48 protein-coding genes (2 of these 48 cut by a window edge) are annotated in these 56,696 nt (G+C 66.2%); 32 read left to right on the top strand and 16 right to left on the bottom strand.

Going from position 1 to position 56,696, the window contains the following annotated elements:
- From flgA to FHS28_RS19865, 3 genes are all read left to right on the top strand, one after another.
- Nucleotides 1-551 carry the 3' portion of a flagellar basal body P-ring formation chaperone FlgA gene (gene flgA, locus FHS28_RS19855; RefSeq protein WP_088453576.1) on the top strand. 508 nt of this gene lie to the left of the window's left edge, so 551 of the gene's 1,059 nt are visible here — the last part of the coding sequence; its start codon lies beyond the left edge, outside the window; the stop codon is at nucleotides 549-551.
- A gap of 205 nt (nucleotides 552-756) precedes the next feature.
- Nucleotides 757-1,140, top strand: a complete 384-nt coding sequence (flgM, locus tag FHS28_RS19860) for a flagellar biosynthesis anti-sigma factor FlgM (protein ID WP_184295271.1) — start codon at nucleotides 757-759, stop codon at nucleotides 1,138-1,140.
- Nucleotides 1,140-1,580 carry a hypothetical protein gene (locus FHS28_RS19865; RefSeq protein WP_246410385.1) on the top strand — a complete coding sequence of 147 codons (441 nt, stop codon included), beginning with the start codon at nucleotides 1,140-1,142 and terminating at the stop codon, nucleotides 1,578-1,580. Before flgM ends, FHS28_RS19865 begins: the two co-directional genes overlap by 1 nt.
- Before the next feature lie 83 nt (nucleotides 1,581-1,663).
- Here the strand turns inward: FHS28_RS19865 and FHS28_RS19870 are convergent, their stop codons facing one another.
- The 3 genes from FHS28_RS19870 to kefF are packed head-to-tail and all read right to left on the bottom strand — an operon-like array spanning nucleotide 1,664 to nucleotide 4,644.
- A complete protein-coding gene (locus FHS28_RS19870) occupies nucleotides 1,664-2,095 on the bottom strand; it encodes a DUF1841 family protein (protein WP_088453578.1) in 432 nt (143 codons plus the stop codon).
- A 24-nt stretch (nucleotides 2,096-2,119) separates the two neighbouring features.
- The gene (kefC, locus tag FHS28_RS19875) at nucleotides 2,120-3,955 is read right to left on the bottom strand and encodes a glutathione-regulated potassium-efflux system protein KefC (RefSeq protein WP_088453579.1); all 1,836 of its coding nucleotides are present in this window, start codon (nucleotides 3,953-3,955) and stop codon (nucleotides 2,120-2,122) included.
- A complete protein-coding gene (kefF, locus tag FHS28_RS19880) occupies nucleotides 3,955-4,644 on the bottom strand; it encodes a glutathione-regulated potassium-efflux system oxidoreductase KefF (protein ID WP_088453580.1) in 690 nt (229 codons plus the stop codon). The genes kefC and kefF overlap by 1 nt, the downstream gene beginning before the upstream one ends.
- A gap of 74 nt (nucleotides 4,645-4,718) precedes the next feature.
- Between kefF and FHS28_RS19885 the strand changes: the two genes are divergently transcribed.
- From FHS28_RS19885 to FHS28_RS19895, 3 genes are all read left to right on the top strand, one after another.
- Nucleotides 4,719-5,363 carry a ParA family protein gene (locus FHS28_RS19885; RefSeq protein ID WP_088453581.1) on the top strand — a complete coding sequence of 215 codons (645 nt, stop codon included), beginning with the start codon at nucleotides 4,719-4,721 and terminating at the stop codon, nucleotides 5,361-5,363.
- Nucleotides 5,364-5,424: 61 nt separating this feature from the next.
- Nucleotides 5,425-5,877 carry a MaoC family dehydratase gene (locus FHS28_RS19890; RefSeq protein ID WP_088453582.1) on the top strand — a complete coding sequence of 151 codons (453 nt, stop codon included), beginning with the start codon at nucleotides 5,425-5,427 and terminating at the stop codon, nucleotides 5,875-5,877.
- A 210-nt stretch (nucleotides 5,878-6,087) separates the two neighbouring features.
- On the top strand, nucleotides 6,088-6,831 hold the full coding sequence (locus FHS28_RS19895) for a response regulator (protein WP_088453583.1): 744 nt from the start codon (nucleotides 6,088-6,090) through the stop codon (nucleotides 6,829-6,831).
- Nucleotides 6,832-7,049: 218 nt separating this feature from the next.
- Here the strand turns inward: FHS28_RS19895 and FHS28_RS19900 are convergent, their stop codons facing one another.
- From FHS28_RS19900 to FHS28_RS19915, 4 genes are all read right to left on the bottom strand, one after another.
- Nucleotides 7,050-7,931 carry a segregation and condensation protein A gene (locus tag FHS28_RS19900; protein ID WP_088453584.1) on the bottom strand — a complete coding sequence of 294 codons (882 nt, stop codon included), beginning with the start codon at nucleotides 7,929-7,931 and terminating at the stop codon, nucleotides 7,050-7,052.
- A 78-nt stretch (nucleotides 7,932-8,009) separates the two neighbouring features.
- Nucleotides 8,010-8,213 (bottom strand): DUF3460 family protein, encoded by a 204-nt coding sequence (locus tag FHS28_RS19905; RefSeq protein WP_088453585.1) that lies wholly within the window; start codon nucleotides 8,211-8,213, stop codon nucleotides 8,010-8,012.
- Nucleotides 8,214-8,335: 122 nt separating this feature from the next.
- Entirely contained in the window at nucleotides 8,336-10,381 is a 2,046-nt protein-coding gene (gene metG / locus FHS28_RS19910; protein WP_088453586.1) for a methionine--tRNA ligase, read from the bottom strand.
- A 78-nt stretch (nucleotides 10,382-10,459) separates the two neighbouring features.
- A complete protein-coding gene (locus tag FHS28_RS19915) occupies nucleotides 10,460-11,491 on the bottom strand; it encodes a bile acid:sodium symporter family protein (RefSeq protein WP_088453587.1) in 1,032 nt (343 codons plus the stop codon).
- Between the two features lie 697 nt (nucleotides 11,492-12,188).
- Here FHS28_RS19915 and minC point away from each other — a divergent pair.
- The 3 genes from minC to minE all read left to right on the top strand — a co-directional run bounded on the left by minC (nucleotide 12,189) and on the right by minE (nucleotide 14,381).
- Nucleotides 12,189-13,199, top strand: a complete 1,011-nt coding sequence (minC, locus tag FHS28_RS24770; RefSeq protein ID WP_088453588.1) for a septum site-determining protein MinC — start codon at nucleotides 12,189-12,191, stop codon at nucleotides 13,197-13,199.
- Between the two features lie 93 nt (nucleotides 13,200-13,292).
- On the top strand, nucleotides 13,293-14,105 hold the full coding sequence (gene minD / locus FHS28_RS19925; protein ID WP_088453589.1) for a septum site-determining protein MinD: 813 nt from the start codon (nucleotides 13,293-13,295) through the stop codon (nucleotides 14,103-14,105).
- Between the two features lie 18 nt (nucleotides 14,106-14,123).
- The gene (minE, locus tag FHS28_RS19930; protein ID WP_088453590.1) at nucleotides 14,124-14,381 is read left to right on the top strand and encodes a cell division topological specificity factor MinE; all 258 of its coding nucleotides are present in this window, start codon (nucleotides 14,124-14,126) and stop codon (nucleotides 14,379-14,381) included.
- 174 nt (nucleotides 14,382-14,555) lie between these two features.
- Here the strand turns inward: minE and FHS28_RS19935 are convergent, their stop codons facing one another.
- Nucleotides 14,556-15,563 carry a D-2-hydroxyacid dehydrogenase family protein gene (locus tag FHS28_RS19935; RefSeq protein ID WP_088453591.1) on the bottom strand — a complete coding sequence of 336 codons (1,008 nt, stop codon included), beginning with the start codon at nucleotides 15,561-15,563 and terminating at the stop codon, nucleotides 14,556-14,558.
- 171 nt (nucleotides 15,564-15,734) lie between these two features.
- Here FHS28_RS19935 and FHS28_RS19940 point away from each other — a divergent pair, with 171 nt between their 5' ends.
- Nucleotides 15,735-16,238 carry a DUF1993 domain-containing protein gene (locus tag FHS28_RS19940; RefSeq protein WP_375140786.1) on the top strand — a complete coding sequence of 168 codons (504 nt, stop codon included), beginning with the start codon at nucleotides 15,735-15,737 and terminating at the stop codon, nucleotides 16,236-16,238.
- 12 nt (nucleotides 16,239-16,250) lie between these two features.
- Here FHS28_RS19940 and FHS28_RS19945 read toward each other — a convergent pair whose 3' ends face one another.
- On the bottom strand, nucleotides 16,251-16,832 hold the full coding sequence (locus FHS28_RS19945; protein WP_184295274.1) for a hypothetical protein: 582 nt from the start codon (nucleotides 16,830-16,832) through the stop codon (nucleotides 16,251-16,253).
- Between the two features lie 466 nt (nucleotides 16,833-17,298).
- On the opposite strand from FHS28_RS19945, the gene FHS28_RS19950 reads away from it, so the two are divergent.
- From FHS28_RS19950 to FHS28_RS19965, 4 genes are all read left to right on the top strand, one after another.
- Entirely contained in the window at nucleotides 17,299-19,188 is a 1,890-nt protein-coding gene (locus FHS28_RS19950; protein WP_246410386.1) for an O-linked N-acetylglucosamine transferase, SPINDLY family protein, read from the top strand.
- 19 nt (nucleotides 19,189-19,207) lie between these two features.
- Nucleotides 19,208-21,646 (top strand): type I secretion system permease/ATPase, encoded by a 2,439-nt coding sequence (locus tag FHS28_RS19955; RefSeq protein WP_088453594.1) that lies wholly within the window; start codon nucleotides 19,208-19,210, stop codon nucleotides 21,644-21,646.
- A gap of 2 nt (nucleotides 21,647-21,648) precedes the next feature.
- Complete coding sequence (locus FHS28_RS19960; protein ID WP_088453595.1) at nucleotides 21,649-22,857, top strand: HlyD family type I secretion periplasmic adaptor subunit; 1,209 nt, start codon at nucleotides 21,649-21,651, stop codon at nucleotides 22,855-22,857.
- A gap of 233 nt (nucleotides 22,858-23,090) precedes the next feature.
- Entirely contained in the window at nucleotides 23,091-24,488 is a 1,398-nt protein-coding gene (locus tag FHS28_RS19965; RefSeq protein WP_184295279.1) for a TolC family protein, read from the top strand.
- A 68-nt stretch (nucleotides 24,489-24,556) separates the two neighbouring features.
- Here the strand turns inward: FHS28_RS19965 and FHS28_RS19970 are convergent, their stop codons facing one another.
- From FHS28_RS19970 to FHS28_RS19980, 3 genes are all read right to left on the bottom strand, one after another.
- The gene (locus FHS28_RS19970; RefSeq protein ID WP_088453597.1) at nucleotides 24,557-24,955 is read right to left on the bottom strand and encodes a hypothetical protein; all 399 of its coding nucleotides are present in this window, start codon (nucleotides 24,953-24,955) and stop codon (nucleotides 24,557-24,559) included.
- Between the two features lie 2 nt (nucleotides 24,956-24,957).
- Complete coding sequence (locus FHS28_RS19975) at nucleotides 24,958-25,482, bottom strand: hypothetical protein (RefSeq protein WP_221194095.1); 525 nt, start codon at nucleotides 25,480-25,482, stop codon at nucleotides 24,958-24,960.
- 242 nt (nucleotides 25,483-25,724) lie between these two features.
- Nucleotides 25,725-26,672 carry a PEP-CTERM sorting domain-containing protein gene (locus FHS28_RS19980; protein WP_088453598.1) on the bottom strand — a complete coding sequence of 316 codons (948 nt, stop codon included), beginning with the start codon at nucleotides 26,670-26,672 and terminating at the stop codon, nucleotides 25,725-25,727.
- Between the two features lie 260 nt (nucleotides 26,673-26,932).
- Between FHS28_RS19980 and FHS28_RS19985 the strand changes: the two genes are divergently transcribed.
- The 16 genes from FHS28_RS19985 (at nucleotide 26,933) to FHS28_RS20060 (ending at nucleotide 46,857) form a co-directional block, all read left to right on the top strand.
- On the top strand, nucleotides 26,933-27,826 hold the full coding sequence (locus tag FHS28_RS19985; protein ID WP_088453599.1) for a ThiF family adenylyltransferase: 894 nt from the start codon (nucleotides 26,933-26,935) through the stop codon (nucleotides 27,824-27,826).
- 134 nt (nucleotides 27,827-27,960) lie between these two features.
- Complete coding sequence (locus tag FHS28_RS19990) at nucleotides 27,961-28,608, top strand: XrtA/PEP-CTERM system exopolysaccharide export protein (protein ID WP_088453600.1); 648 nt, start codon at nucleotides 27,961-27,963, stop codon at nucleotides 28,606-28,608.
- A gap of 102 nt (nucleotides 28,609-28,710) precedes the next feature.
- Nucleotides 28,711-30,303: an XrtA system polysaccharide chain length determinant gene (locus tag FHS28_RS19995; protein ID WP_088453601.1), complete on the top strand. Its 1,593-nt coding sequence runs from the start codon at nucleotides 28,711-28,713 to the stop codon at nucleotides 30,301-30,303.
- A 4-nt stretch (nucleotides 30,304-30,307) separates the two neighbouring features.
- Nucleotides 30,308-31,378, top strand: a complete 1,071-nt coding sequence (locus FHS28_RS20000; protein WP_088453602.1) for an XrtA-associated tyrosine autokinase — start codon at nucleotides 30,308-30,310, stop codon at nucleotides 31,376-31,378.
- An 11-nt stretch (nucleotides 31,379-31,389) separates the two neighbouring features.
- The gene (locus tag FHS28_RS20005; RefSeq protein ID WP_088453603.1) at nucleotides 31,390-32,970 is read left to right on the top strand and encodes a TIGR03016 family PEP-CTERM system-associated outer membrane protein; all 1,581 of its coding nucleotides are present in this window, start codon (nucleotides 31,390-31,392) and stop codon (nucleotides 32,968-32,970) included.
- Nucleotides 32,971-32,982: 12 nt separating this feature from the next.
- The gene (locus FHS28_RS20010; RefSeq protein WP_088453604.1) at nucleotides 32,983-34,071 is read left to right on the top strand and encodes an XrtA/PEP-CTERM system-associated ATPase; all 1,089 of its coding nucleotides are present in this window, start codon (nucleotides 32,983-32,985) and stop codon (nucleotides 34,069-34,071) included.
- A gap of 80 nt (nucleotides 34,072-34,151) precedes the next feature.
- Nucleotides 34,152-35,027 (top strand): XrtA system polysaccharide deacetylase, encoded by an 876-nt coding sequence (locus FHS28_RS20015; RefSeq protein ID WP_088453605.1) that lies wholly within the window; start codon nucleotides 34,152-34,154, stop codon nucleotides 35,025-35,027.
- A complete protein-coding gene (locus tag FHS28_RS20020) occupies nucleotides 35,024-36,058 on the top strand; it encodes a FemAB family XrtA/PEP-CTERM system-associated protein (RefSeq protein ID WP_088453606.1) in 1,035 nt (344 codons plus the stop codon). Before FHS28_RS20015 ends, FHS28_RS20020 begins: the two co-directional genes overlap by 4 nt.
- A 10-nt stretch (nucleotides 36,059-36,068) precedes the next feature.
- Nucleotides 36,069-37,298, top strand: a complete 1,230-nt coding sequence (locus tag FHS28_RS20025) for a TIGR03087 family PEP-CTERM/XrtA system glycosyltransferase (RefSeq protein ID WP_088453607.1) — start codon at nucleotides 36,069-36,071, stop codon at nucleotides 37,296-37,298.
- Nucleotides 37,295-39,007 carry an exosortase A gene (gene xrtA / locus FHS28_RS20030; RefSeq protein WP_088453608.1) on the top strand — a complete coding sequence of 571 codons (1,713 nt, stop codon included), beginning with the start codon at nucleotides 37,295-37,297 and terminating at the stop codon, nucleotides 39,005-39,007. The genes FHS28_RS20025 and xrtA overlap by 4 nt, the downstream gene beginning before the upstream one ends.
- Entirely contained in the window at nucleotides 39,004-40,209 is a 1,206-nt protein-coding gene (locus FHS28_RS20035) for a TIGR03088 family PEP-CTERM/XrtA system glycosyltransferase (RefSeq protein WP_088453609.1), read from the top strand. The genes xrtA and FHS28_RS20035 overlap by 4 nt, the downstream gene beginning before the upstream one ends.
- Before the next feature lie 13 nt (nucleotides 40,210-40,222).
- The gene (locus tag FHS28_RS20040) at nucleotides 40,223-42,139 is read left to right on the top strand and encodes an XrtA/PEP-CTERM system amidotransferase (RefSeq protein WP_088453610.1); all 1,917 of its coding nucleotides are present in this window, start codon (nucleotides 40,223-40,225) and stop codon (nucleotides 42,137-42,139) included.
- Nucleotides 42,140-42,167: 28 nt separating this feature from the next.
- On the top strand, nucleotides 42,168-43,364 hold the full coding sequence (locus FHS28_RS20045) for a glycosyltransferase family 4 protein (protein WP_088453611.1): 1,197 nt from the start codon (nucleotides 42,168-42,170) through the stop codon (nucleotides 43,362-43,364).
- Between the two features lie 19 nt (nucleotides 43,365-43,383).
- Nucleotides 43,384-44,586, top strand: coding sequence for a glycosyltransferase family 4 protein (locus FHS28_RS20050; protein WP_088453746.1), 1,203 nt, complete (start codon nucleotides 43,384-43,386; stop codon nucleotides 44,584-44,586).
- Entirely contained in the window at nucleotides 44,579-45,895 is a 1,317-nt protein-coding gene (locus tag FHS28_RS20055) for a putative O-glycosylation ligase, exosortase A system-associated (protein WP_184295283.1), read from the top strand. The genes FHS28_RS20050 and FHS28_RS20055 overlap by 8 nt, the downstream gene beginning before the upstream one ends.
- Nucleotides 45,895-46,857 carry a polysaccharide deacetylase family protein gene (locus FHS28_RS20060; RefSeq protein WP_246410388.1) on the top strand — a complete coding sequence of 321 codons (963 nt, stop codon included), beginning with the start codon at nucleotides 45,895-45,897 and terminating at the stop codon, nucleotides 46,855-46,857. The genes FHS28_RS20055 and FHS28_RS20060 overlap by 1 nt, the downstream gene beginning before the upstream one ends.
- A gap of 4 nt (nucleotides 46,858-46,861) precedes the next feature.
- On the opposite strand, the gene FHS28_RS20065 is transcribed toward FHS28_RS20060, so the two are convergent.
- The 3 genes from FHS28_RS20065 to FHS28_RS20075 are packed head-to-tail and all read right to left on the bottom strand — an operon-like array spanning nucleotide 46,862 to nucleotide 51,229.
- Nucleotides 46,862-48,442 carry an efflux transporter outer membrane subunit gene (locus tag FHS28_RS20065; protein ID WP_184295286.1) on the bottom strand — a complete coding sequence of 527 codons (1,581 nt, stop codon included), beginning with the start codon at nucleotides 48,440-48,442 and terminating at the stop codon, nucleotides 46,862-46,864.
- A gap of 14 nt (nucleotides 48,443-48,456) precedes the next feature.
- Nucleotides 48,457-50,076: an MDR family MFS transporter gene (locus FHS28_RS20070; protein WP_088453613.1), complete on the bottom strand. Its 1,620-nt coding sequence runs from the start codon at nucleotides 50,074-50,076 to the stop codon at nucleotides 48,457-48,459.
- Nucleotides 50,069-51,229: an HlyD family secretion protein gene (locus FHS28_RS20075; RefSeq protein WP_088453749.1), complete on the bottom strand. Its 1,161-nt coding sequence runs from the start codon at nucleotides 51,227-51,229 to the stop codon at nucleotides 50,069-50,071. Before FHS28_RS20075 ends, FHS28_RS20070 begins: the two co-directional genes overlap by 8 nt.
- 129 nt (nucleotides 51,230-51,358) lie before the next feature.
- Between FHS28_RS20075 and FHS28_RS20080 the strand changes: the two genes are divergently transcribed.
- Nucleotides 51,359-52,069: a CerR family C-terminal domain-containing protein gene (locus FHS28_RS20080; RefSeq protein WP_088453614.1), complete on the top strand. Its 711-nt coding sequence runs from the start codon at nucleotides 51,359-51,361 to the stop codon at nucleotides 52,067-52,069.
- Nucleotides 52,070-52,127: 58 nt separating this feature from the next.
- On the opposite strand, the gene acnA is transcribed toward FHS28_RS20080, so the two are convergent.
- Entirely contained in the window at nucleotides 52,128-54,848 is a 2,721-nt protein-coding gene (gene acnA / locus FHS28_RS20085) for an aconitate hydratase AcnA (protein WP_088453615.1), read from the bottom strand.
- 379 nt (nucleotides 54,849-55,227) lie between these two features.
- Between acnA and FHS28_RS20090 the strand changes: the two genes are divergently transcribed.
- On the top strand, nucleotides 55,228-56,696 hold the 5' portion of the coding sequence (locus FHS28_RS20090; RefSeq protein ID WP_088453616.1) for a CRISPR-associated endonuclease Cas3''. 772 nt of this gene lie beyond the right edge of the window; only the first 1,469 of its 2,241 coding nucleotides appear in the window; the start codon lies at nucleotides 55,228-55,230; its stop codon lies off the right edge, out of view.

Here is a 56,696-nt window from a genome sequence, read left to right on the forward strand (position 1 = left end):
TGGAAGTGGAGCTGGGCCGGCTGGATCCCCGGCTGCGTCTGGCCCCCTGTGATCAGATCCAGCCCTACCTGCCGCCCAACCAGCGGATGTGGGGGCGCACCCGGATCGGCATCCGCTGCCTGAGCGGCCCGACCAAGTGGAATGTGAGCCTGCCCCTGACCATCCGGGTGTTCGCGCCAGCCTATGTGGCGGTGGCCGACCTGCCGGTGGGCACCGAATTGACTCAAGATCGCCTGCGTCTGGCCGAAACCGACATTGCGGGCGAAACGGGGGTGATCTTCACCCATCCGGAAGCCTGGGTCGGACGCCATCTGGCCAAAGGCCTGATGGCCGGCGAGGCGCTTCGCTCCACCGACCTGAAGCTGCGCCAGTGGGTGCAGCCGGGCGACCGGGTGCAGGTGCAGGCGGCGGGCGACGGATATGCGGTGTCCGGGGAAGGGCAGGCGATGGGGGTCGGGCTGGAAGGCCAGGACGTCCGGATCCGGTTTGACAACGGGCGCATGGTCACCGGGCGAACGGTCGGCGAACGTAAAGTCGAGGTGCTGCTGTGAATCTGGCTGGAAAATCCGGCCTGGAGCCGGTGCCGCCCCCTGATGTCGGGGCCTCTAGCGTGAAATGGGCGGGGTTTGCCCCGTTCTTCGGTAGCCATTTCGTGACGACTGGCCCTAAAGTCTGGTCTGCACAGGTCGATATACCGAATATCGAATGGGGTCTGGCGTCGGTCCAGGCCCACGGATGAATGCCAGGAGAGTGGCCATGAAGATCGGTAACAGTCCAGAACTCAATGCCTACACCAAGGTGAGCAGCACGCGCACCGGTGGGGCAGACGCCGGCCGTGCCGCCCCCGCAACAACCACCGCGACCCCGAGCGCGACGGATGCCGCCACCAGTGGTGCTGGCAGCGCCGTCCGGGCCACGGGTGTGGCGGCGCAGGATTCAGCGTCGCAGGTGGCGCTGTCCAGCACGGCCAGCACGCTGATGTCGTCGTCGGTGTCGTCGGACGACAGTGTGGACATGGACAAGGTCAACCGCATCGCTGCCGCCATCCGCAACGGGCAGTTCAGCATCAATGCCGGTGTGATTGCCGACAAGCTCATCGCCAACACGGCGGAGCTGCTGGGCAAGGTACAGTCTCACTGATGTCTGCCCCGAAGATCAACGTGTCCGTCAACGTGCCTGGTGTCGCCATGTCTGCAACGCCCAATGCCCAGCCCTCGGTCGACCTTGAGCAGCCCCTGCAAGAGGTGGAAAGCTGCCTGAATCTGCTGGGCGATGCCCTGCATCGACGGGACACCCAGGCCATCGAACTGCATGCGGCGAGTCTGCATCTGGCGCTGGCCCGCGCGATCGAGCAATTCACCCTGGCAGCCCGCAGCGGCACCGTGCCGGCGGGTCTGCGGACCCGGCTGGTGCAGGCGGGTGGCCGGGTCGCGGCGCAGCGGGAGTCGCTGGCACGTGCCACGGCCGCGCTGGACCGGGCGATCGATGTGCTGATGCCCGGCGAGCCGTCGGGCCTGTATGGCGCCTCGGGCAAGAGTGAGCGCAAGTCGGCGCTGGCGGGTGGGTCGATCCAGGCCTGACCGGTTGGTGCGGGAGCCCCGCACGCTGAATAGAAAAGCCCAGCATCGCTGGGCTTTTGTTTGTGCGGTGAGTCGCGTCCGGCTCAGCGGGTCGCCTTGCGGCGCAGGCAATCCAAGTAGGCGTGGCCGTCCGGCGGCAGGCCGCTGCGTTGGGACGTCCAGATCATCTCGCCCAGGCACTCCATCGCTTCATGGTGCGCCTCATGCAGCGACTGACGGCGTGCCGCCAGCAGGTCCAGCGCCTGCCGGACGCCCCGCGGCTGGTCGATCTTGTGCTGCTCGATCAAGGTCAGGTGCATCGACAGGTGCAGGAACGGATTGGTCCGGCCATCCTCCACCGTGTAGACGGCCGCCAGGGCAGCGGCCGGGTCAGCCAGATCGTCGTGGTACTCGGGATGTTCCACGATCCAGTCGGCCGCGATCACTTCCATCGGCGTCAGGGGCAGGCTCTCGCGCTGCTTGCGATAGGTCTCGCAGAAGAACTTGCGAACTTCAAGTTGGGAGGGAGCAAACATAAGCCGTGATTGTCACCTGCCTGCTCAAGACTTGCCGGCCTGGGGCTGCTGCTCCGGCTCCTGCCACGGCCGGGCGGCCTGACCGTCGGCCATCGCGCGGCGTTCCTGCGCCAGACGCTCTTCCAGCTGCTGCCGCCCCTGCTTGGACATCGCAATCAGCGTGTCCATGTCGCCGCGGTGTGGCCGCATGGCTTCCATCTGCTCCACGCTGTGGCGCCTGAAGCGCATCGCCAGCTGGCGCGCAGCATGCGGCGTCCAGCCGATGTTCTCCATCACGCTGCGGGCGCTCATCAGGGCGGAATCCAGCGTTTCCCGCTCGATCATCGACACGCCCAGATCCCGCAACGCGTAGTAGTGCTGCACATTGCGCGCCCGCGCCACCACCTGCAGATGGGGGAACTGCTCCTTGGCCAGTTCCGCAATCTTGAGGCTATGGTTCACGTCATCGACGGCGATCACCAGCACATGCGCCCGCTCCGCCCCGGCGATGCGCAGCAGTTCGAGCCGCGTGGCATCCCCCCAGAACACCCGCCAGCCAAAGCGCCGCAGCGATTCGACCGTATCGGCGTCGTGGTCCAGCACGGTGGCGCTGACGCCGTTGGCATTGAGCACCCGGCCGATGATCTGCCCGTAGCGGCCAAAGCCCGCGATGATGACCGGCGATTCCTGCTGCTCCTTGAGTTCATGCGGAGAGCTGCGTGTCTCCTTGCCAGCGCGACGCTGCACCCAGGCGAGCAAGGCCGGCGTCAGCGCGAGGGACAGGGCCACTGCGGCCACCAGCACCGAACGCTGGGCCGCGTCCAGGAGCGTGGCCTGCTCCGCCAGCTGGAACACAACAAAGCCGAATTCACCGCCCTGCGCCAGCAGAATCACAAACACCGGCCTCTCCAGCTTGGGCAGGTCCATCAGGCGGGACAGGGCATACAGCACGAGGCCCTTGCAGATCCACAGCGCGGCCAGCAGGCCCAGCACCACCAGCGGGCGCTCCCACAGCACCGTCAGGTCCAGGCCCATGCCCACCGCAATGAAGAACATGCCCAGCAGCAGCCCCTTGAACGGCTCCAGGTCGGCCTCCAGCGCACGGCGGTATTCGCTTTCGGCCAGCAGCACGCCGGCGGCGAAAGCGCCCAGCGCCATCGACAGGCCCACTTTCTGCATCAGCGCGGCGGTGCCCAGCACCAGCAGCAGCGAGGCGGCGGTGAAGATTTCCGGGGTGCCGCTGCGGGCGATCCAGCGCAGCAGCGGGCGCAGCAGCAGGCGGCCCCCCAGCACGATGGCCACCAGCGCGCCCAGGGCCAGCCACAGCTTGGCGCTGTTGTGCCCGCCGGCCGGACGTCCCTGGCTGGCCAGCAGCGGCACCAGGGCCAGCACCGGGATGGCGGCGATGTCCTGCAGCAGCGCGACGCTGATCACGCTCTGACCGGCACGGGTGCCGCCCAGGTTGCGCTCCGCCAGGACGGCCAGCGCCACGGCGGTGGACGACATCGCCAGGCCCAGCGCCGCGATGACCGCGGTGTGCCAGTCGGAGTCCAGCCAGAATGCCGGCACCAGCAGCAGCGCCGCGCAGCCCAGCATCTGGGCCGAGCCCCAGCCGAAGATGGGCCGGCGCATCGCCCACAGGCGCTTGGGTTCCAGTTCCAGACCAACCAGGAACATCATCAGCACCACGCCGAATTCACCGATCTCCAGCACGGTGGACGGGTGGCTGATCAGCCCCAGCACCTGCGGCCCCAGCAGCACGCCAGCGACCAGATAACCCAGGATTGCGCCGAGCTTCAACCCTCGTGCCAGCGGCACCGCCAGCACGGCGGCGGCGAGCAGCACCAGGGGCGTCATCAACCAATTGCCATGCGACTCCATCAGACCGGCACTCCTTCCTGGGTGGCGGGGCGGTCCTCGGTGGGCACCTCCTCCTGGGCGGGCTCGGGCTGGCGGTCACACCACTCGGGCAGTTCCTGAAGACCTTCGACAAAGCGGCGGGCGTGGGCCTGGATCTCCTCGTTCGAAGCCTTTTGCGCGCTGTGCAGCAGCAGCGGCGGCACGAAGCGCATGCCGCACAGCGCGGCGGTCTGGGCATACGGCAACAGGAAGTCTTCCACCGGATGATGGTTGTAGCCTCCAGCACTGTAGGCGTGGGCACTGCCGCCGGTGGACGTCACCAGCCACAGGTCCTTGCCATGCAGCGCATGGCCGCTGTTGCCGTAGGCAAAGCCGACGCTCAGCACCTCGTCCACCCACAACTTCATCAGGGCCGGCATGCCATACCAATGCATCGGATGCAGCCACACCAGCAGCTTGGCGTCGCGCAGGGCTTCCTGCTCGGCATGGGTGTCAATCGAGTAATCCGGGTAGAGCGCATACAGGTCGCGCACCCGCACGGACGGCATGCCGTGCACGGCGGAGAGCAGGGCGCGGGTCACCCGGGAGTGGGCCAGATCGGGATGGGCCGCCAGGATCAGCACGGGCGCGGCCGGATCGGACTCGGGCCGCTTCGGCGGGGTGCTGTCCCTCTCAGGGTTGGCACCAGGGGGATGTTGGGGGGAGGACATGGGCCGGGAGTATGCGGTATCCCCTAAGATCCTGTGGCACCCGATCGAGGAGTACATCCAGCAGAGGAGGGCCCATGCCGGTGATTCTGGTCGCCAACCCCAAAGGCGGTGTTGGCAAGAGCACGCTAGCGAGCAACATCGCGGGCTACCTGTCCCATCGCGGTCACACCGTGATGCTGGGGGACATCGACCGCCAGCAGTCCTCCGCGCGATGGCTGGCGCAGCGGCCCGCCAGCGTGCCGCTGGTCCAGGGCTGGGAGTTGCAATCGGTGGACGGTCTTCGCACACCCAAGGGGGTGACCCATGCAGTGCTGGACACCCCGGCGGGACTGCATGGCAAGAAGCTGGCGCAGGCGCTCAAGATCGCGGACCGGGTGGTGGTGCCGCTGCAACCCAGCCTCTTTGACATCCAGGCGACATACGATTTTGTGCGGGAGCTGCAAGATGCCCGGCAGGATCGTGGGTCCCACGGACAGCGTCTGTCGGTTGGGCTGGTGGCGATGCGGGTGCGGGAGGGCACCTTGTCCCAGCAGCAGCTGCAGCAGTTCATCCAGCAACTGGGCCTGCCCATGCTGGCGCAGCTGCGGGACACGCAGAACTACGTGCAACTGGCCGCGCGAGGCCTCACCTTGTGGGACATCGCACCGGGCCGGGTGACTCGCGACCTGGAGCAGTGGCACGGACTGTGCGCCTGGCTGGAGCCGCCGACGCTCAACTGAGTGCGCATCTCCGGGAGGGCGCGGGTCCTGCACGACACGACCGCACCCCTAGGAGACCCGCATGCGCATGTTTGACACTCTGGACCAGCTGGAACCGCTGATCGGCCAGGAGATTGGCCTGTCTGACTGGATCGAGGTGGACCAGGCCCGCATCAACGCATTTGCCGAAGCCACCGAAGACCGGCAGTGGATCCATACCGACCCGGTGCGGGCGGCGCAGGGGCCGTTTGGTGGGCCCATCGCGCATGGTTTTTTGACCTTGAGCCTCTTGCCCCGCTTCTTCGAAACCGGCTTTCGTGTCGCCGAAACCCGCATGGGGGTGAACTACGGGCTGGACCGTGTCCGCTTTCCGGCGCCGGTCCCGGCCGGCAGCCGCCTGCGAGGCCGGTTCGTCCTCAAGCGCGTGGAAGCCATCGAAGGGGGGAAGCAACTGTGGGTGGAAGTCACCGTCGAATCCGATCGCGGGGACAAACCCGTCTGCGTCGCCGACTCCATTACCCGCCAATACCGGTAAATCAAGCGGCGTTCGGCAAGCCTTTTGTGTCGCTCGTAACGCCACGAAACCAATACCCCTAGAAGTTCTTTTAAAGAACTTCTTAAGACTTGTCATGCCACCGTAAGGGGGAGTGTTTCGGCGCAACACCCACCCTATGATCGCGCCTTCCATGGGCAAAGTGCCCGGTGTGCACATTTGTCCTGGCGACAGGAATGAGGAGAGAGACGCGTGAGGGTTCTGCTGATCGACGACCATCCATTGATTCTGGCCGCGCTGCAGACCGTCATCCAAGGCCTGGGCGAAGACGTCCAGGTGCTGGGGGCGGACAGTGCCGCCCAGGCGCGTGACACGCTCAAGGCCCGGCAGGATTTCGATCTGGTGCTGCTGGATCTGAACCTGGGTGATGCGAGCGGTTTCGATGTTCTGGAAGAGTTCCGGGCGCTGTATCCGTCGCTGCCGGTGGTGGTCATTTCGGCCTCGGACCGTGCCAGCGATGTCATCCGCGCGATCGACCAGGGTGCGATGGGTTTCATTCCCAAGCGCACCAGCAACGATGTATTGGCGCAAGCGCTGAAGCTGGTCATGTCTGGCGGCATCTATGTGCCGCCGATGTCGTTGGGCAGCGAAGCGCCGGAGCCGGTGGAGGCGGTCGCGCATGAAGCGGTTCCGGTCACCATGGCCGACAAGCTGCAGCAGGTGCACGCGCTGGCCTCTCAGGCGGGCTACCAGACCACGACGGGCTTGGAGGGTCTGCAGCTGACGCCGCGCCAGACGGATGTGCTGGCGCTGCTGTTGCAGGGCAAGCCCAACAAGATCATCGCGCGCGAACTTGGCGTCTCCGTCGAGACCATCAAGGATCATGTGGCGGCGGTGCTGAAGGCGCTGGGCGTGAGCTCTCGCACACAGGCGGTGCTGGCGGTGGGGCAGATGGTGCAGCGCCAACCCAACGCGGCGTTCACGACCTTCCGCTGACTTCGTGCAGGTGCCGAAGCGACTTCATCGCACCGCTCCCCGCACACCACCCTTCCCCCCCCACACCTCGGTGCAGGACCTCGGACGCCCGGGGCCCCTTTGCGGAAGTAAAGAAGGGAATGGCCGGCGGAGCCGGACAGGAATGACATGAAGCAAAGGGGCCCCGGGCGTCCGAGGGACGTGTCCACCGCCCATCCCAGCCCATCCCAAGCCGGGATTCAGGCCCTCACCACCGCCTCATACGTCAACCGGACGTAGATCGGCGCAAACGCCTCCGCCTGGGTGATTTCCACGAGTCGCTCCCGCGACAACTCCAGCATGGCGATGAAGCTGACCACCAGCACCTGCGGCCCGCGGTTCAGCTCGAACAGGTCCTCGAACTCCACGAATTTCTGCCCCTGCAGCTTCCTTAGCAGGTGGCTCATGTATTCCCGCACCGACAGCTGTTCCCGGCTGATCTTGTGATGCTGGTTGAGTTTGGCGCGGCGCATCAAATCGGCCCACGCTGCGCGCAGGTCATCCACACTCACATCCGGCAGCCGCGGCGCCAGTGACTGCTCGATGTGGATCTGCGCCCGCAGAAAATCCCGCCCGAGCACCGGCAGCTGATCCAGCCGCATGGCGGCCTGCTTCATCTGCTCATATTCGAGCAGCCGCCGCACCAGCTCGGCCCGAGGATCTTCCGGCTCCGCGCCATCGTCCGATTTTTTCGGCGGCAGCAGCATCCGCGACTTGATCTCGATCAGCATCGCCGCCATCAGCAGATATTCGCTGGCCAACTCCAGGTTGTGGCGGCGGATCTGCTCCACATAGCTCAGATACTGACGGGTCACTTCCGCCAGCGGAATGTCGAGGATGTTGAAGTTTTGCTTGCGGATCAGGTAGAGCAACAGATCCAGCGGCCCCTGGAAGGCTTCCAGGAACACCTCCAGTGCATCCGGCGGGATGTAGAGGTCTTGCGGCAGGGTGAACAGCGGCTCACCATACAGGCGCGCCACCGCGACGCCATCCACCGTGTCGGGCGTTGTGGAAGCGCCTTCAGGCCCGGCCGGTGGGTCCGGCAGGGCCAGGGGGGCGTGGGACTCTGGGAGCTCGCTCACCGCGATGCAAGCCTGTGCGCGGACCCTGACTCGGGCCTTCGTGCGGACGGGCGGACCACCAACGCCCGCACCACCGGATTATTCCGACTTGGTCTGATACACGTAGGGCTGCTGCTCCACGCGGGCTTCGCGGTATTCCGACTGGGCCTGACGGTCGATCGGGCGGTCCCACAGCAGGCCGCGGCCGGCGCGCTGCTCCGCTTCCAGCGTCGGTTTCTGGACCTTCAGCTGTTCAATGAACTGCGTGACGTCGGACTTGTAGGGCTTCCAGAAGAGCGGCATGGCGTGATTGGAAAAAGGGTACGAACGAGGTTCGAAAAAGGGAACTCTCGGGATTCTAAGCGTCGCCAGCCCTCACGGGCCTGGCGACCACTTCACGGAAAGGTTCTGGGCGGCGCCCCCGCTCAGCGGATGCGCATCCCCGGCTGAGCGCCCGGGAAGGGCTCCAGCACAAAAATGCCGGGATGCGCCTTCTCGTCCGCATGGCTGGCGGCCAGCACCATGCCTTCGGAGACGCCGAACTTCATCTTGCGCGGCGCCAGGTTGGCCACCATCACCGTCAGCTTGCCTTCCAGCTGTTCCGGGCTGTAGGCGCTGCGGATGCCGCTGAACACATTGCGCAGACGGCCTTCGCCAGCATCCAGGGTCAGGCGGAGCAGCTTGTCAGAGCCTTCGACCAGTTCCGCCTTGACGATCCTGGCCACCCGCAGATCGACCTTCGAGAAGTCGTCGATCTTGATCTCCGGTGCCAGTTCTTCCCCGCCTGGCACTACCTTCGGCGGAGCCGGCGGCTCGAACAGCGCTTCCAGCAGCTTGGGGTCCACCCGCTGCATCAGATGCTCATAGACCCCGATGCGGTGGCTGCCCAGGGGGCGCTGCGCGTCTTCAAAACGCATCGGCGCCACCTGCAGGAAGTTTTCCACCTGCGCCACCAGGGCCGGCAGCACCGGCTTCAGATAGATGCTCAGCAGCCGGAAGGCTTCGATGCAGACGGTGCAGACATCCTGCAGCACCTGGTCCTTGCCTTCCTGGCGGGCCAGTTCCCAGGGCTTGTTCTGGTCCACATACTCATTGACCCGGTCGGCCAGCAGCATGATCTCGCGCAGCGCCTTGCCGAATTCGCGGGTCTCGTAGAGTTCCACGATCGCGTCCTTGTGGGCACGCAGGCCGTCCAGCAGCGCCGACCCTTCCACACCCACGTCCGCCGACAGCTCGCCACCGAAACGCTTGGCCAGGAATCCGGCCGCACGGCTGGCGATGTTGATGTACTTGCCGACCAGGTCGGAATTCACCCGGGCGACGAAGTCTTCCGGATTGAAGTCAACGTCTTCGACCTTGCTGTTGAGCTTGGCGGCCAGGTAGTAGCGCAGCCACTCGGCATTCATGCCCAGGTTCAGATACTTCAGCGGGTCCAGGCCGGTGCCCCGGCTCTTGCTCATCTTCTCCCCGCCATTGATGGTCAGGAAGCCATGCACGAACACATGGTTGGGCGTCTTGCGGCCGCTGAAATGCAGCATGGCCGGCCAGAACAGCGTGTGGAAGTAGGTGATGTCCTTGCCGATGAAGTGCACCTGCTCGGTGGACTCGTCCGCCAGGAAGGCGTCGAAATCACGACCGGTCTTCTCGAAGTAGTTCTTCAGCGAAGCCAGGTAGCCGATCGGCGCATCCAGCCACACGTAGAAGTACTTGCCCGGCGCGTCCGGAATCTCGATGCCGAAGTAGGGCGCGTCCCGGCTGATGTCCCAGTCGCCCAGGCCACCGTTGCCTTCTTCGTCCTTGGTGAACCATTCCTTGATCTTGTTGAGCACCTCGCCCTGCAGACGGCCCGGGGTCTGGGTCCACTGTTCCAGGAATTCCACGCAGCGCGGGTCGGAGAGACGGAAGAAATAGTGCTCCGAACTCTTCATCACCGGCGTCGCACCGGTCAGCACCGAGAACGGGTTCTTCAGCTCGGTGGGCGTGTAGACCGCGCCGCATACCTCGCAGGAATCGCCGTACTGGTCCTTGGCACCGCACTTCGGGCATTCGCCCTTGATGAAACGGTCGGGCAGGAACATCGACTTTTGCGGGTCGAAGAACTGTTCGATGGTCTTGACCGAAATCAGCTCATTGGCCCGCAGCGACTTGTAGATCTCCTTGGACAGCGCGTGATTCTCCGGACTGTCGGTGGAGCTCCAGTTGTCGAAGCTGATGTGGAAGCCGTCCAGATACTGGCGGCGGCCGGCGGCAATGCCCGCCACGAATTCCTGCGGCGTCTTGCCGGCCTTCTCGGCAGAAATCATGATCGGCGCGCCGTGGGCATCGTCCGCGCAGACGAAGTGCACCTCGTGACCCATCATCCGCTGGAAGCGCACCCAGATGTCGGCCTGGGTGTACTCCATGATGTGGCCAATGTGGAAGTTCGCATTGGCGTAGGGCAGAGCGGTGGTGACGAAGAGTTTGCGTGTCATGGCGAACGATCTAGAACGTGCAGACCGGTGAACGGTCCGGACAGACGCGAAGCGGGGGGAAACCCGTCATTCTAGGCGTCAGCGGACGGATTGCTGCGCCTGCGGTGCAGACGGAGTGCCCGCCACCGGCCGCGCGGCGTAGCGCTGCGCCAGCCACGAGCACAGAATCAGCTGCAGCTGGTGATAAAACATGATGGGCAGCACGATGACGCCCACGGCCGGATGCGCGCCGAACAACAGCTTGGCCATCGGCACCCCGGACGCCAGCGTCTTCTTCGAGCCACAGAACACCGCGGCGATCTCGTCCTCCACCGACATGCCCAGCAGCCGGGTCGCCAGACGCGTCAGGGCGATCACGACGACCAGAAACACCGCAGCGCCCGCGGCCGCCTTCACCAGCAGCTCCGCGCCGTGATCCCGCCACAGGCCCGAGGCCACCGAATCACTGAAGGCCGACAGCACCAGCAGGATGATCACCCAGCGGTCCACCAGCGAGATGGACGCCTTGTGTCGCTGATGAAAGCCCAGCAGCAGCGGCCGCAGCAGCTGTCCGGCCACCAGGGGCAGCAGCAGCAGTTGCGTGAGCTTCCACACCGCTTCGCCAAACGGCAAGGTCGCACCGCTGGCACCGGACATCAGGCTCACCAGCGCGGGCGTCAGCACGATGCCCAGCAGGCTCGACACGCTGGCATTGAAGATGGCGGCCGGCACATTGCCCCGAGCCAGCACTGTCATGGCGACGGAGGAGGAAATCGTCGAGGGCAGGGCACAGAGGTAAGCGAAGCCCAGTGCCAGGTCCTGCGGCAACCAGCGGCTGAACAGCGCCATGAAGGCCCACCAGAGCAGCGGAAACAGCGCGTAGGTGCTGAGCTGCACCAGCAAATGCACCCGCCATTTCAAGGCGCCGTCGCGCAGCGCTGCGGATGACAGGCCCAGGCCGGTAAGGAAGAACACCAGGGCCACGCCCCAGTTGCTCACCAGCTCCAGCCGGAGCCACCCTCCACTGCGGCCGAGGTCGGGCCAGACGCTCGCCAGCACCACCGCGCCCACCAGCGCCAGGAGAAACCACTCCTTGCGCAGGCGCCCACCGACTTTTGCGATTGAACTCATGCGCGGGACTCTAGCTGTTCTGTGCGCCGAAGTAGGTCGCGCATCGAACTGTCATCAAAGGTGCGCTTATCGCGCGCAAAAATGACCACCGCCAGGCGCACAAGCGCTGCGTGGCGCCTCGGCATGACTCCAACGTGGGGTCCGATTGACTTCGAAATATGTTCAAGCGTGGGCCGTAACGCCTTGATTTTGAAGGGCTCTCCAACCTATCCACTGAGCCTGTGGATAAATGTGTGGGAAACCTGCCCCGGCGGCCTCTAAACCCTTGATTGACCGTGGATCGAGGTTGGTTGCCTCATTTTCGAGCGCTCGAGTTTCGTCTATATAAATCAACCACTTAGCGGCCACTGCAACATGCTGTCACGGGCTTGGCACCGCCTTGAAGACGGATGTGTCTGGATCTTGCGAGTGGGGATAAGTCAACCCCCTGGGTGCTGATTTTGAGCTTGACAGGACCCGGCTGACCCCGGAAACCGCGACCGGAACCTCCCCGGCTGTCCACCTCCGCTGTGGACAACCATGTGGGCTGTCTGGCGATGGCGACTGCAAGTGGTTGTCAGCCCATGGCTTTGACTGGTTTGCTGCAAGAAGTGGCAGGGTGCAGCCACCCCAGGCAGGGGGTGGGCGGACCCGCCCCGTGAGGACCCTGAAAGTTCGGGTGGATCGGACCGCTAAAATCCGCCACTTTGTTATCGCATTGACCACCTACATGGCGCAGGCATTGGCGGGAACCCCAGACTCTTCGGCGGCACGATCCGCCACGACCGGCAAAGCCCCGGATCTCTTCGAGCTCAAGAGCGCCTCCCTGAGCCTGCTCTCGCTGGTGCTCCGGACGGCCGACATGGCCGCGCTGGCGCAGTCGCTGCAGGCCAGGCTGGGTGAAACGCCCGACGCGTTCCATCACGATCCGCTGCTGATTGATTTGAGTCAGCTGGCGACGCTGGAAGCTGGGGAGGGAAGTGCGGCGCCTGGTCCGGTGGCAGGCGGTGTCGCTCATGGCGCCGCTGACGAAGCCGTCCCGACCCGCGACGCAGCGAATCCCACCGCGGACTCAGGTGAAGGAGCCTCCGCAACTGCTGCGGCCGCAGCGCCGACGGCGCCCGCCGCGTCCAGTGGCCCTGTTGATGCGCAGTCGCCACGCCTTCAACTCGCCCACCTGCTGCCGCTGCTGCGCCAGTACCGCCTGCAACCGGTTGGCGTGATCGGCGCCAACGCCGCCGAGTTGGCACAGGCCGCCGAGCTGGGCCTGGCCGAAGCGCCGGAGACCGCCGCCCCGATGCCGCGCGCCGAGCCGCGTGTCGAGACGGTGGTGCAACAGGTGATCAAGGAAGTGGTGGTCGAGCGTCAGGTTGAAGTGCCGGTGATGACCGAGGCACGCACCGTCTTCGTCGACAAGCCGCTGCGCTCCGGGCAGCAGGTCTATGCCAAGGGCGCGGATCTGGTCGTTCTGGCGCTGGTCAACCACGGCGCCGAAGTCATCGCCGACGGCAACATCCACATTTACGCGCCGCTGCGTGGCAAGGCAATTGCCGGGGCACGCGGCAACACCGACGCCCGCATCTTTGCGCAATGCCTGGAAGCGGAACTCATCGCCATCGCCGGCATCTATCGCACCACCGAAAACCCGCTGCCCGACAACGTCCGCGGCAAGGCGGCGATGGTGCGGCTGGACGGCGAAAAGCTCTTGATGGACCCCTTGCCCCAATGACGCGCGTCAGTCCGCGCGACGGCGGGCTGATCACAATTCAACCGAGATCACGCTGCACTGCCAGCGAATGAATCACTGAAAGGACTCCGACCCATGACCAAGATCGTTGTGGTGACTTCCGGCAAAGGTGGCGTGGGCAAAACCACCACCAGCGCCAGCTTTGCCACCGGGCTGGCAATGCGCGGCTACAAGACGGCCGTCATCGACTTCGACGTCGGCCTGCGGAACCTGGACCTCATCATGGGCTGTGAGCGCCGCGTGGTGTATGACCTGATCAACGTCATCAACGACGAGATCAAGCTGAGCCAGGCCTTGATCAAGGACAAGCAACTCGACAAGCTCTACATCCTGGCGGCCAGCCAGACCCGCGACAAGGACGCCCTGAAGCAGGAAGGCGTGGAGCGGGTGCTGGAAGAGCTCAAGGCGATGGAGTTCGACTACATCATCTGCGACTCGCCGGCCGGCATCGAGACTGGCGCGCTGATGGCCATGCACTATGCGGATGAGGCCCTGGTGGTCACCAATCCGGAAGTCTCGTCGGTGCGCGATTCCGACCGCATCCTGGGCATGCTCAACAGCAAGACCAAGCGCGCCATCGAGGGCAAGGAGCCGGTGAAGGAGCATCTGCTGATCACCCGCTACAACCCCAATCGGGTGGAAGGCGGCCAGATGCTGTCGCTGGAAGACATCCACGAGATCCTGCGCACGCCGCTGATCGGCGTGATTCCTGAAAGCGAGATCGTGCTGCAGGCCTCCAACCAGGGTCTGCCGGCCATCCACATGAAGGGTTCGGACGTGGCCGAGGCCTATGCCGACGTGGTGTCCCGCTTCCTGGGCGAAGACAAGCCGATGCGCTTTGTGGAGGCCGTCAAGCCCGGCTTCTTCAAGCGTCTCTTCAGCCGCTGACCGCCACCAGGAGCCATCATGGGATTCATGTCCTTCTTCCTGGGCGAGAAGAAAAGCACGGCCACCGTTGCCAAGGAACGGCTGCAACTGATCCTCGCTCACGAACGCAACGGCCGCAGCGCCAGCCCGGACTACCTGCCGCAGCTGCAGCGGGAGCTGCTGGCCGTCATCTCCAAATACGTCTCCATCAATCCGGACGACATCAAGGTGCACATGGAGCGCCAGGATGATCTGGAAGTGCTGGAGGTGAAGATCGAGCTGCCGGAAAAGCGCTGAGCGGCCGGCAACGACGCTGTCGCCACGCCGCGGAGGCAGTGGTGGCGGGCGACGCGCGAGGATCCGCCGCAACGCAGGCCTCGCAACGCAGGCACTGTCCGACGGCGGTCCAACGGACGTCTTCAACGCGCCATCACGGCGCGTCTTCCGCCACTCCTCTCCGGTGCCCCGCTTTCAGCGAAGCACCTTCAGTGCATCCGGGTTGACGATGTTTGTCGGTGTCCCTGCGATGTAGTTGAGCACGTTGTCGAACGCCGCATCGAAGTACATCTCATAGCTGTCCAGCTCCACATACCCGATGTGGGGCGTGCAGACCGCATTTTCCAGTCGAAGCAGCGGATGGCCCTGCAGGATGGGCTCGCTCTCGAACACGTCCACCGCCGCCATGCCGGGTCGGCCCCGGTTCAGGCCGGACACCAGCGCACCGTCCGCCACCAGCTCAGCCCGCGAGGTGTTGACGAACAGCGAGGTCGGTTTCATGCGCGCCAGGTCTTCCGCCGTCACGATGCCCTGGGTGGCGTCCCCCAGCCGCAGGTGCAGGCTCAGCACATCCGACTGCTCGAAGAAGGCTTCCCGGCTGTCGGCCGCCAGATGGCCGTCGGCCTGCGCCCGCAGGCGTGAGCTCTCGCTGCCCCAGACCAGCACCTGCATGCCAAAGGCCTTGCCGTAACCGGCCACCATCTGGCCGATCTTGCCGTAGCCCCAGATGCCCAGCGTCTTGCCACGCAGCACCATGCCCAGCCCGAAGTTGGGCGGCATCGACGCCGACTTCAACCCCGATTGCTGCCACACCCCATGCTTGAGCGTGGAGATGTACTGCGGCAGGCGCCGCATGGCCGCCATGATCAGCGCCCAGGTCATCTCGGCCGGCGCGATGGGGGAGCCGCCGCCCTCGGCCACCGCAATGCCCAGCCGCGTGCAGGCGTCCAGATCGATGTGCTTGCCGACCCGCCCGGTCTGTGCAATCAGCTTGAGCTTGGGCAGCTTTTCCAGCAGTTGACGGGGGAAGTGGGTGCGTTCGCGGATGGTCACCAGCACTTCGGCGTCCCGCAACCGTACCGAAAGCTGACCGATTCCTTTGACCGTATTGGTAAAGACCTTGGCGTTCAGCGCGTCCAGCTTGGCGGCGCAAGGCAGCTTGCGCACGGCGTCCTGGTAATCGTCGAGGATGATGATGTTCATAGGCGTGCGGTCTCCATCCTAACCGCGTCTGCGCCGTGATCCCAAGGTGCATTCATGCAGGTCACTGCAACAGATGCGAACAGCGGATAGCATCCGCGCCGTTTTGTTGGTTTTTTCGAGCTGGCAGGCGCAGCATCCCGGCGACGCCACAGACCTCCAAGGAGATTGCAGATGGACATGTTTAACGCCACCGTTCCGGTGTTTGACCGCATGCTGGGCAGCATGCAGACCTGGATTGGCATCGCCCGCGAACACGCCAGGACCAAGGGTTTTGACGAGTCGGTCTACCTGACCTTGCGACTGGCGCCGGACATGCTGCCGCTGCCGCGCCAGATCCAGATTGCCAGCGATGGGGCCAAGGGCGCGGTCGCCCGCCTGTCGGGCCAGGAAGTGCCGAGCTGGGCCGACACCGAAGTCACCCTGGACGACCTGCTGGCCCGCCTGCAAAAGACCCGGGATTACGTGAACAGCTTCAAGCCGGAGCAGATCAACGGCAGCGAGCAGCGCGAGGTGACCGTGCCGCGTCGTCAGGGCGACCCGTTCAAGTTCAGCGGGGAAGACTTCCTGCGTTTCTTCGCCACGCCCAATCTGTATTTCCATGCCACCACGCTGTATGCGCTGCTGCGTCATGCGGGCGTGCCGCTGGGCAAGATGGATTTCCTGGGCAGTCGCTGACCCAGGCGGGGCTCAGCCGCGGCCGTTCAACACCTTGAGCCGGCCGCGGCTCAGATCGAACTGCAAGGTCAGCAGCGCCACCCGGCGCTCGGCCTCGGCCTGGCTGCGTGCCCGGGCCACCTCGGTGTAGATGGACGCGCGCAAATGCCACAGGTCCTCCGGATGGCTGCTGTGCACGATGTGTCCGAAGACCGCTTCCAGGCGCAACTGGCCGCGCACATCGCCCTGGGCACGCGCCTCCTGCATCAGGTCCGCCAGGCACCCACGGAAGGCGGAGCGCAGGCGCGCCATGGTCTGGATGCTGGCTTCCGGGCGGCGGCCCTCGCGGGGCCACAGCCGCATCAGGCTCTGAAAGATGGAGTCGCTGGCGCGGCGGCGCAGCGACGTTGGGGCGGGGCCGGCGGCGCTCACCATGCTGCTCGCGGGGCTGCTGTCGAAAAGGCCACCGGGGCTACGGCTGCCAGCGCCCTCCGGGCCGGGCAGATCCGAGGCCAGGGCGCTGTCCCACGTGTCCGCCGCACCGGCGGCATCCGGCCGCCAGATCGGTCCGGCGGCCATCGTCTCCTGATCATCCCAACAAGTCTTGACCTTCATGTGTGTCGTCCACGGCCATCTGGTGTCGCGCGTCCCCGACGTCCCCGGGCCTGCCTGAAGCCCGCTCGCGCGGCGTCCGGTCCTCGCCGGGACCTGGATCGCGAGCCGATTGTGTCGATCGGCGGGTGCCAACGAATGCTCAAAAAGGCCGCTTCCCCGCCTGCAATTCGTGCTCAAGTTGGCATCTGAGCGGCCGATAAAGGATTGAATCAGGGGTTTGTGACAGCCGCTCTGACGCTTTCGACCTTCCAGGCAGGACCGGGCGCTGGCTGGTGAGGGTGTGCGAGGGCGGGTGAATGTGGGGCGTCAGTCGCCCCGGCGACGAGCGCAACCCCGGCGGACAAGCATTGAATTGACCGGTTCGAGCCCGCCAATTGGCGGGTTTCAATCCTGTCACGGACGTTCACAATCCTGACAGGAGAACCGCCCGTGGCGGGTCGCCCTCGTCCTTCATTGAAGCCCTCACATGGATTCAGCCGCCAATCGCATGCAGAACCTCAGCGTCCCCGCCGAGCTGGCCCAGGAATGGGAGCTCCTGCTTCAACGCGCCGGTGCGGGCAGCCTGCCGCTGCCGGAGTTGATGGACCGGGCCAATGTCCTGCAGAACCGCCAGCTCGGCCATGCCGCCGCGGCTTTGTATGAAACCTGGCTGTCGGTGCCCGGTCATCCGCCGGCCAGCCAGCTCGTGGCGCTCTACAACTGGGGCACGGTGCTGGGCAACGTTCAGCAGCATCAGCGCGCCGAGCAGGTCTACCAGCAGGCGCTGGCCATCAGCCCGAGCTTCGCTCAGGCCCGTCTGAACCTGGGCCATCAGCTGGAGCATCAGCAGCGGGTGGAAGAAGCGCTGGCCGCGTGGCGCAGCGTTTACGACCACGAAGGCCCGATGGAGTCGCTCGGTGCCGAGGTGCTGGGCCTGCGCACGCACGCGCTGAACAATGCGGCACGCCTGCTGGAGTTGCAGCGTCGCTATGAGGAATCCGAAGCGTTGATGGTGCGCAGCCTCACGCTCAAGCCGGACCAGACCGATGTGATGCAGCACTATGTGCACATCCGTCAGAAGCAATGCAAGTGGCCGGTCTATCAGCCGTTTGGCGAGGTCACCCACAACGCGCTGCTGCTGGCCACGTCGCTGCTGGCCACCTTGAGCGCCACCGACGATCCCGCCCTCCAGATGGGCGCCGCCCAACGCTTCGTCTACGAAAAGGTCACCCGTCCGAAGGAAGCGCCGCTGTGGCGGCATCCGGCTTCGGTGGCGGCGCGTCAGCAGGGCGGCAAGATCCGCATCGGCTATCTGTCGGGCGACCTGTGCATGCATGCGGTGGGTCTGCTCACCGCCGAGTTGTACGAGTTGCACGACCGCGAAAAATTCGAGATCCATGCCTTCTGCTGGAGCCGGGAAGATGGCACGCCGCTACGCCAGCGGCTGCTTCGCTCCTTTGACAAGGTCTGGCGGATCAACACCATTGACGACAGCAATGCCGCCAAGCTGATTGCGCAGACCGGCATCGACGTGCTGGTGGACCTGCAGGGCCTGACCAGCGGCGCCCGCCCCAATATCCTGGCCTATCGGCCGGCACCGGTGCAAGTGAGTTACCTGGGGCTGCCGGCGACGTCGCTGCTGCCCGGCGTGGACTGGATCCTGGCGGATCGCTTCACCATGCCGCCCGAGTACCTGCCGTACTGCAGCGAAAAACCGATCTACCTGCCGCACTGCTATCAGGTCAGCGACCGGCAGCGGGAAGTGGGCGCGACGCCCACCCGCGCGCAGTACGACCTGCCGGAAGACGCCTTTGTCTTCTGCTCGTTCAATAACAACCACAAGATGAATGCCGAGATGTTCGGCGCCTGGATGCGCATCCTGCTCGGCGTGCCGGGCAGCGTGCTGTGGCTGCTGGCGGACAACGACTGGGCCCGCGCCAACCTGCGCCGCGAAGCGGAAGCCGCCGGCGTCGATCCGGCCCGGCTGATTTTTGCGCCGCGGGTGGCGCCGCCGGACTATCTGGCCCGCTTCATGCTGCCGGACCTGGTGCTGGACACCTTCCCCTACAACGCCGGCACCACCGCCAGTGACTGCCTCTGGATGGGCACGCCCATCCTCACCCGCTCCGGCCGCAGCTACATCTCCCGGATGTGCGGCAGCCTGCTGACGGCGGTGGGCCTGCCGGACCTGATCACCCATTCGCTGCAGGAGTATGAGCAGCGCGCCATCCAGATCGGGTTGAACCCTGGGCGGGCCCGCTCCTACAAGCGTTATCTGCGGGAAGAGGGTCGCCAGAGCGAACTATTCAACATGCCGCAGATTGTTCGTGACATTGAGCGCGAATTCGAGCAATTGACACTGGCCCATCGCGCCTGATTGATCCACGATTCCCAGTATGAGCCGGCCGCACGACCCCTTCTTCGACGGTGACCAGCGCGCACGCCGCCCCGGCCTGCGCCTGGCCGCCGAGGACGGTCAGCGCGCGCCCGGCATGCCGGAAGAGCCGCACGATCCGCTGGCCGGGCTGGCGGATCAACCGGCCATCGACCCGCTGCTGCACTGCCTGGCCTGGCTGACCCAGCACCACGGCCGCGCCCGCTCGCCGGAGTCGCTGCGCGCGGGCGCCCCGATCGAGGGGCAGCTCAGCCCCGATCAAGCCATTCGCCTGATGCGCGAAGCCGGTTACAACGCCGGCCTGCTGCGCAAGGGCATTGACGAAATCAACGCGCTGCTGCTGCCGGCGGTGCTGCTGCTCAATGGTGGCGATGCCTGCGTGCTGGTGCGCCGCCTGGATGACGGGCAGGACGGCAGCGGCGCCCGCTATGAAGTGGTCTTCCCGGGCCCGGAGGCCGCGAGTTGCGTGGCGCCGGCGTCGGAGCTGGATCAGGAATACAGCGGTTTCATCCTGGCCGTCACCCCGCAGGAGCAGAGCCAGGCCAAGCCGCTGGCCGGCGAGCCGCCGCTGCTGCAGCCGGAGAAGCACTGGCTCTGGGGCACCCTGCGCCGGTTTGTGCCGTATTACCGCTCGGCCATGCTGGCGGCCTTGCTGAGCAATGTGCTGATGCTGGTGTCGGGCCTGGTCACCTCGGTGATCTACGACAAGGTCATTCCGCATCAGGCCTACGTGACGCTCTGGACGCTGGCCGTCGGCGCCGGACTGGCACTCGTGTTCGACATGTTCTCCCGCCAGTTGCGCAGCCACCTGATCGACCTCGCCGGCCGCAAGACCGACCTGATCATCGGGGCGAAGCTGTTCCGGCAGACGCTGGGCGTGCGCATGGAACACAAGCCGGCCTCCGCCGGCTCTTACGCCCACTACCTGGCGCAGGTGGAAGTCGTGCGCGACTTCTTCACCTCGGCCACCATGTCGGCCCTGACCGACCTGCCGTTCATCATCCTGTTCGTGGCCATGACCTTCATCGTCGGCGGGCCGCTCGGCTGGGTGCTGATGGCCGCGATTCCGCTGATGCTGGGCATGAGCCTGGCCATCCAGGGGTATCTGCGCCGCGCCATGCGCACCAACATGACCGAGGCGGCCGATCTGCACGGCACGCTGGTGGAGGCCCTGGAAGGCCTGGAAGACCTGAAGACGTCCGGCGCCGAAGGACGTTTCCTGCGTCGGTATGAGCAGAGCACCGCCATCGTCGCCGAGTCCGCGCTCCGCGCCCGGACCATGTCCAGCTGGAGCATGAACATCTCCATGACCATGCAGCAGCTCATCAACCTGGTGATGCTGGTGTGGGGGGTGTATCTCATCGGCGATGGGGTGATCTCGGCCGGTGCGTTGATCGGCGCCGTGATGTTCGCCGGCCGGGCCACGATGCCATTGAACAGCCTGGTCAGTTTGGCGACGCGCTACCAAGGTGCGCGGGCGGCCATGTTGTCGCTCAACTCCGTCATGAGCGCCCCCACGGAGCGGGACTCGCAGCGCAACTATGTGCCGCTCACCCAGGTCACTGGCCGCATGGGCCTGACTGACGTGGGCTTCAGCTATCCGGCGCAGGGCGACGCCCAGTCTCCCAAAGTGCTGCGCAGCGTCACGCTGCGGATCCAGCCGGGCGAACGCATCGCCATCCTGGGGCGTATCGGCAGTGGCAAGTCCACGGTGCTGCGCATGCTGGCGGGGCTGTATCAGCCGACCGAAGGCATGGTGGAGGTGGACGGCATCGACCTGCGGCAGGTGGATCCCGCCGAGTTCCGCAGCAAGGTCGGTTTTGTGTCGCAGGAGCCGCGGCTCTTCCACGGCACGCTGCGCGACAACGTGCTGATGGGTCGCCACGTGGACGCACAGCGCCTGGTGGAAGTCGCCAAACTCACCGGCCTGGACCGGGTGGTGGCCAACCATCCGATGGGTTGGGACCTGCCGGTCGGTGAAATGGGCACGCTGCTGTCAGGCGGCCAGCGTCAGCTGGTGGCACTGGCCCGCAGTCTGGTCACCCGCCCGCAGATCCTGTTGATGGACGAACCCACCAGCTCGATGGACGCGCAGTCCGAAATCGCCTTCCTGCGTCAGCTGCGCGATGCGGCCGGCGACTGCACCTTGGTGATGGTCACCCACCGGCCGGCGGTGCTGGAGCTGGTGTCCCGCATTCTCGTGGTGGACTCGGGGCGCCTCGTCATGGACGGCCCGCGCGACCAGGTGCTGGCGGCGCTGTCGGGCGTGCGTCCGGGCGGCGCGCCGGGTCAGGCGCAAGGGCAGGGGCCCAATGCCGCACAGGCGGCGCAGATGGCCCAGATGGCGCAGGCCCAGGCCGCGCAGGCTGCGCAGTTGGCGAATGGCACCGTCCACATGCATCCCGCCGCGCAGCCGGTCAACCGTAACGCGGCGGTGTGAACATGTCTCAGCAACGCGCCCTGTCCCGCGAGGACAACCTGTTCATCAGCAGCGTGCAATCCGCGCTGATCGATGAGCCGCTGCCCAAATCGGTCTGGGTGCTGTATCTGGTGGCCATCGTGCTGGTGGTGGGCGTGACCTGGTCAGCGCTGGCCACGGTGGATGAAGTCACCCGCAGCGATGCGCGCATCGTGCCGGATGGCAAGGAGCAGATCGTCACCAGCGTCGAAACCGGCGTGCTCAGCAAGCTGCTGGTGCGCGAAGGTGAGGAAGTGGAGGCCGGTCAGCCGCTGGCCGAGCTGGACCCGACCCGCGCCGAAGCGGCGCAGAACGAAAGCCAGGTGAAGCGGCTGGGCCTGATGGCCCAGGTCGCCCGCCTGCGTGCGGAGGCCCTCGGTCAGGCGCTCAAATTCCCCCCGGAAGTGACCCAGGTGCAACGGCTGGTGGACAGCGAGTCCGAAGTCTTCGACACCCGTCGCCGGGTGCTGGAGGAGGCCGTGTCCAGTTACAACCGCAGCGTCGGCCTGCTGGCCACCGAATTGAAGATGGCGCAGGACATGTCGGCCAAGGGGCTGATGTCCAACGTGGAGGTGATGCGGCTGAACCGGCAGGTCAACGAACTGCAGCAGCAGCGCAATGAGCGGATCAGCCGTTTCCGGCAAGAGGCCAGCACCGACCTCTCCCGAGTGCAGACCGAGCTGGCGCAGATCGATGAGCAGATGGTGGTGCGCCGGGATGCGCTGCAGCACACGGTGCTCAAGTCCCCCGTCAAGGGCTTCGTCAAGAACATCAAGATGAACACCGTGGGCAGCGCGGTCGCGTCCGGCGCGCCCATCATGGAGATCGTGCCCATGGGCGCGCGGGTGCTGGTGGAGGCGCGCATCAAGCCCAAGGACATCGGCTTCCTGCAGGTCGGACAGTCCGCGGTGGTGAAGGTCAACGGGTATGACTTCAATGTCAACGGTGGCATGCACGGCAAGATCGAATACATCAGCCCGGATGCCCTGGGCGAGACCGAGAAAAACGGCGAAGGCACCTACTACCGGGTGATCGTGGCGGCCGAGCGGGTGGACATCAAGCTGCATGGCGAGCCGCTGCCGGTGATTCCGGGCATGACGGCGATGCTGGAAATTCGCACCGGCGAGCGTTCGGTGCTCAGCTATCTGCTGCGGCCGATGCTCAAGTCCAAGGAAGCACTGCGGGAGCGGTGAGGACGGCAGGACAACGCCCGGTTCACTGACCGTGGGCGCGTGGGAACGCGGCCGCGCCAGAACCCTCGCCAGAACCTTGGCCGGACCCATCGCAGGAGCCGGGGCCAGAGCCGGGGCCAGAGGCGGCGTCAGAGCCAAAAGCAGGGCCGGGCTTCAGCCGCTTATCGAGGCTTTGATCGCCAGACGGCATGGTCCAGTAGAGGCATGGGAAATTGCTTGCAGTACGCGTGACCATGACTCAATCAACTCTGCGCCGGAGCCTGCGGCGCGTCTCCTTCAGTACCCCGGTGGCGCTCGCTCTGGCCGCAGGTGTGGCGTTGCCGGCCTGGGCTCAGGACCCGCCACCCAGCCGGTGCAGTGACGACGGCACCCTGCCGGCATCGTCCGCCGCGGTGCGAGATGCGGCGCTGCTGGAAACCGGCTCGGCCGATCCGCGCGCGCAGCTGCAGGAGCTCGTGCAGAAGGCGCTGGACCGCAGCAAGTCCATCGGTGCCAGCCGCATGCTGGCGCAGGCCGCAGAGGCAGACCTGGCCGAAGCGAAGGCGCAGCGTCTGCCAACGGTCAACCTCGGCCTCACTGGCTCGCATGTGGGCTCCCAGATCCCGGGGGACGGGCCGGCGGGACGCAGCTCCGGTCTGCAGGGCCGCGGCACGCTGAGCGTGACGGCGCCGCTATATGACTCCGGCCGCATCACCAAGCTGACCGAATGGCGGTCGCAACTGGCGGAAGCGGCGCGCTACAGCCAGAACAGCGCGGAAGAGCAGGTGGCTCTCCAGACGGTGTCTCTGGCGCTCGACCGTGGGCGTTACCAGCTGCAGGCACAGGTCTATACCCAGTACACCCGCAAGATGGCGTGCCTGGTGGAAGCGCTGGAGATCATCACCAAAGCCGACCGCGGCCGTGCCAGTGAACTGGTGCAGGCCCAGAAGAGCCTGCAGCAGGCTGATCTGTCGTATGAGCAGACGGTCTCCGCACTGCGCCAGACGGAAGTGCGGTTGCGCCGCTACGTGGGGGAGGATCTGCCCCGTCCCGCCGCGATGAGCTCGGTGCTGTCCCGTCTGCCGGATCTGAATGAAGCCATGGCGGACGTGATGCTCTCGCCGGACGTCTCGCAGGCTGCGGCCACGGCGCAGGCGCAGCGCAGTTATGCCGAATCCGTCCGTGCGGGTCAGCAGCCCAGTGTGAGCCTGCTGGTGCAGGGCAGCGCCACGGTGGGGCAGGCCAAGCAGAATGACTGGATCGGGGGCGTGCAGGTCAATATTCCGATCGTGCAGCCGGGTGCCGACTCGGCGCTGAACTCGGCGCGTCGCCGGGCGCAGGCGGCGTCGCTCCAACGGGACGACACCATTGAAGCCAAGCGCTACCGGGTGCAGGAAATGTTTGAAGCGGCGCAGTCCTCCCTGGACCGTTCGCGCCGCATCGTCGACATTCTGCGCAACAGCGACCGTGTGCGGGGATTCACACTGCAACAGTGGCAGCAGCTGGGCAAGCGCTCGCTGTTTGACGTGATGGCGGCGGAAGGGGACTACTACTCGATGCGCATCGCCCATGTGAATGCGCTGTATGACGCGCAGCAGGTGGTGGCCATCATCTGGTCGCAGGGGCGCGGGGTGGTGACGCCGCTGCGCTGATGGGGCACTGATGGGGCACTGATGGGGCGCTCATGGTCGTTGGGGGGGCGGCATCCCGCTCCGGAGCGTCAGCACCAAGCCCATCGCTTCAAGTGGCCTGCAGGTGCATCGGAGGAGGGCGGCGGCGTGACAGACGCCGGCTGCGCCGTGACGCTGGGGATGACGCTCCGCAGTTCCTCCAGCTGAGCACGTGCCGGCGGCAGGAGGTCCGGCTGCGTCAGGCAACGCTGGACCAGTCGAGCAGCGCGTGGCAGATCACGTCCCTTGAACCAAAGCGACGCAGCGCTGACCGCCGTGATGCCAAAGGTTCGGATCTTGGCAGGATTCAGTTGAAGCAGGGCCCGCTCTTCTGCAGCCGCAGCTCGGCGGAACAGCTTCTCTGCGTCGTGATTGCGACCGTCGGAGAGTGCGGTGTGAGCCTTGGTGGCGTAGGCCTCGCTGGCCTTGTGATAGGTGAGCCAATCCATGTCTATGTCCTTTCAATCAAGATCAGTTTGGTTTTGAAGCCGACCACCGCCGCGATGGCGGGAACCGTGCTGAGGCCGCGTTGGGTCTGTTGGCGCTTCTCGTGCAGCCGACGGCGAATCTCGGAGGGGCCGCCGTCGGTTCCAGAAACCTCCAGGCGGAACGCGCTTTCCAGATCGCCGGTTTCGCTGCCCAGCGGCGCCAGGTAGTAGTCCGCGCCGGTCCTCGTCTCAGCGCGCGCCACCCCCACCATGCCTGCGACTTCTTCGACAGCGGCCATGGCCAGAACGTAGGCGCCGTCGCGTTTGGCATCGTCCGCATTGCGGTAGGAGTGTCGGAGCTGTTCGTCGATGGGCGTCCACGCGAGCTGATAGAGCGCGGACGCGTCGTCAGAGACCACCTGGAAGTCGACCGGCGATGCATGGTGGGCCTGAAGCCTGACCTTGGCCGCGTTGGCGTAGCCCTGCAACTGGTGAGGGTCGATGGGGTGACGTCGGGCAAGATCTTCGAAGCGGAGAGGTCTGGGCATCAGGGCACCTGAGATGTGAGTCAATTGATGCAGGCCCTCCCCGACACTGCTTGTTGGAAACGGACTCTACCGGCGTGCCCTCCCGCCGTCATTACCCTGTAACCGCTAGCTCGAAGCAGTCAGCCACTGCGGCGGCGCCGGCATGGTTTCCCGACATCGGCGCCCGCCTGCCCATGAAAAAAGCCGCCCGAAGGCGGCTTTGAATGCATCCGGCGCGCGGGCTCTGCGGCCCGCGGTCCTGATTACTTGACGCTGCGGCGACGCTGAGCGAAGCCCAGACCGGCCAGGGCCAGACCCACCAGGGCCAGGCTGCCAGGTTCCGGCACGTTCAGGGTGACCGAGCCGTCAAGTTCCGATTGGCGGATCAGGGCGGAACCGGAATTCCACAGTTGCGAGGGCGTCGCCACAGGGGGATCCACGTTGGTGTCCAGAATCCAGCTCACCGAGATCGGGTTGTTCAGCCAGTTGCTGTACAGGGTGCCCAGACCTTCGCCGGAATTGAAGAAGTTCTGGACGAACGGATCGCTGGTATAGCTGTAGTCCACCACACCCTTGATGTAGAGGTTGGCGTCAGCGATTTCCGAGCCGTTCACGACCAGGCGCAGGACTTCCTTGCCGTTGTTCGGGTCAGTCACAGCGCTTTGGTAATAAACGCTGAAGATGCCGGCGGTGTATTGCACGGAGTCAGACGCACCGTCACCGTTCCGGTCCACCGTCGTGCCGACGATCTGATAGGAATAGGTCAGGCCCCAGGCGCCACCCAGGCCGCCGACGTTGCCGGCGCCGTACTGCGGGAAGCTCACGCCACCGGTGAAGCCGTTCAGGTCCGGCGACACCGGATTGTTCAGCGTGTCGATGTTGGTCTGCGACGGCGCATTCGGGTAGCCGAAATTCAGGGCGGTCCCATTGATCGAGGTCTTGGGACCTGCGCTGAACCCGTAGAAGTTCATGATCGACGGGATGTTGGTGTCCACCACCGTGGTGCCCGGCGTGGCCGGATTGCCCAGGTAGATGGAGGTGGCCAGCGTGCCGCTGTAGCCCATCTGGTCGAACACGGCCGTCGTGGTGGAGCCGTTGGGTTCCAGATTGAAGTCGGAACCCGTATTGATATACAGGGGCGACGCCAGGGCGGGCGCCGCGGCTGCACCCAACGCCAGGATGGCCAGGGCGAGCTTCGCTTGCTTGAACATGTGTCTCTCCTTTGAGATGCGTCTTGCCAGATGCACGGTGAAGCGGAAGGCTTCTTGGCGGTCTAAAAAGCGAAGAGCGTGCCAGCAGGCGTTCCCTGTTCAAAATCAATGACTTAACTTTTGGTTGCGTGAATTCTTTGGGGCCGATGTCAAGTTTGTCGACACCGCTTGAGGGACAGCGCCACAGGCCCGATCCGTTCCCGCGTTGTGATGTCAACGGCATACTTGTGCAGAACCACTACAAGTACAGGGGGTTCCAGATGACCAGCGCCGTGCCGCCCGACGCCCAGCCGGGCTACGTGTTCAACTACGAACGGGCCTTCTCACGCAACATCGGCTGGGTGACTCCGGAGGAACAGCAGCGTCTGAGGCGCGCACGGGTGGCGATCGCCGGCCTCGGAGGGGTGGGGGGCGCCCACATCCTGACCTTGTCCCGTCTGGGCGTGGCCAACTTCAATATCGCGGACTTCGACGAATTCGACGTCCACAACATGAATCGGCAGGCCGGCGCCTTCATGTCCACCATGGGCCAGTCCAAACTGCAGGTCATGGAACGGATGGCGCGGGACGTGAATCCGGAGAGCAATATCCGACTCTTTCCGGAAGGGGTGCAGGACCACAACCTCGATGAGTTCCTGAAAGACGTGGACGTGTACGTGGACAGCCTCGACCTGTTTGTGCTGCCCACCCGCCGCAAGGTGTTTCAGCGCTGCCGCGAACTGGGCATTCCCGCCATGACCGCTGCACCGCTGGGCATGGGCTCGGCCTTTTTGTATTTCAGCCCCACGGGGATGAGCTTCGAAGAGTATTTCAAGCTGGAAGGGCGCCCCTCCACCGACCAGTACGCCCGCTTCATCGCAGGCGTCTCGCCGGCCATGCTCAACCGCAAATACCTGGTGGTGCCGGAATCGGTGAATTTCGCGGAACGCCGCGGGCCTTCCACCGGCATGGCCTGCGAGCTGTGCGCCGGCATGATGGGCACGCAGGTGCTCAAACTCCTGCTGAACCGTGGCCCGCTGCGGGCGGCCCCATGGGGCCTGCATCTGGATGCCTACCGGGGCATTCTCAAACACACCTGGCGCCCCCTTGGAAACGCCAACCCGATCCAGCGTCTGCTGATCAGCCTGATCAAACCCCTGCTTCGCGGGGGCTGAGGCCAACTGCCTAGCGCGACCGCCGGGAATTAGCACGGAATTCCATCACGCCCCCCCGGGATCGCCCTCAGTCCAGGGGGTTCCCTCCGGGGGCGCGCTGAGGTGCAATCCGGCTAGTTTCCAGAGGGGTGGACATGTTCAAGAAGACTGGATCGATGCACTGGACGGGCCGCGCAATTCTGCGGATCGTGGGGGGCCTGCTGGCCGTCAGTTTGGGCCTGACCGGCTGCTCCACCGCCGGGAAATATCCGCCCGCGCCGGTCAGCGCCAGCCAGGCGGACTACAGCTATGTGGTCGGCGCCGGTGACAACCTCAACATCATTGTCTGGCGCAATCCCGAACTGTCCACCACCGTGCCGGTGCGTCCCGATGGCAAGATCGCCTCGCCGCTGATCGACGAGCTGCCGGTGCAGGGCAAGAACTCGGTGCAGATTGCCCGGGATATCGAAAAGACCCTGTCCAAATACGTCCGCGACCCGGTGGTGACCGTCATCGTCACCACCTTTGTCGGCCCCTACAGCGAGCAGATCCGGGTGGTGGGGGAAGCCGCCAAGCCGATGTTCCTGCCCTACAAGCAGAACATGACGCTGCTGGATGTGATGATCGCCGTGGGCGGCCTCACCGACTTCGCAGACGGCAACGGCGCCAGCATCCTGCGCACCGCCGAAGGCAACAAGCAATATTCCGTGCGGTTGAAGGATCTGATCCGCCGCGGCGACGTCTCGGCCAATGTCGAGATGCGTCCGGGCGATATCCTCATCATTCCTCAGAGCATCCTCTGATCCGTTTTTCCTGATTCCTCACGCCGGCCCCGCGCAGACGCTCCCCCAGGACGCGGCGCGCAGCCGGTGTGGTTGCAGTACCGCTCGTAGAGAGATCGCCGCATGGATTCCCTCATTGCCCAGCTGATGGCTGTGTTCAAGCGCATGTGGCGCTACCGGTGGCCGGGGCTGTTGGCCGCCTGGCTGGTGGGCCTCATCGCGGCCGTGGTGGTGTTTGTGGTGCCGGACCGCTTCGAAGCCAGCGCCCGCGTCTATGTGGACACCCAGTCCATGCTCAAGCCGCTGATGACCAACCTGGCGGTGTTGAACAACACCGAGCAGCAGGTGGCCGTGCTCAGCCGCACCCTGATCAGCCGCCCCAATGTGGAAAAACTGGTGCGCATGGCCGACCTGGACCTGCGCGCCACCAGCAAGTCCGACCAGGAAGCGCTGATCGACCGCGTCACCCGCAACCTGTCCATCCAGTCGGCCGGCGGCACCACCAACAACCTCTACATCCTCAGCTACCGCGATTCATCGCCGGACGTGTCGAAAAAGGTGGTGGCATCGCTGCTCAACATCTTCATGGAATCGAGCCTAGGCGCCAGCCGCAAGGACAGCACCACCGCCGCGACCTTCCTGAATGAGCAGATCAAGAACTACGAAGCGAAGCTGGAAGAGGCGGAGACACGCCGCAAGGAATTCCGCCTGCGCAACCTGCAGCTGACGGCCCAGGACGGCAAGGACTCCGCCTCCCGCCTGGCCGACGCCAGCGTGCAGCTGGACGCCGCGCGGCTGCAACTGCGCGAGGCGGTCAATGCCCGCGACATGGCCAAGCAGCAGCTGGAGATGGACAACAAGCGCAACACCAGCGGCGGCAGCCTGCAGAGCCTGATGCAGGAAAGCTCGCAGAAGCTCGCCACGCCGGAGATCGACAGTCGCATTGAAGGACTCAAGCGCAACCTGGACGCGCTGCAGCAGCGCTACACCGACCAGCATCCGGACGTGGTCAACACCAAGCGCTTGATCAAGGACCTGGAAGAGCAGAAGAAGAAGGAAGTGGCCGACCTGCAGAAGGCCGCACTGAACAATCCGGCGGCTGCTGGCGGCCGAGGTGACAGCCTGGCCAACCAGGAGCTGGCCCGTGTGCTGGCAACGAAGGAAGTGGAAGTGGCCTCACTGCGCGCCAGGGTGGACGAACTGCAGGGGCGCTACACCCAGGCGCAGGGCGCGATCAAGTTGGCGCCGCAGCTGGAAGCCGAGTTCGCCCAGCTCAACCGCGATTACGAGGTCATCAAGAAGAATTACGAAGAGATGGTGGCCCGTCGCGAATCCGCCAGCCTCTCCACCGATCTGGACAACACCTCCGGCGTGGCCGACTTCCGCATCATCGACCCGCCGCGTGCGTCGTCCAAGCCGGTGGCGCCCAACCGCCTGATGCTGCTGGCCGCTGGTCTGGTGGTGGCGGTGCTGGCCGGACTGGTGACGGCCTTTGGCGCGAGCCAGGTGCGTCCGGTCTTCCACGATCTGAGCGAGCTGCGTCAGCGTCTGGAGATGCCGATCCTGGGCGTGGTGTCGCGGCAGGAAACGCCGGAAGACCGGCGTCGTGCCAAGGTCGATCTGCTGCGTTTCGGCGCGGCGTCGGGCGGGCTGGCCGGTGTGTATGCGCTGGGATTGATCGGCATGGCGATCTGGCTGAGCCGACAGGTGGGGTGACGCGATGACAAGCCTGATCGAACAAGCCGCACGCCGGCTGGAACAACTCAAGCAGGCCGGCGTGGACGTCGGCCCGGCGACGGCCCCGGCGGTCGAGCCCGCATCGGTCACGCCGACGGCGCCGGTCGCCACGGCGCCCGCGATGGTGCACCCCGCACCGGGCATCCTGCCGGCTGCGCCAACGGGGCACGTCTCGCCGTCAGCCACGGCAATGACAACGGCTTCGGCAGCGCCGACCACCACACGCGCGCGCGGCCCCCACGACGGTACCTCCAAGCGGGTGGAACTGGACCTGGAAGCGCTGACCGCGCAGGGTTTCCTCACGCCCAATGCGCCGCGCAGTTATCTGGCGGATCAATACCGCAACATCAAGCGGCCGCTGATCCGCAATGCGATGGGTCGCGGCGCCGCGGCCCTGAACAATGCCAACCTGATCATGGTGACCAGCGCCTTGCCCGGCGAGGGCAAGAGCTTCACCTCCCTGAACCTCGCCATGAGCATCGCGGCCGAGTTCGACAACACCGTGATGCTGGTGGATGCCGACGTGGCTCGCCCGTCCATGCTGCGCATGCTGGGCCTGCCGCCCGGCCCGGGCCTGCTCGATGTGCTGGAGAATTCGGTCGACATGGCCGACGTGCTCATCAAGACCAACGTCGACAAGCTCACCCTGCTGCCCAGCGGCCGTCCGCATGACCGCGCCACCGAACTACTGGCCAGCGATGCGATGACTGCGCTGCTCGACCACATGGCCAAGCGGTATTCCGACCGCATCATCATCTTCGATTCGCCGCCGCTGCTGCTGACCACCGAGTCGCGAGTGCTGGCGACCCACATGGGCCAGATCGTGGTGGTGATCCAGGCCGAGCGCACGCCGCAAAGCGCGGTGATGCAGGCGATCGCCACCATCGAAAGCTGCCCGCTGAAGATGGCGCTGCTAAACCAGGCATCGGCCAAGGCCGATGCGGGCTACGGCTACCACTACGGCAGCTACGGATACGGCCAGGGCTACGGCTACGGATACCGCCAGGGCGACGACGCCGCTGAAGGCGGACAGCCGGCCACCGGCAAGGCTTGAGGAGGCAGCGCATGGCAGGTCTTCACCGTCTTCCCCGGCGCCACGCCGCATGCCTGCTGGCCTGCGGGCTGCTGGGCATGGCGACGGTGCAGGCCCAGACCCTCGACGCCGGTGGCAGCGGTGCCGACGGCGGCGAGGGCACGAAGCGCCTGGGCATGACGGTGGTGCCCCGCATCGGCGTGTCCGAAACCTGGACCGACAACCTCACCCTGGCGCCGGACGGTCAGCGGGACCGGGCGCTGATCACCAGCGTGTCGCCGGGCCTGTCCATCACCAGTCGCAGCGGCTGGTTGCGTGGCACGCTGGACTATCAGATGGACGGGCTCCTCTATCTGAAAAGCGATCGCAGCAGCCGGGTGCAGAACCAGCTGCAGGCGCGTGGCAATGCGGAGCTGGTGCAGTCCCGCCTGTTCGTGGACGCCAACGCCAACATCAGCCAGCAGACAATTTCCGCCTTCGGCCAGTCTTCGCCCAGCGGGGAGCTCGACAATCCGAACCGCACCGAGGTGCGTACGCTGACGGTCTCACCTTACTGGCGGGGCATGCTGAGCACGCTGGCCAGCTTCGAGCTGCGTGCCACCGGCCAGATGCGCGATTCCAGCGAAGGGGGCGCCGGGGCCAGTTCGGCCAGCGGCGACACCAAGGAAGGCTCGCTGAACCTCAGCCTGAGCGGCCCGCAGGGGCGGGCGCTGAACTGGGGTCTGCAGGCCTACACCCGCCGCATCCACTATGAGCTGACGGGCCTGGACAACCGCAGCAGCAGTGCCGTGGCCACCCTCAGCTGGATTCCCGATGTGGACTGGGTGCTGGGCGTCTCCGGCGGTCGTGAGAAGAGCGACTACTTCGGCAACGACACCAGCAGCATCTACGGCGCCAGCCTCAAGTGGACCCCGACGCCGCGCACCACGCTCAGCGGCGACTGGCAGCGTCACAGCTATGGCAACAGCCACAACGCGGTGCTGGAACATCGCATGACCCAGCTGGTGCTGCGCCTGACCAGTACCCAGTCGGTGAGCACCGGGAGCGACCCCAGCGGGCAAATGACCAACTATCAGCTGCTGGACCTGCAATACAGCAGCATTGAGCCCGACGCCGCCAAGCGCGACGCGCTGGTGCGTTCGCTGCTGGCCGCGCTGGGCCTGAGCCCCAGCGCCATCAGCAGCACCGGCTTCCTCACCAACACGGCCACGCTGCAGCAACGCAATGAACTGGCGCTGGCCTGGACCAGCCCCCGCATGACGTTGACCCTGGCCGCCAACGACAACAAGAGCCGGGCGCTGGGCACCACCGCCAATGCGACCGACGACCTCGCCCTGGCCAGCAACATCCGCCAGCGCGGCGTCACTTTGAGCGTGGCCTACCGCTTCACCCCGCTGAGCACCGGCAATGTGACCTACACCCGGCAGCACAGCAGCGGCGATGGCAGCGGCAATGCCCTGTCCAACGGCATGTCCTCGCTGACCGCGTCCACCACCCACCGCCTGGGCCCGCGCACCGATGCGTCGCTGGGCCTGCGCCACACCCGTTCCGACGACCAGTCCCTGGGCTATCGCGAAAACGCGATCTACGCCCAGATGACGCAGCGTTTCTAGGCAGCCACCGCGATGTATGAGGCCTTCTACGGACTGAGCAGCAAGCCGTTCCAGCTCAGTCCCGACCCGAGTTTCTATTTCGGCAGCAAGCAGCACCGCAAGGCCAAGGCCTATCTGGACTATGGCGTGCTGCGCAGTGACGGCTTCATTGTCATCACCGGCGAGATCGGTGCCGGCAAGACGACGCTGGTGCGTGGCCTGCTGGACAGCCTCAACCGCAGCAATGTGGTCATCGGCAATGTGGTGACCACCCAGCTTGATGCGGAAGACACCCTGCGTCTGGTGGGTGCGGCCTTCGGCGTGCGGGTCAAGGATCTGCCCAAGAGTGAAGTGCTGATGGCGCTGGAGGCGTTTTTCGTCAGTGAAGCCAGCCGCGGCAAGCGCTGCCTGCTGATCGTGGACGAAGCGCAGAACCTCACCGCCCGGGCGGTGGAAGAGCTGCGCATGCTGTCCAACTTCCAGTTCGGCAACCAGTCGCTGGTGCAGACCTTTCTGGTGGGCCAGCCCGAGTTCCGGGCTATCCTGCAGCGGCCGGAGATGGAGCAGTTTCGCCAGCGCATCGCCGCGAGCTGCCACATCGGCCCGCTGGATGAAGAGGACACGCAGCGCTACATCGAGCACCGCCTGAAGTGCGCCGGCGCCGATGGCAAGCCGACCTTCGAGCCTGCAGCCTTTGCCGCGCTGCATCGGGCCAGCCACGGCATTCCGCGCCGCATCAACACCCTGTGCGACCGGCTGCTGCTGCTGGGCTGCATGGCCGAGCGGGTGCACCTGACCGAAGCCGATGTGGAAGAGGTCGTGGCAGACCTGTCGCGCGAATCGGCCTTTGCGCCGCCACCGGCGGTGACCGTGTCGCTGAATGCGGCCGGTGAGCCGGTGACCGACGCCTCGCTGGATGTGGGCCTCTCCCACCTGCGTCGCCAGGCACGCGAGGCCGGGACGGATGTGGGTGCACTCGCGCAGGAGCTGGCCGGCCTGGGACTGGAGGGTCAGGATGCCCGACTGCAGCGCATCGAGGACAGCCTGATGCGGCTGGAGCGGATCAACCAGCAGACGCTGGCGCTGCTGCAGAAGCTGGTGGGCGCGGTGAAGTCGCCGTGAGCGGTTCCGTCCGCAGTGCCTTGGGAAGGACAGACAAGATGACAACGCCCGCTTCGGCAGATCGCCAGGACCGACGCGTGATGGGCAGCGCCCCAAGCCAGGGCCGCATCCGCAACGCCATGAGCATTGACGTGGAAGACTACTTCCAGGTCAGCGCCTTTGCGCCCTATATCCAGCGCGGCGACTGGGACCACCGGGAATGCCGGGTGGAACGGAACGTCGGCCGCATCCTCGACCTGCTCGATGGCCGCGGCGTCAAGGCCACCTTTTTCACCCTGGGCTGGATTGCCCAGCGATACCCGCAGCTGGTGCGGGACATCGTCGCACGCGGCCACGAACTGGCCAGCCACGGCTACGGGCACGAGCGCGCGAGCGACCTGAGCCCGACCGCCTTCCGCGAGGACATCCTCAGCGCCAAGCATCTGCTGGAAGACCTGGGCGGTGTGGCGGTGAAGGGCTACCGGGCCCCCAGCTTCTCCATCGGTGAATCCAACCTGTGGGCCTTCGACGTGCTGGCCGACTGCGGCTATCGCTACAGCTCCAGCGTCTATCCAATCGAGCACGACCACTACGGCATGCCGGACTCGCCGCGCTTTGCCTACGAAGTGCGACCGGGCCTGATTGAAGTGCCGGTGACGACGCTGCGTTTTCGCGGTCGCAACTATCCCAGCAGCGGCGGCGGCTGGTTCCGCCTGCTGCCCTATGGCGTCACGCGCTGGATGATCGAGCGATTCAACCGCATCGAAGGCCGCAGTGCGGTGTTCTATTTCCATCCCTGGGAAATCGACCCGGCGCAGCCACGCATCGACGGCATCGATGCCAAGACCCGCTTCCGCCATTACGTGAACATCGGTCGCACCGAAAGCCGTATTGAGCAGCTGCTGGCGGACTTCGAGTGGGCGCGCATGGACGAGCTCTTCCTGCCGTCGGCCGTGGATCAGCGGGAGGCCGCATGATCGTCCGGCGTCTGGCTCTGGGTGACGCCGAGACCGCGCGTCGGTGGGATGCGTTTGTGCAGGCCTGCCCGCAGGCCTCGTTCTTTCATCTCAGCGCCTGGCAGGGCATCCTTCGCCGGCAGTTCGGCCATGAGGGCTACTTCTTCTATGCGGAGCGGGACGGCCGTATCGAAGGTGTGCTGCCGCTGGCGGAGAACAAGAGCCGTCTCTTTGGCCATGCGCTGGTGAGCCTGCCGTTCGCGGTCTATGGCGGTGTGGCGGCGCAGACGCCGGAAGCGGCGCAGGCGCTGGAAGCCGAGGCCCAGAGGACGGCGCAGGCGCTGAAGGTCGAGCATCTGGAGATGCGCAACACGACCCGCCGCCATGAGGACTGGCCGCATCAGGATCTCTACGTCACCTTCCGCAAGGAGATCCTGCCCGAGGAAGAGGCCAACATGCTGGCCATTCCGCGCAAGCAGCGGGCCATGGTGCGCAAGGGCATCAAGAACAACCTGCGCTCGGAGATCGACACCGGTGTGGACCGCTTCTTCGCGCTGTATGCCGACAATGTGCATCGCCATGGCACGCCGGCCATGCCGCGCCGCTACTTCCAGGCGCTGCTCGATGCGTTCGGGGATGCGGCCGAGGTGCTGGTGGTCAGCAGCGAGCAGGGGGAGCCGCTCTCCGCTGTGCTGAGCTTCTACTTCCGCGACGAAGTGCTGCCGTATTACGCGGGGGACGCCGTCGCTGCGCGGGACCTCGCCGCCAACGACTTCAAATACTGGGAGCTGATGCGCCGCGCCTGCGCCCGGGGGCTGAAGGTGTTCGATTACGGCCGCAGCAAGCAGGGCACCGGGTCCTTCGCCTTCAAGAAGAACTGGGGCTTTGAGCCGACGCCGCTGCATTACGAATACTGCCTCTACCGCCGCGAAGCGGTGCCACAGAACAATCCCAGCAACGCCAAGTACCAGCTGATGATCAAGGCCTGGCGCCGCCTGCCGCTGGGTGTGGCCAACTGGCTGGGCCCGCACATCGTGCGCAGCCTGGGCTGAAGGACGCGCCATGGCCCGCATCCTCTACCTCGTTCATCGCCTGCCGTATCCGCCCAACAAGGGCGACAAGCTGCGCTCCTACCATCTGCTCAAACATCTGGCCGCCAACCATGAGGTGGTGCTGGGCAGCTTCATCGATGACGCCGAAGACTGGGCCCATGTGCCGGCGCTGCGGGAGTTTTGCGCCGATGTCTTTGTGGCGGGGCTGAATCCGCTGCTGTCGCGCCTGGCCAGCCTGCGCGGCCTGCTCAGTGGCGAGGCGCTGAGCCTGCCGTATTACCGCCATCGCGCGATGCGTGCCTGGATCGACGAGTTGTCGCGCGGGCCCCGCTTTGATGCGGTGGTGGTGTTCTCCTCCACCATGGCCCAGTACGCGGTGCAGCTGCGCCAAGCCATGGGAGAGGTGCCGATGCTGGTGGACTTCGTCGACGTGGATTCGGCGAAGTGGACCGACTATGCCAACGCCCATCGCTGGCCAATGTCCTGGCTGTACCGGCGTGAGGGGCGGGAGCTGCTCGCCTACGAGCGCGAAGTGGCTGACCAGGCGCGATGCTCCTTCTTCGTCACCGAAAGCGAGAAGGCGCTGTTCCAGCGGCTGTCGGCCAGTCCGGCGGCGGTGGAAGCGCTGGGCAATGGCGTGGACAGCGGCTACTTCTCGCCGCTGCCGGCGCAGGACAACCCGTTTGATCCAGACGAGCTGCCGCTGGTGTTCACCGGCGCGATGGACTATTGGCCCAATGTCGATGCGGTGCAGTGGTTCGCCAGCGAAGTGCTGCCCGGCTTGCGCCAGCGCTGGCCGCGGCTGAAGTTCACCATCGTCGGCCGCTCACCGACGCCCGCGGTGCAGGCCCTGGCCGGCGAAGCGGTGCGGGTGACCGGAACGGTCCCCGACGTGCGTCCCTACCTGCAGCATGCGGCGGCCGTGGTGGCACCGCTGCGTCTGGCGCGCGGAGTGCAGAACAAGATCCTGGAAGCGATGGCGGTCGGCCGTCCGGTGGTGGCGGCACGCAGTTGTGTGGAAGCGCTCAGCGCCAACGGCGTGCTGGCCGGTCAGGACTTGCTGTCGGCCGACTCGGCCGGCGACTATCTGGAACTGGTGCATGCGCTGCTGTCCGCGCCGCAGCGGGCCCAGGCCATCGGCCAGCAGGCGCGTGAGCGCGTGCTGCGACAGTTCAGCTGGCATGCGCATCTCTCCCGCCTGGATCAGTATCTACCGGTGACGGCCAAGGTGGCGGCATGAGTGTGGCCACGCCGCCGAACGCGGGCGCGCTCAGCCTGCCACAGCCCTGGCGTCGTCCGCTGGCGCTGCTGGTGCTGCTGGTGGTGGCACTGCTGCTGCTCTATCGCCAGACGGCGCTGGGCATGGTGGCCATCTGGTGGCGCTCCGGCACCTTCACCCACGCCTTCCTGGTGCCGCCCATCGTGCTGTGGCTGGCCTGGCGGCGCCGCTCCGTGGTGGCAGGCCTCACGCCGCGACCGGTGCCCTGGCTGACCGTGCCGCTGGCGCTGATGGGCGCCGCCTGGCTGCTGGCCGACTTCGCCACCATCAATGCGGCCACGCAGTTCCTGCTGGTGGCCATGCTGGTGCTGCTGGTGCCGGCGGTGCTGGGCTGGCGGGTCGCGCGCGAGATGTCGTTCCCGCTGGCCTTCCTGTTCTTTTGCGTGCCGGTGGGCGAGTTCCTGCTGCCGCAGCTGATGACCTGGACGGCGCATTTCACCGTCATCGCCTTGCGGCTCAGCGGCATTCCCGTGTATCAGGAGGGCCTGCAGTTCATCATTCCCAGCGGGCAGTGGTCGGTGGTGGAGGCCTGCTCGGGCGTGCGTTACCTGATTGCTTCGCTGATGGTGGGGACGCTGTATGCCTACCTCAGTTATCAGACGCTGCGGCGCCGGCTGACCTTCATCGCGCTGGCGGTGGCGCTGCCGCTGGTGGCGAACTGGGGGCGGGCCTATCTCATCGTGATGATCGGGCATCTGTCCGGCAATACGCTGGCCGTCGGCGTGGACCATCTCATTTACGGCTGGGTGTTCTTCGGCGTGGTGATGCTGGCGATGTATGTCATCGGCGGTCGCTGGGCGCAGCCGGAGTTGCCGCTGCGGCCGCTCACGGATGCATCCGTGGGCGGCGACTCTTCCCACGGCGTCGGCGGCGTCGGCCGCACCGCGCGCCCGGACACGACCTGGGCCACGGCGGCGGCGCTCGCGCTGGTGCTGGCCTTGCCTGCTGCTGCCAGCGCCTGGCTGCAGCGGGGCAGTGGCACGGTGGTCACCGGCCTGACGGCGCTGGCGCCGGCCACCGGTTGGACAGTGCGCCCGGCTGCAGGCAGTGGCAGTGGCAGTGGCAACAGCAGCAGCATCGAGGTGCCGTCCGGCGGCCGTGTCTCCACCGGGGGAACGGCGGCCGTCTGGGAACCCGGCTTCACCGGCGCCAATGCGGTGATGCGAGAAGAATTCGAACGCGCCGGCCAGCCGCCGGTGGGTCTGCACCTCCAGTACTTCCGCGATCAGGACTACGAGCGCAAGCTGGTCAGCTCCAGCAATCGCGTGGTGCCGCCGGAGAGCAAACAATGGGCCGCCGTGGCGCAGGGCGAGACCGCCCTGGAGCTGCCGTCCACCGCCGGAGCGACCGTGCTGCCGCTGCTGACGACGCAGATCCGCGCCGCGGGTCTGGAAGCCAGCAGTGTCACCCGTCTGCTGGCCTGGCATGTCTACTGGATCAACGGTCAGCCGGAAGTGAAGGACTGGCGGGCCCGCCTGCGCGGCGCCTGGCAGCGGATGACGGGGCAGGGCGACGATGCCGCGCTGGTGCTCGTCTACACGCCGCTGGATGAAGCCGCCCCGCAGCGCCTGGAGCAGTTCCTGCGCGACCACTGGAGCGCCATCGATGCCGAACTGCAGCGGGTCCGCGCGCAGGGCACGGCCGCAGCGCCGTCGGAAGGCCGCCCATGAGCGTCAGCCTGCCTCTGGTGCACGGCACTGACCGTCGCGACGATCCGCGGCCGCTGGTGCTGCACGTGATGTACCGCTTCGACACCGGCGGTCTGGAAAATGGCGTGGTCAATCTGATCAACCACATGCCGGCCGATCGCTACCGTCACGCCATCCTCGCGCTGACCGAGGTGACGGATTTCCGTCGCCGTCTGCAGCGGGAGGATGTGGATTGCTTCGCCCTGAACAAGCCGCCCGGCCAGGGTTTCTGGCTGTATCCGCAGCTCTACCGGCTGTTCCGCGAATTGCGGCCGGCGGTGGTGCACAGCCGCAATCTGGCGGCGCTGGAAGTGCAGTTGCCGGCCTGGCTGGCGCGGGTGCCGGTGCGCATCCACGGGGAGCACGGACGGGACGTCGGGGACCTCGACGGGCGCAACCGCACCTACCAGCGGGTGCGCCGCTTCTATCGGCCTTTTGTGTCCCACTACATCGCCTTGTCCCGCGACCTGGGCGACTACCTGACCGAATCCATCGGCGTACCGGCCGAGCGGGTCAGCCAGTTCGTCAACGGAGTGGACACCGAGCGCTTCCGCGGGGCCGGGGACGCGAGCCCGGTGCAGCCGATCGACGGCTGCCCCTTCCATCCGGACCGGCACTGGATCATCGGCACCGTCGGCCGCATGCAGGCGGTGAAGGATCAGCTGATGCTGACCCGTGCCTTCATCCTCACCGTCAACGCCGCGCCCGAACTGCGCGAGCGGCTACGCCTGGTGATGATCGGCGACGGCCCCCTGCGCGCGCAATGCCAGGCGCTGCTGGACGAAGCCGGCATGGCCGATCTGGCCTGGCTGCCGGGCGAACGCGGTGACGTGCCCGCGGTGATGCGCGGCCTGCATGTGTTCGCGCTGCCGTCGCTGGCCGAGGGCATCTCCAATACCATTCTGGAAGCGATGGCCAGTGGCCTGCCGGTGGTGGCCACCGAGGTCGGCGGCAATGCCGACCTGGTGACGCCGCAGATCAGCGGCCTGCTCGTGCCGGCCGCCGACCCGCAGCCGATGGCCGGAGCGCTGCTGCGCCTGGTGCGCAATCCTGCGCAGGCCGCGGCGATGGGCGACGCCGGCCGGCAGCGGGTGGAGCGGGATTTCAGCATGCGGGCCATGGTGGCCCGCTATCAGGGACTGTACGACCGCCTGCGCGGCCAGTCGCCGGCCTCCGGGCATTGACGGGAACAGCACCATGTGCGGAATCAGTGGCATCTTCGACACCCGGGGCCGGCGCGACTTTGACGCCGCCCTGATGCATCGCATCAACGACACGCTGCATCATCGCGGGCCGGACGAGGGCTCCATCCACCTGCAGCCGGGGCTCGGCTTCGGGCATCGGCGGCTGTCCATCATCGACATCGCCACCGGCCAGCAGCCGCTGTTCAATGCCCAGGGCACGGTGGGCATCGTCTTCAATGGCGAGATCTACAACTACCAGTCGCTGATGGCCGAGCTGCAGGCGCTGGGCTATGTCTTCCGCACCCGCAGCGACACCGAGGTGATTGTGCATGCGTGGTCGGCCTGGGGGGAGGACTGCGTGCAGCGTCTGCGCGGCATGTTTGCCTTTGTACTGTGGGACCAGGCGCGGGACGTGCTCTTCATGGCCCGCGACCGCCTGGGCGTGAAGCCGATGTTCTATGCGCTGCTGGACGATGGCGCGCTGGTGTTCGGCTCGGAGCTGAAGGCGCTGATGGCCCATCCGCAGTTGCGCCGCGACATCGACCCGCAGGCGGTGGAAGAGTACTTTGCGCTGGGCTATGTGGCCGAGCCGCGCACCGTCTTTCGTCAGGCACTGAAGCTGCCGCCGGGCCACACGCTGGTGGTGCGCCGCGGTGAGGCGCTCGGCCAGCCACGCCGCTACTGGGATGTGAACTTCACCCTCGATGCCCGCATCGATGAAGTGCAGGCCCAGGAGGAGTTGCTCCGCCGCCTGCGCGAATCGGTGAAGCTGCGCATGATCGCCGAAGTGCCGCTGGGCGCCTTCCTCTCCGGTGGTGTCGATTCCAGCGCCGTGGTGGCCATGATGGCCGGCGAGAGCGCCCATCCGGTCAAGACCTGCTCGATGGCCTTTGATGATCCGGCCTACAACGAGTCCGAATTCGCCCGTCAGGTGGCCGACCGCTATCACACCGAACATCATGTCGAAACGGTGCAGAGTGACGACTTCGATCTGATCGACACCCTCGCGCGCCTCTACGACGAGCCGTATGCCGACAGCTCCGCCATTCCCACCTATCGGGTCTGCCAGCTGGCGCGCAAGCATGTGACGGTGGCGCTGTCCGGCGACGGGGGCGACGAGAGCTTCGGCGGCTACCGCCGCTACCGGCTGCATATGATGGAAGAGCGCATGCGCGCCAGCCTGCCGCTGGGCCTGCGCCGTCCGCTGTTCGGCACGCTCGGCCGGCTCTATCCCAAAGCCGACTGGGCACCGCGTGTCTTCCGCGCCAAGACTACCTTCCAGGCGCTGGCCCGCAATTCGGTGGAGGCTTATTTCCACACCATGTCGGTCATCCGTGACCACGAGCGGATGCCGCTCTACAGCGCGCGCTTCAAGTCCGAGCTGGGCGGCTACAACGCCCGCGAGCTGTTCCTGCGGCACGCGGAGCGGGCCAACACCGACGATCCGCTGGCAATGATCCAGTACATCGACCTGCACACCTACCTGGTGGGCGACATCAACACCAAGGTGGACCGCGCCTCGATGGCGCATTCGCTGGAAGTGCGCGAGCCGCTGATGGACCATCCGCTGGTGGAATGGCTGGCCACGCTGCCGTCCCACCTCAAGCTGCGCGGGGGCGAGGGCAAGTACCTCTTCAAGAAGTCGCTCGAGCCGCATCTGCCGAACGACGTGCTCTACCGTCCCAAGATGGGATTCGCGGTGCCGCTGGCCCGCTGGTTCCGCGGACCGTTGCGGCAGCGGGTGCGCAGCTCGCTGCTGGGAGGGCCGCTGGCCGATTCCGGCTGGTTCGACCTGCAGACCATCGGGCAGATGGTGGAGCAGCATGAGAACGGCAGCCGCGATCACAGCACGCCGCTGTGGACGCTGCTGATGTATGACGCCTTCCTGCGCAACGTCATGGGCATGGCGCCGATGCGCCAGGCGGCCTGACCCGCTGACGGCACTGGATGCGCACTGCATGAAGATCCTCTACCACCACCGCACGGCGTCCAAGGACGGCCAGGCGGTCCATATCGAAGAGATGATTGCCTCGCTGCGTGCCCTCGGGCACGAGGTGCGGGTCGTGGCGCCGGGCGGGGAATCCGCCCCGCAGGACAAGGCGCGCATGGGCGACGATGTCGGCTGGGTGCAGCGTCTGCGGGCCCGGCTGCCCAAGTGGGTGTATGAGCTGCTGGAGCTGGGATATTCGCTGCTGGCCTACCGGCGCCTGGCACAGGCCGCGCGGGAGTTCCGGCCCGATGCCATCTACGAACGCTACAACCTCTACCTGCTGGCCGGGCTGCTGCTCAAGCGCCGCACCGGCCTGCCGCTGCTGCTGGAAGTGAATGCACCGCTGGCCGATGAGCGCGAGCGCTTCGGCGGTCTGGCGTTGCCGCGTCTGGCCCGCTGGGCCGAGGGGGTGGTCTGGCGCGGTGCCGACATGGTGCTGCCGGTCACCCGCGTGCTGGGGGAGATGGTCGCCGCACGCGGTGTGCCACAGGACCGGCTGATGGTGGTGCCCAACGGCATCAACCAGGAACACTTTGCAGAAGCGCCATCGCCGCAGGCCGCCAAGGCACAGCTCGACTGGCCGGATGCGCTGGTGCTGGGCTTCACCGGCTTCGTGCGGGACTGGCATGGCATGGACCGCGTGATCCGCTGGATGGCCAGCCCGTCCGCACCGGTCAATGCCCGGCTGCTGCTGGTGGGCGACGGACCCGCGCGGGAGGACCTGGAAGCACTGGCACGGTCCCTGAACCTGGGTGAGCGGGTGCGCTTCACCGGTGTGATTTCCCGAGACGATGTGCCGCGGCATGTCGCCGCCTTTGACATCGCGCTGCAGCCGGCGGTGGTGGCCTATGCCTCGCCGCTGAAGCTGTTCGAGTATCTGGCCCTGTCGAAGGCCATCGTGGCGCCCCGTCAGCCCAACATCGAAGAGGTGCTGGAAGACGGCCGCAATGCGCTGCTGTTCGACCCGGCCCAGCCCGACGCGCTGGAAGCACTGCTGGCGCGGCTGGCCCATGACGCCACGCTGCGCGAGCAGCTCGGGCAGGGCGCCGGCGCCACCATCGCGCGGCTGAACCTCACCTGGCTGGGCAATGCCGAGCGGGTGGTGGCGCTGGCCCGGTCGCTGCGGGACGCCCCCGCATCGACGCTGGGCGATGCCAAGGCGTGAGGGGACAGGCACGGCCATGCTGAAGATCCTGACCTTCTCCACGCTGTATCCCAGCGCTGAAATGCCCAGCCACGGCATCTTTGTGGAAACCCGTCTGCGTCATCTGGTCGCTTCCGGCCAGGTGCAGGCGAAGGTGATCGCGCCGGTGCCCTGGTTCCCGTTCAAGGGCGAGCGCTTCGGTGAATACGGGAAGTTTGCCGCCACGCCGACGGCGGAGCATCGCCATGGCCTGTCGGTGACGCATCCGCGCTTCATCCGGCTGCCCAAGGTGGGCATGAGCAGCGCGCCCTACACCCTGGCCTGGACGGCGCTGCGCGAAGCCCGTCGGCTGCAGCGCGAAGGCTTTGACTTTGACCTGATCGACGCTCACTACTTCTATCCCGATGGGGTGGCGGCGGCCATGGTGGCGCGGGCGCTGGACAAGCCGCTGGTCATCACCGCCCGCGGCACCGACATCAACCTGATCCCGGCCTACACCCTGCCGCGCAAGATGATCCTGCGGGCTGCGCGACAGGCCGACGGCATGGTCACCGTCTGCGCGGCCTTGAAGGACGAACTGGTGCAGCTGGGCGGAGAGGCGGACAAGATCCAGGTGCTGCGCAATGGCGTGGACCTGGCGCTGTTCCACCCGGGCGGCCGCGATGCCTGCCGCCAGCAGCTGGGTCTGGCCCCGGGCCGCTTCACGCTGGCGTCGGTGGGCCACCTGATCGAACGCAAGGCGCATGACCTGGTCATCGGCGCGCTGCCGCAGCTGACCGATGTGGATTTGCTGATTGCCGGCAGCGGACCGGAAGAGGGCGCCTTGCGCCGTCAGGCCGCCGACCTGGGCGTGGCCGACCGGGTGCGCTTCCTCGGGCCCTTGCCGCAGGCGCGCCTGCGCGAGGTGTATGCCGGCGTGGATGCCCTGGTGCTGGCGTCCAGCCGCGAAGGTTGGGCCAATGTGCTGCTGGAGGCGATGGCCTGCGGCACGCCGGTGGCCGCGTCCAATGTGTGGGGCACGCCGGAAGTGGTGAGCGGTCCGGAAGCCGGGGAGTTGATGCCGGAACGCACCGCCGCAGGCGTTGCCGCGGCAGTGCGCCAGTTGCGCGCGGAGCCGCGCGATCGGGCGGTGACGCGCCGTTATGCCGAGCAGTTCTCCTGGGACACGACCACCCAGGGTCAGATCGACTTGTTCCAGCGGATCCTCGCCGCTCGGGGAATGCCGGAGTTCCGTCATGCGTGACCTGATCATGCTGGCCCTGTTTTCGCTGCTCATCTGGAAGACGATGAAGGAGCCGATCTGGGGCGTGCTCGGCTGGGTCTGGATGGGGGTGATGAACCCTCACCGGCTGGCCTACGGCTGGGCGCACGATGCGCCGTGGTCGATGGTGATTGCGCTGGCGCTGTTCATGAGCCTGATCGTGCACCGGGACAAGCTGACCCGGTTCCCGGTCAACGGGGTGACGGTGCTGCTGCTGATCTGGATCCTCTGGATCGGCGTCTCGCCCTTGATCCACTCGTTCTATCCCGAGAGGGAATTCGCGCCGTGGTCCCGTGCCTTCAAGGTGGTGCTGATGGTGCTGGTGTCGATGCTGGTGGTGCAGCGGCGGCGGGACCTGGACTGGCTGGCGCTGGTGCTGGTGATCTCCATCGGGTATTACGGGATCAAGGGCGGGCTGTTCACCGTCATGACCGGCGGTGCGGCGCGGGTGTGGGGGCCGGAGGGCTCCTTCATCGAGGACAACAATTCGCTGGCGCTGGCCACCATCATGACGGTGCCGCTGATCCGCTATCTGCAGTTGCAGGCCACCAAACGCTGGCAGCGGAATCTGGCGCTGGGAGCGATGCTGCTGTGCATGGCCTCGGCGGTGGGCTCACAGTCCCGCGGGGCCTTTCTGGCGATCTGCGCCATGTCCTTCTTCATGTGGCTCAAGAGCCGCAACAAGCTGCCGCTGGCGATCGTGGTGCTGGTGGCCCTGCCGCTGATCTTCGTCTTCATGCCGGACAGCTGGACCGACCGCATGGAGACGATCAAGACCTATGACCAGGACGGCTCGGCGATGGGCCGCATCAATGCCTGGCAGACCGCCTGGCGACTGGCAGTGGACCTGTTCCCGCTGGGCGGTGGCTTCACCGTGCCGGGGCCGGCGGCCTTCGCCAAATATGCGCCGGACCCGACGATTCCGCTGACGGCCCACAGCATCTATTTCCAGGCGCTGGGCGAGCACGGTTTCATGGGCCTGTTCCTGTTCCTGGGCATCTTCTTCCTCACCTGGCGGCGGGCGACCCGCCTGATCCGTGCGACGAAGAATGTGCCGGAGTTGCAGTGGGCGCGGGACCTCGCCGCCATGTGTCAGGTCGGCCTGATCGGTTATGCGACCGGCGGCGCTTTCCTGAGCCTGGTCTATTTCGACATGCCGTATTACCTCGTGCTGATGGTGGTGGCGCTCGACCGCATCGTGGCCAAGGAGATGGATGCGCGCACCAAGGCCGACGTGGCGGCCGGCATCCGGCCGGTGAATGTGCATTCGCCGTATTGGGGAGGCACCTGATGCTGGCGTCGCTGAGCTTGCTGGGCTGGCCGGGCGGTGCGCCGGCGCTGAGCATCCTGATCTATCACCGGGTGCTGCCCGCGCCAGACCCGCTGCGGCCCGGCGAGATCGACGCCGCGCTGTTCGAGGCGCAGGTGCGCTTCCTGGCGCGGCATTTCACGCTGATGACGGTGTCGGACGCGGCGAAGGCCCTGCGCGAAGGCCGTCTGCCGCGGCGCGCGGCCTGCATCACCTTTGACGATGGGTATGCGGACAACCTGACCGTCGCACATCCCCTCCTGTCCCGTCTGGGGGCGCCCGCCACATTGTTCGTGGCGACCGGATATCTGAACGGCGGGCGCATGTTCAGCGACACCGTCATTGAATTCGTGCGCAAGGCGCAGGGCCCGACGCTCAATCTGAGCGGCATCGGCATGGGCACTCACGCGATCAGCACGGCGGAAGAACGGCTGATGGCCATCACTGCGCTGCAGGTGCAACTGAAGTACCTCGCGCCGCAGGAGCGCGATGCCAAGGTGCAGCAGATGCTGGCGGCCCATCCGGTGGGTGCGCTGCCGGACGACCTGATGCTGACGGATGACCAGCTGCGGCAGTGGGCGGCGGCGGGCCATGAGGTGGGCGGCCATACGGTCGATCACACGGTGCTCACCACGCTGACGCCAGATGCGGCGCGTGAACAGGTGCAGACGGGGCGGGCCTGCCTGGAGCGGCTGACGGGGGTGCCGGTGCGCAGCTTCGCGTATCCCAACGGGCGGCCGGCGCGGGACTATGACGCGACCCATGCAGCCATGCTGCGTGAACTGGGATTCGAGGCGGCGGTGTCGACCGCTGCCGGCGTGGCGAGGCCGGGCGCCGATCCGTTCCAGTTGCCGCGCTATACGCCGTGGGGCCGCTCCATCACGATGTTTGCGGCGCGCATGATGCGCAATGCCCGGATGGGCGGGCCTGCGGCGCTCGTTTGAGCCGTCAGTCCTTGCTCACGGCATCGGAAGGGGGTGTGCCGGTACCGCCCACCCCCCACCCCAGGCCCAGGCTCTTTTGCAGCGAGACAAAGTCTTTAACCAGGGCAGCTTCCCCATCGAGGGTCCTCAGCGCCGCGGTGACCTGATTGCGCTGCGCATCGAGCAGGTCCAATTGGCTTCCCGCACCGGCCTGCCGACGTTGCTGGGCCAGCGCCAGCGACCGCTCCGCCGAGGCCTGCTGCGCCAGCAGGTGCATCAGCGCCTGCCGCTGCTGGCCATAGCGAGAGAGGGCAGTGTTGGCATCCTGCAGCGCGCTCAGCACAGTGGCGTGGTATTGCGCCACAGCCTCGTCCCGACCAGCTTCGGCCTGCCGCACCTCGGCCTGCGTGCGGCCGAAGTCCAGCACGTTCCAGCTCAGGTAGGGCACGCCCACCAGCGCCAGGCTTTTGCTGGTGAGCAGGTGGCCGAGGTCGGTGCCGGCCATGCCGATGTCGCCCAGCAGGGTGAGCTTGGGAAAGTAGCCCGCTTCCTTCTGTCCGATCCTGGCCTGACTGGCGGCGAGTCGCCGTTCGGCCGCGCGGATGTCCGGCCGGCGCTGCAGCAAGCCTGATGGATCGCCGATGGCGACGGTGTCCGGCAAGGCGGGCAGGTGGCCGGACGATGACGCGAGCGGCGCATCCAGCGCGCCGGGCGCCTGCCCGGTCAACACCGCGAGTTGATCCAGGGACATGCTGATCTGCGCAGCGACGTCCGCCAGCGACGCCTGTGTCGATTCACCCTGCAGCAGGCGCTGCTCCACATCGTCCGCAGCGGAGACGCCGCGCGATTGGCGCTGCCTGGTGAGGTCCAGCGTCTGGGCATCGGCCGTCGCGGTGGCGCGCAGCAGATCCTGACGCTGCTGCTGCGCCCGCAAGCTGGCGTAGGCCTGTGCCACTTCCGCGGCCAGCGAGACCTGCGCATCGGCGAGGTCGGCCTGCACCGACTCGGCCTGTGCGGTCGCCGCTTCCGTCGCGCGGCGCGTGCCGCCGAAGAGGTCCGCCTCCCAGGTGGCATCGAAGCCCACGCTGTAGAGATGCAGCGTCGATTCGCTGCGGGTGCCCGGCGCCTGCCAGACGCCCGCGCCCAAGGCCGACGCCGAGCCCTTGGGCATCCGCTGCGCTTCCTGCTGGCGCAGCGCGGCGCGGGACTGTCGCAAGCGGGCCTGCGCCGCCTGCAGGGTGGGACTGTTGGCAAGCGCCTGATCGATCAGCGCATTGAGCTGCGGGTCGTTCAACGACAGCCACCAAGCGGCGGTCGGCGCAGCGACCGGCTTACCGGATGGCGCACTGCTTGGCGCTGTCGCTTGATTCGATGAGGTGGCGAGCGCCGTGCCGGGTGCGTTGGACGCGTTGCCAGCACCCGCGCCATCGCGCACAAATCGCGGCGCCTTCAGTGCCTCCGCGGCGACGGGCGGCGCGCCGCGGTAGTCGGGGCCGACGGTGGTGCAGCCCGCCATCGCCAGCAGCACGGCGCTGACCAGCAGCGCAGGCGCAGCAGGTCTGGGGAGGCTTCGCAGTCGGATCGTGGGGTTACGTTGGAAGAGCATGGGAGACGTCCGCATCAATGGGCTTCGTTGACCGCAGGCGCCTGTCCGGGGCGCGGGGTCTTGAGAAGCAGGGCCAGGGGGATGCACAGCAGCAGTGCGATCGCCAGGGCGTAGAAGGTTTCAGAAAAGGTCATGACGCTGGCCTGCTGCTGGACCTGCAGGGCAATCTCCTTGAGCGCCTGCAGTTGCGCATGCAGTGCATCACCGACCTGCGCCAGGTGGCTGGCGGTGCCGGCGGCAACACGCTCCTGCACGATCGGCGAATTCGCGTTCATCGACTCCCGCAGGCGGTCCACATGCAAGGCATTGCGCCGGTCGATGAAGGTGCCCAGCACCGCCAGGCCCACCGAGCCGCCGAGGTTGCGCGCCATGTTGTACAGGCCCGCCGCATCGCCGGATTCCTCGCGACTGACGGCCGCCATCGAGGCCTGGTTGAGCGGCATCATGCACAGCATCTGCCCCACACCCCGCAGCAGCTGCGAGAGCGTGAAGTCGTGGCCCACGCTCTGCGCGGTGAGATTGATGTCCAGCAGGCAACTCACGGCAAAGAACAGCAGCCCGGCAATCACCATCACCCGGAAGTCCAGCCGCGTGATCAGCCGCGGCAGGATGGGCATCATCAGGAAGGCCGGCAGGCCGGACAGCAGCATCACCGTGCCGGACTGCTGGGCGTTGTAGCCGGAGATCAGCGCGAGGAATTGCGGCACCAGGTAGGACACGCCATAGAGGCCCGCGCCCACGATGAACACGATGAAGATGACGCTGGCGTAGCTCTTGTTGCGCATCAGGCTCAGCCGCAGGATGGGCTTGGCCGACCAGCGCTGCGACAGCGCCACCAGCAGCAGCCCGAAGGCCGACGCTGCGCTCAGGCCGATGATCAGGCCCGATTCGAACCAGCGCTCGCGCTGGCCTTCTTCCAGCACCACGGTCAGGGTGGACAGGCCCGCCGCCAGGCCGATGATGCCGAGCCAGTCGGCGCGCAGGAACTGGTCCAGATGGGTCCGCTCGGACGGCAGGCCCAGCAGCAGCAGCGCCAGCAGCGCAGCACAGACCGGCACGTTGATGAAGAAGCACCAGTGCCAGCTGACGTTTTCGGTGAGCCAGCCGCCCACCACGGGGCCGAGCAGCGGCCCGAGGATCACGATCAGCCCGAACATCGTCATGCCGACGGGCAGCTGATGCCGCGGCAGCCGGGTGCGGATGATGGTCTGCGCCGTGGGGATCATGGCGCCGCCGGTGAAGCCCTGGCCGATGCGCGCAATGATCAGCGTGCTGAGGCTGCCCGAAAGCCCGCACATCACCGAGAACAGGGTGAACAGGGTCGCGTTGCCCACCAGAAAGTTGCGCAGACCGAAGACCCGCGTCAGCCAGGCGGCCAGCGGGATCATCACGATCTCGGACATCAGGTAGCCGGTGGAGATCCAGGTGCCTTCGGTGCCGGTCGCGCCGACAGCGCCCTGGATCTGCGGCAGGGCGGAGTTGGTGATGGAGATGTCCAGAGTGGCCATCAGCGCGCCCAGCGCGCCGGCGGCGACGGCGATCCAGTCGGCCGCTTTGGCGTTGGGCTCGGACGGGGCTGCGGGCGCGGCACCGTTCGCTGCCGGCGGTGGGCCTGGGAGCACGGCCTCAGCCATGGTGTCCCTCGCGAGTGGAGGCGTGCGAGGCGGAGGTCGGCTGCGCGTGATCGCGCGTGTCGACTTCCGTGGTGACCGACAGGCCGGGCAACAGACGCTCACGCATCGCCGCATCGGCCGTCACATGGATCCGCACCGGCACCCGTTGGACGATCTTGGTGAAGTTGCCGGTGGCGTTTTCTGATGGCAACAGCGCAAATTGGGCGCCCGTGCCGGGCGAAAAGCTCTCGACTTCGCCGTGCAGGTCCAGGTCGGGCAGGGCATCCACATGCAGGGTCACCGGCTGACCGGCTCGCATGCGGCCAATCTGCGTCTCCTTGAAGTTGGCCACCAGATAGACCTCCTGCACCGGCACCAGCGTCATCAGGCGGGTGCCGGGCTGGACCAGCTGGCCGACTCGCACGGTGCTGTCGCCGATGCGGCCATCGATGGCGGCGCGCACCACCGTGTCGTCCACATCCAGATAGGTCTGGCTGCGGGCGGCGTCCGCGCCTTGCACCTGCGCACGGGACTGAGCCACCTGTGCTTCGGTGGACTTGATCTTGCTGGCTGCGGCCGCCTCCGCCGCCTGATTGGCAGCCAGCGTGGCCTTGGCCTGGTCCCGGGTGTTGCGCAGCTCGGCCAGCCGCTCTTCGGTGGTGGCCCCGGTGGTCACCAGCGGGGCGAATCGATCGACCTCCTGCTGCGCATGGGCCAGCGCCACGCTGGCCGATTGCACCTGGGCACGTGCCTGCGCGAGTTGCGCCTTCTGCTGGAGGATGTCGGCCTCCGCTCTCTGGATATCGGCCTTGCGCGCTTCGATGGTGGCCTGGGCCTGCGCCAGCATGGCTTCGTATTGGCGGCGGTCCAGCCGCACCAGGGGGTCGCCGCGCTTCACCGCCTGGTTGGGCTGCACAAAGACTTCGGTGACATAGCCGACCACCTTGGGGGCGACAGTGACGCTGTCGGCCTTGAGATAGGCGTCATCGGTGCTCTCGATGAAACGGCCGACGCGCCACCAGTTCACGCCATAGACCGCGCTGCCCACGACGGCCGCGACGGCCAGAAGCAGAAGGATGGGGCGGCGACGCCTGGAGGCGGGCGAGGTACTGGCAGATGCAGAACCGGAAGCAGGGGTCGGAGCGGTGACGGGCGCAGAGGGGGGAGTGGACATGACCATCCATCAGTTGAATTTATTCCGGTCGATATCTTTTTCCAGTTGGAAGAATTCTGTCAACTGATATATTTTGAGAATGTGCACCGCGCCACATCCTGGCCGCGGCTTTACCTTCCAGCATTGCGAATGACCGAACGACCCGCCCGCGCCCCGAGACACCGCCCTGAAGCCGGCTACGCCCGGGGTGAAGAAACCCGGCGCCGCATCATTGATGTGGCCTTGCGCCTGTTTGCGCAGCGTGGGTTCGAGGGCGCGTCGACGCGGGAGATCGCGAAGGAGGCGGGGGTCAATGCACCAGCGTTGCAGTACTACTTCGACAACAAGGAAGGTGTCTATCAGGCCTGCGCGCGGCACATCGTGGACAGTGCGGTCGAGCATTTCCTGCCGGCGGTCGAGCAGGCGGAAGCGGTACTGGAACAGGCGGATGCTTCAGGCGATGCGCTCTTTGAGGCCTTCGGTGCCCTGCTGGACGCCATCGCCGAACATCAACTGCTGCCGGACGATGTGGAGCATCGGCGCCTGTTCATGTCGCAAGAGCAGGTGGGGCAGGGGCCTGACCTGATCTTCCAGATGCTGGACCAGAGCCTGCGCCCGCGCATGGCGCGCGTCACGACGCATCTGGTGGCCCGTTATTGCGGCATGGACCTGAAGGATCCGCTGCTGGGCATGCGCATCATGATGATGATGGGGCAGCTGACCACGTTCTCCCTCGGGCGACGGCTGCAACTGGCCAAGCTCGGCTGGGAGCGCTTCGGACCGAAGGAAGTGGCGACCATCAAGCGCGCGGCGCGGGAGCATTGCCGGGTGCTGATGGACCATTGGCGGCACTCACCATGAAAACAGCGCCCCTCGGGGCGCTGTTTCATCGTGTCGTGCAGCCGACGCCGGTGGCTCCTCAGGCCGCCATCAACTGCCGCAGCACATACGGCAGGATGCCGCCGTGGCGGTAGTACTCGACCTCGATCGGCGTGTCGATGCGCAGGATCAGCGACACCTTGCGCGTCTTGCCATCGCCGGTGGTGATGGTCATGAACGCTTCCGACTGCGGCAGGATCTCGTCGCCCAGCTGGATGTCGATCAGCTCATCGCCCTTGAGGCCCAGGCTTTCCCAGGAGTCGCCCGGGCGGAACTGCAGCGGCAGCACGCCCATGCCCACCAGGTTGGAGCGGTGGATGCGCTCGAAGCTCTTGGCGATGACCGCCTTGATGCCCAGCAGCTGCGTGCCCTTGGCCGCCCAGTCCCGGCTGGAGCCGGTGCCGTATTCCTCGCCCGCGAAGATGACGGTGGGCACGCCGTCGGCGATGTAGCGCATGGCGGCGTCGTAGATGAACTGCTTCTCGCCGCCCGGCTGGAAGAGCGTCAGGCCGCCTTCCTCGCGGGAACCGTCTTCCTTCGCGGGGATCATCAGATTCTTGATCCGCACGTTGGCGAAGGTGCCGCGCATCATGACTTCGTGGTTGCCGCGGCGCGAGCCGTAGCTGTTGAAGTCCGCCTTCATCACGCCTTGTTCCTTGAGGTAGGAACCGGCCGGTGAGGCTTCCTTGATGGCGCCGGCGGGCGAGATGTGGTCGGTGGTGATGGAGTCACCGAACAGCGCCATGATGCGCGCCTGCTTGACGCCGGATTCCTGTGCCTTCGGCTGCTGGGTGAAGCCTTCGAAGAACGGCGGCTGCGCAATGTAGGTGCTCTTGGGCCATTCGTAGACCTGACCCTTCACGCCCTTGATGTTCTCCCACAGCTTGCCGGGTTCGGCTTTCACCTTGGCATAGTTGGCGCGGTAGGCGTCGGGGTTGAGCGCCAGCTTCAGCAGCGCATAGATCTCGTCGCTGGTGGGCCAGATGTCGCCCAGGTAGACCGGCTTGTTGTCGGTGCCGTAACCCACCGGCTCGGTCATCAGGTCGCGGGTGACGTTGCCGGCGATCGCATAGGCCACCACCAGCGGCGGGCTGGCCAGGAAGTTGGCCTTGATGTTGGGATGGATGCGGGCCTCGAAGTTGCGGTTGCCGGACAACACGGCGGCGCAGACGAGGTCGTTGTTGACGATGGCCTCGTTGATCTCGGCCGTCAGGTCACCGGCATTGCCGATGCAGGTGGTGCAGCCATACGCGGCCACGGCAAAGCCCAGCTTTTCCAGGTAGGGCAGCAGGCCGGCCTTCTCGAGATAGTCGGTGACGATGCGCGAGCCGGGTGCGAGCGAGGTCTTGATGTGCGGCTGCACCTTGAGGCCGGCATACACCGCCTTCTTGGCCAGCAGGCCCGCTGCCAGCAGCACGCTGGGGTTGGAGGTGTTGGTGCAGGAGGTGATGGCGGCAATCAGCACATCGCCGTTGGCGATTTCCAGGCCCTTGGGACTGGCGACCGGGAACTTCCTCGCCAGCTTGTCGGCCGGCTGATTGAAGCCGTTCTCGGCCACCGGCTTGCTGAACAGGCTGCTGAAGGTCTTGGCCAGGTCGGTGATGACGATGCGGTCCTGAGGACGCTTCGGGCCGGCCAGCGAGGGCGCGACGGTGCCCAGGTCCAGCGAAACGACCTGGCTGTACTGGATGTCCCCGCTGCGCGGCACACCGAACAGGCCCTGGGCGCGGAAGTAAGCTTCGAAGGCCTCAATCTCTTCCTGCGTGCGGCCGGTGCCCTTGAAGTAGTCGATGGTGCGCTCGTCCACCGGGAAGAAGCCCATGGTGGCGCCGTACTCAGGCGCCATGTTGCCGATGGTGGCGCGGTCCGGCACCGACAGGCTGGCGGTGCCTTCGCCGAAGAATTCGACGAACTTGCCGACCACCTTGGCCTTGCGCAGGATTTCGGTGACGGTGAGCACGAGGTCGGTGGCGGTGACGCCTTCACGCAGACGGCCCGAGAGCTCGAAGCCCACCACGTCCGGCGTCAGGAAATAGACCGGCTGGCCCAGCATGCCGGCTTCCGCCTCAATGCCGCCCACGCCCCAGCCCACGACACCCACGCCGTTGATCATCGTGGTGTGGCTGTCGGTGCCCACCAGCGTGTCCGGGTAGTAAATGGCGTTCGGACCGGTGCCGGTCTTGTGCACGCCGCGGGCCAGGTATTCCAGATTCACCTGGTGGACGATGCCGAAGCCGGGGGGCACGACGCCGAAGGTGTCAAAGGCCTGCATGCCCCACTTCATGAATTCGTAGCGCTCGCGATTCCGCTGGAATTCCAGCTTCATGTTGAGATCCAGCGCTTTTTTGTCGCCAAAGTGGTCGATCATGACCGAGTGGTCCACCACCAGATCCACCGGCACCAGCGGCTCGATGGTCTTGGGGTTCTTGCCCTGCGCCTGGGCGACGTTGCGCATCGCGGCCAGGTCGGCCAGCAGCGGCACGCCGGTGAAGTCCTGCAGCACCACGCGGGCGACGACGAAGGGGATTTCCTCGTTGCGGGGAGCGTTGGGCTTCCAGTGCGCCAGTTGCTCCACATGCTCCGCCGTCACGCGCTGGCCGTCACAGTTGCGCAGGACGGATTCCAGCACCAGACGGATCGAGACCGGCAGCTTGGCCACGCTGGGGAACTGCTCGGCCAGCCGCGGCAGCGAGTAGTACTGGCCGGTGGTGCCGGAGGCGGTCTTGAAACTGGCGAGGGTGCTGGCAAACGCATGGGGCATGGCTCACTCCTTGGCTGAAACGGGCGGATTCGCTGCCTGTTTGTACTGGGAAATCGATTCGGTACCGCGGGGAAGGGTTTCGAGACGGGCCGAGCCCGGGTCGAGGCCCTCCGCGCCTGATTGTGGCGCGGTTGTTCCACACTGTGATGACTCTGTTGGGTGATGTGGCGTCCCCCAAAACAAAGGCGCAGGCGCAAGAGGGCAAGGCACAGACCCAGGTGTACGGATTGTGCGATAACGAACCTAGGCCCGCGCGATACTCGCCCATAGGGATCCCGTCGAAAGGGCAAGTGCCGATCGCAATATTTGGCGACGTGAGGTGAGCGTGACCTTGCGTGACGGGCACTGAGGGGCACCAGCGCTTCAAGGCTCAGCGTCCATGATCTTCTTCGGTCATTCCGCAACCGGGCTCGACGAGTCCGACTGGCAACGCCTGTCAGAGCACTTACAGCAGGTCGCCGTGTTGGCCGGCAAATTTGCGGATGCCTTTGGCGCTGCTGAACTGGGTCACTGCGCGGGCCTGTTGCACGATCTCGGTAAATACACCGACGCCTTCCAGCGGAGGCTGCGAGGCAGCGCCGAGAAGGTGGATCACTCAACCTGGGGCGCGCGCATCGCCCTGGCGCGCTACCCCACCCTGGGCTACCTTCTCGCCTATGGCATCGCGGGCCATCATGCGGGCCTGGCCAACGGCAAAGGCGATGGGCGCCGTACCAGCCTGCAGGAGCGATTGAACGCGGTGCTGCCAGCACTCGATGAACGCTGGGCAGCGGAACTGTCCGCGCCTGCGGAGGTGCCGATGTTGCGCGGGTTCCGGGTGCAGCCGGACCGGGGCATGTTCCAGATGGCCTTCCTGGTGCGCATGCTGTTCTCCTGCTTAGTGGATGCAGACTATCTGGATACCGAAGCCTTCTACCAACGGGTGGAGCAACGCCTGGCGCTTCAGCCGGCCAGGCCTTCAGGACCGGCGCTTGGCGAGCTTCAAACGGCGTTGGACGCGCATCTGTCAGCCTTCCGCGCAACGACCGCGGTCAACACCATTCGTGCGGAGATCCTGCAGGCGGTGCGGGACCAGGCGGGGTTGTCGCCCGGCATCTTCTCCCTCACGGTGCCCACAGGGGGCGGAAAAACGCTGGCGTCCCTGGCGTTTGCATTGGATCACGCGATTCGACACGGTCAGCAAAGGGTGATTTTTGTGATCCCTTTCACCAGCATCGTGGAGCAGAACGCAGCGGTGTTTCGGCGCGCTCTGGGACGCTGGGGCGATGCGGCAGTGCTGGAGCATCACAGTGCGTTTGCCGACGACCCCACGCAGGGCAGGGAAGCGCGAGACAAGCTTCGGTTGTCGATGGAAAACTGGGACCGTCCCGTCATCGTCACGACGGCGGTGCAGTTCTTCGAGAGTCTGTTTGCGGACCGCCCGTCCCAGTGTCGCAAGCTGCACAACATCGCCAACAGCGTTGTAGTTCTGGATGAAGCGCAGACGATGCCGTTGCACGTGCTCCGCCCTTGCGTCGCCGCCTTGGACGAACTGTCGCGCAACTATCGCAGCAGTGTGGTGCTGTGCACCGCGACCCAGCCCGCGCTGCGACGACCGGATGCGACCACGGGTGTGGACGGGTTTGACGGTGGTCTTGAGAACGTGCGCGAACTCGCGCCGGAACCTGCAGCTCTCTTTCAACGACTGAAGCGCGTCACGGTCAAACGCATCGGATCTCAGGACGACGCTCAATTGCTGGGCCAGTTGCGGGAACAACATCAAGTGCTGTGTATCGTCAACAACCGCCGTCATGCTCGAAGCCTGTTCCAGGGCCTGCAAGACCTGGCGGGTACCTACCACCTGACAAC

Source organism: Roseateles terrae, assembly GCF_014192155.1.
Classification (GTDB): Bacteria; Pseudomonadota; Gammaproteobacteria; order Burkholderiales; family Burkholderiaceae_C; genus Roseateles; species Roseateles terrae.

What these genes read in the sequence shown, in the direction of transcription:
- flgM (WP_184295271.1), top strand. Translation starts at nt 757, where the DNA reads ATGAAGATCGGTAACAGTCCAGAACTCAATGCCTACACCAAGGTGAGC.
- FHS28_RS19865 (WP_246410385.1), top strand. Translation starts at nt 1,140, where the DNA reads ATGTCTGCCCCGAAGATCAACGTGTCCGTCAACGTGCCTGGTGTCGCC.
- FHS28_RS19870 (WP_088453578.1), bottom strand. Translation starts at nt 2,095, where the DNA reads ATGTTTGCTCCCTCCCAACTTGAAGTTCGCAAGTTCTTCTGCGAGACC.
- kefC (WP_088453579.1), bottom strand. Translation starts at nt 3,955, where the DNA reads ATGGAGTCGCATGGCAATTGGTTGATGACGCCCCTGGTGCTGCTCGCC.
- kefF (WP_088453580.1), bottom strand. Translation starts at nt 4,644, where the DNA reads ATGTCCTCCCCCCAACATCCCCCTGGTGCCAACCCTGAGAGGGACAGC.
- FHS28_RS19885 (WP_088453581.1), top strand. Translation starts at nt 4,719, where the DNA reads ATGCCGGTGATTCTGGTCGCCAACCCCAAAGGCGGTGTTGGCAAGAGC.
- FHS28_RS19890 (WP_088453582.1), top strand. Translation starts at nt 5,425, where the DNA reads ATGCGCATGTTTGACACTCTGGACCAGCTGGAACCGCTGATCGGCCAG.
- FHS28_RS19905 (WP_088453585.1), bottom strand. Translation starts at nt 8,213, where the DNA reads ATGCCGCTCTTCTGGAAGCCCTACAAGTCCGACGTCACGCAGTTCATT.
- metG (WP_088453586.1), bottom strand. Translation starts at nt 10,381, where the DNA reads ATGACACGCAAACTCTTCGTCACCACCGCTCTGCCCTACGCCAATGCG.
- FHS28_RS19915 (WP_088453587.1), bottom strand. Translation starts at nt 11,491, where the DNA reads ATGAGTTCAATCGCAAAAGTCGGTGGGCGCCTGCGCAAGGAGTGGTTT.
- minD (WP_088453589.1), top strand. Translation starts at nt 13,293, where the DNA reads ATGACCAAGATCGTTGTGGTGACTTCCGGCAAAGGTGGCGTGGGCAAA.
- minE (WP_088453590.1), top strand. Translation starts at nt 14,124, where the DNA reads ATGGGATTCATGTCCTTCTTCCTGGGCGAGAAGAAAAGCACGGCCACC.
- FHS28_RS19935 (WP_088453591.1), bottom strand. Translation starts at nt 15,563, where the DNA reads ATGAACATCATCATCCTCGACGATTACCAGGACGCCGTGCGCAAGCTG.
- FHS28_RS19940 (WP_375140786.1), top strand. Translation starts at nt 15,735, where the DNA reads ATGGACATGTTTAACGCCACCGTTCCGGTGTTTGACCGCATGCTGGGC.
- FHS28_RS19945 (WP_184295274.1), bottom strand. Translation starts at nt 16,832, where the DNA reads ATGAAGGTCAAGACTTGTTGGGATGATCAGGAGACGATGGCCGCCGGA.
- FHS28_RS19950 (WP_246410386.1), top strand. Translation starts at nt 17,299, where the DNA reads ATGGATTCAGCCGCCAATCGCATGCAGAACCTCAGCGTCCCCGCCGAG.
- FHS28_RS19955 (WP_088453594.1), top strand. Translation starts at nt 19,208, where the DNA reads ATGAGCCGGCCGCACGACCCCTTCTTCGACGGTGACCAGCGCGCACGC.
- FHS28_RS19960 (WP_088453595.1), top strand. Translation starts at nt 21,649, where the DNA reads ATGTCTCAGCAACGCGCCCTGTCCCGCGAGGACAACCTGTTCATCAGC.
- FHS28_RS19965 (WP_184295279.1), top strand. Translation starts at nt 23,091, where the DNA reads ATGACTCAATCAACTCTGCGCCGGAGCCTGCGGCGCGTCTCCTTCAGT.
- FHS28_RS19970 (WP_088453597.1), bottom strand. Translation starts at nt 24,955, where the DNA reads ATGGATTGGCTCACCTATCACAAGGCCAGCGAGGCCTACGCCACCAAG.
- FHS28_RS19975 (WP_221194095.1), bottom strand. Translation starts at nt 25,482, where the DNA reads ATGCCCAGACCTCTCCGCTTCGAAGATCTTGCCCGACGTCACCCCATC.
- FHS28_RS19980 (WP_088453598.1), bottom strand. Translation starts at nt 26,672, where the DNA reads ATGTTCAAGCAAGCGAAGCTCGCCCTGGCCATCCTGGCGTTGGGTGCA.
- FHS28_RS19985 (WP_088453599.1), top strand. Translation starts at nt 26,933, where the DNA reads ATGACCAGCGCCGTGCCGCCCGACGCCCAGCCGGGCTACGTGTTCAAC.
- FHS28_RS19990 (WP_088453600.1), top strand. Translation starts at nt 27,961, where the DNA reads ATGTTCAAGAAGACTGGATCGATGCACTGGACGGGCCGCGCAATTCTG.
- FHS28_RS19995 (WP_088453601.1), top strand. Translation starts at nt 28,711, where the DNA reads ATGGATTCCCTCATTGCCCAGCTGATGGCTGTGTTCAAGCGCATGTGG.
- FHS28_RS20000 (WP_088453602.1), top strand. Translation starts at nt 30,308, where the DNA reads ATGACAAGCCTGATCGAACAAGCCGCACGCCGGCTGGAACAACTCAAG.
- FHS28_RS20005 (WP_088453603.1), top strand. Translation starts at nt 31,390, where the DNA reads ATGGCAGGTCTTCACCGTCTTCCCCGGCGCCACGCCGCATGCCTGCTG.
- FHS28_RS20010 (WP_088453604.1), top strand. Translation starts at nt 32,983, where the DNA reads ATGTATGAGGCCTTCTACGGACTGAGCAGCAAGCCGTTCCAGCTCAGT.
- FHS28_RS20015 (WP_088453605.1), top strand. Translation starts at nt 34,152, where the DNA reads ATGGGCAGCGCCCCAAGCCAGGGCCGCATCCGCAACGCCATGAGCATT.
- FHS28_RS20020 (WP_088453606.1), top strand. Translation starts at nt 35,024, where the DNA reads ATGATCGTCCGGCGTCTGGCTCTGGGTGACGCCGAGACCGCGCGTCGG.
- FHS28_RS20025 (WP_088453607.1), top strand. Translation starts at nt 36,069, where the DNA reads ATGGCCCGCATCCTCTACCTCGTTCATCGCCTGCCGTATCCGCCCAAC.
- xrtA (WP_088453608.1), top strand. Translation starts at nt 37,295, where the DNA reads ATGAGTGTGGCCACGCCGCCGAACGCGGGCGCGCTCAGCCTGCCACAG.
- FHS28_RS20035 (WP_088453609.1), top strand. Translation starts at nt 39,004, where the DNA reads ATGAGCGTCAGCCTGCCTCTGGTGCACGGCACTGACCGTCGCGACGAT.
- FHS28_RS20040 (WP_088453610.1), top strand. Translation starts at nt 40,223, where the DNA reads ATGTGCGGAATCAGTGGCATCTTCGACACCCGGGGCCGGCGCGACTTT.
- FHS28_RS20045 (WP_088453611.1), top strand. Translation starts at nt 42,168, where the DNA reads ATGAAGATCCTCTACCACCACCGCACGGCGTCCAAGGACGGCCAGGCG.
- FHS28_RS20055 (WP_184295283.1), top strand. Translation starts at nt 44,579, where the DNA reads ATGCGTGACCTGATCATGCTGGCCCTGTTTTCGCTGCTCATCTGGAAG.
- FHS28_RS20060 (WP_246410388.1), top strand. Translation starts at nt 45,895, where the DNA reads ATGCTGGCGTCGCTGAGCTTGCTGGGCTGGCCGGGCGGTGCGCCGGCG.
- FHS28_RS20065 (WP_184295286.1), bottom strand. Translation starts at nt 48,442, where the DNA reads ATGCTCTTCCAACGTAACCCCACGATCCGACTGCGAAGCCTCCCCAGA.
- FHS28_RS20070 (WP_088453613.1), bottom strand. Translation starts at nt 50,076, where the DNA reads ATGGCTGAGGCCGTGCTCCCAGGCCCACCGCCGGCAGCGAACGGTGCC.
- FHS28_RS20075 (WP_088453749.1), bottom strand. Translation starts at nt 51,229, where the DNA reads ATGTCCACTCCCCCCTCTGCGCCCGTCACCGCTCCGACCCCTGCTTCC.
- FHS28_RS20080 (WP_088453614.1), top strand. Translation starts at nt 51,359, where the DNA reads ATGACCGAACGACCCGCCCGCGCCCCGAGACACCGCCCTGAAGCCGGC.
- acnA (WP_088453615.1), bottom strand. Translation starts at nt 54,848, where the DNA reads ATGCCCCATGCGTTTGCCAGCACCCTCGCCAGTTTCAAGACCGCCTCC.